Genomic DNA, 57,671 nt, shown 5'->3' on the forward strand with positions numbered 1-57,671 from the left:
CTTATGCCCTCGCGATCGGCGCCGGTCTCGACGTGCGCGACGCGATGGCGTTTTCGGCTGCGGCGGCCGCGATGAAATGCCGCCACGCCGGCGGACGCAACGGAATCCCCACCATCAACGAGTGTCTTGCATTCATGAGGACGAAGCCATGAGAACGATTGGAAAGAACCGCGGCCTGGCACGTCTGGCCGACGCGGACGGTCATTTTCGCATGGTCGCGCTGGATCAGCGGCCGCCGCTGTTTGATGCTATTGCGAAAGCAAAGGGGATTACGCGGGACCAGGTCGAATATTCCGACGTGACGGCGGCAAAGCGTCTGCTCGTCGAGAACCTCGCGCCGCATTGCAGCTCGATGCTGTTCGATCCGAATTTCGCGGTGCCCGCGGCGATCGATCTTCTGCCGCCGCGTTGCGGTCTCATCATGACCCTTGAAGAGCACCGGGTGGATGAGACCTCGGGCGGACGCAAGTCGCGGGCGATCACCGACTGGAGCGTTGAGAAGATCCGCGCCATGGGCGGCGACGCTGTCAAGGTGCTGGCGTGGTACCGGCCGGACGCCGATGCTGCGGTCAACGAGCATCAGAAGCGGTTCGTTCGCGAGATCGGGCAGGATTGCGCCCGTCACGACATTCCCTACGTCCTGGAACTGCTCGTCTATCCGTTCCTCGGCAGCGCCAATCACACCGCCGACTACGTGGAGTCGCCCGGAAAACTTCCAGGTCTGGTCATCGAGAGCGTGCGCGAGTTCGCCAAGCCGGAATATGGCGTCGACCTTCTGAAGCTGGAGAGCCCGCTGGCGGCCAACAGTCTGCCTGCCCGGGATGGCAGCGCCGAGGCGAAAGCCGCGCAGACGGAGTTCGATGCGATCGGCGACATCTGCCGCGCGCGCAGCATCCCCTGGGTGCTGCTCTCCGGCGGTGCCGCGCCCGAGAAATTCGAACGGGTGCTCGACTTTGCCTATGCCGCGGGCGCGGGCGGGTTTTTGGCGGGCCGCACGATCTGGCTCGATGCCGTCTTGAAGAATTTCCCGGACCGCGCGGCGGTTGCCGCCAGCCTGCGCAAGGACGGCCTTGGTGTGCTCGAACGGCTCAACGAGCTGACAAAGGCCAAGGGAACGCCGTGGAAGGCGCGCTTTCCCGTATTTACTGATATCAAGCGGGAAGGGGACTTCGCGCGCGCGTATTGAGCTGATGGCCGTTCCGCGTGGTCTGATCCCGATCGCAGGATCTGCAACATGACGTCTGACAGCTTCACAATCCGCTCGATCGAAGCGTTCTGCTATCGCTATCCGTTGGCAACGCCGGTGGTGACGTCGTTCGGCCGCATGCTCAACCGCCCCGCTGTCTTCATTCGCGCCGTCGATGAAGATGGCGTCGAGGGATGGGGCGAAGCCTGGTCGAATTTTCCCGCGCCGGGTGCGGAGCATCGTGCACGGCTCGTGAACGAGGTGCTCGCACCAGGTCTCGTCGGGCGCAAGTTCGACGGTCCGGCTCAAGCCTTCGAGAGCCTGACGAGGGGCACCGAAGTGCTGGCGCTGCAATGCGGCGAACCCGGTCCGTTTGCGCAGGCGATCGCGGGCATCGATCTCGCGCTATGGGACCTCTCGGCGCGCCGTCGGCGTTTGCCGCTGTGGCGGCTGCTCGGTGGGCACGGCAGCACAATCAAGGTCTATGCCAGCGGCATCAATCCCGGCGGCGCCACGCAGACGGCCGAAGCCGCACTCGAGCGAGGTCATCGCGCGTTGAAGCTGAAGGTCGGATTCGGCGCCGACATCGACCTCGCCAATCTCGCAGCCCTGCGCCAGATCGTCTGCGCGGGCATGCTCGCGGCGGACGCCAATCAGGGCTGGTCGGTCGAACAGGCGCTTCAGATGCTGGAGCGGCTCGGCGGGTTCGATCTGCGCTGGCTGGAAGAGCCCATCCGCGCCGATCGGCCCCGCGAAGAATGGCAAAGACTGAGGGCAGGCGCGGACATGCCGATTGCGGCCGGCGAGAACATCTCGAGCGCCGAAGGCTTCAGGCAGGTGCTGACCGAGGACGTGCTCGGCGTGGTTCAGCCGGACATCGCGAAATGGGGCGGGCTCACGGTCTGTGCCGGGCTGGCGCGTGACATTCTCGACGTGCGCAAGACGTTTTGCCCACACTATCTCGGCGGCGGCATTGGACTGCTTGCCTCGGCTCATCTGCTGGCCGGTATCGGAGGAGATGGCTGGCTGGAAGTCGACGCCAACGATAATCCGCTGCGCGATTTGCTTTGCGGCTCCCTGATCGACGTGCGTGAAGGCATGGTTCAGCTGAGTGACGACCCGGGGCTCGGAATAGTGCCGGATCTCTCAGCTATCGAGCGCTATCGCAGCATCTAGATGTGCGGGTTTGGGGTGTTCTTCGCCTAAAGTACCTCGGCCAAAGACTGGCCGTGCAGCTCGATGTTCAATCCCCGCATGCCGAGGTCGTTGATCTCGCCGCCCATCGCCTTCAGGCTCTCCTCGCGGATCAGGGACATCAGCCCGCGGCGCAGCGCCAAAAATTCCGAGGACATCATCATCGATTGGTGCCGCGGCCGTTCCAGCGGAATTGGGATCTCCGTCTTGATCGAGCCGGGGCGCGCGGTCATGCAGTAGACGCGGTCGGACAGGAAGATCGCCTCGTCGATGTCGTGGGTGACGAACAGCACCGAGATCTTCAGCCGCTGCCACATATTGGTGAGGATCTGCTGCATGATGACGCGGGTCTGGGCGTCGAGCGCACCGAAGGGCTCGTCCAGCAGCAGCACTTTCGGCCCCGTCGCGAGCGCGCGGACGATGCCGACGCGCTGCTTCATGCCGCCGGAGAGCTTTTCCGGGTAGTGCTTCTCGAAGGCCTCCAGGCCCGCCAGCCCGAGCAGCGTCCGGGCGGCGCGCTCGCGCTGCGAGCGCGGCATGCCGCGCATCTTCAGCCCGAACTCGACGTTCTCCCGCACCGTCTTCCAGGGAAACAGCGAATATTGCTGGAACATCATGCCGCGCTCGGCGCTGGGACCACTCACACGCTCACCGCTCGCGGTTGGATCGGCCATCGTTCTGCTCTTCGTCGTTCTCGCTTTGCTCTTCAATGGCTTCGTTCAGCCGGTGACCATTCTCACCGCGCTGCCACTGTCGATCGGAGGCGCTCTGGGATCGTTGCTGATGACGCGGATGTCGATGTCCTTGCCGGTCATGATCGGAATGCTCATGCTCATGGGAATCGCAGCGAAGAACTCGATTCTTCTCGTCGAGTACGTGATTGTGGCCCGGCGCGATGGTGGCCTTGATCGCACGCAGGCTCTGTTGGACGCCGCTCGGAAACGAGCTCGGCCGATCGTGATGACCACCATAGCTATGAGCGCCGGCATGTTGCCCATAGCCCTGGGCATGGGAGTGGATGCCGAGAGGCGGGCGCCGATGGCGATCGCCGTGATCGGTGGACTGTTCAGCTCGACAATTCTCAGTTTGGTGTACGTGCCCGCCTTTTACACGGTGATGGACGACCTCGAGCGCTGGGTCGGGAGAAGCCTTCGCAGAAGCTTTACGTGAACCGGTGATCCATTTGAAGCCAGGCGTCTGGTCGGCCTGGAGCATGCACACCGGAGCTCACGCCGGCCATGCCTGTCCGCCACCGTCGATGCGCAGCACCTGACCCGAGACGAAGGCGCCCATGGGTCCGGCGAAGAATTCGACGACTCGCGCGACCTCGTCGACGGTGGCGATGCGGTCGAGCGTGCCGGCCTCGACCATCCGGCTCGGATCGACTGCGCGGGTGCCGAGAAATCGGCCGGTGCGGGTGTCGCCTGGCGCGATGCAGTTGACCGCGATGTCGTAAGCGCGGAGCTGGTCGGCGAGACAACGCGTGTAATGCGTCACGCCGGCCTTCGCCACTGCATAGATCGAGCCGTTGGTGCGCCCCTTGAATGCGGCGACCGAGCCGAGCGTGACGATGCGGCCGCGCCGCCGCTCCATCATGCCCTTCGCGACCGCCTGGCAGGTCAGGATGGTCGAGAGCAAATTGCGTTCCAGCACCGCGCGCACGTCGGCTTCCCTGATGTGCACGGCGTCGTTCGGATCGGGCTTGCCGCCGGCAGCCGCGATATCGCCGCCGGCATTGTGGACGAGAATGTCGATCGGGCCGAGCGCGCCTTCCGTCTCGGCAATCACGCGTGCGATGTCCTCTCCCTCCGTGAGATCTCCGAGCACGCGTTGGCTGCGGACGCCATAGTCCTTGCCGATCTCCGCGGCCACCGCGGTCAGCGTGGTGCCCTCGCCATATTCCGCCGGCCCGTTCTCGCGCATGCCGTGGATGGCGACGTCAGCGCCGAGCGCGGCAAGCTTCTCCGCAAATGCGCGGCCGAGCCCGCGTCCAGCGCCCGTCACCAGCGCAACCTTGCCAACCAGAATTTTCGTAGTGCCATGCGATGCCATGATCTTCTCCGTTATGAATTGTCAGTCGGCCGCGAGGTCGAGGCCGATCGCCAGCGCCTGCACTCGAGGAAGCTAATCGCCTGCCGGTCGGTCTTGCCTCCTACGCTTTTACCAGCTCGACCAAGACTGCAACCGCGATCGGCTCGGCGATCGAAGCTGGCATGATGTCCATCAACAGCTTCGGTCTGGCTTTGCCCGAAGTGCCGTTCGGTGGCATCAAGGATTCCGGCTACGGCTCGGAAGGGGGCACCGAGGCCATGGAAAGCCTACCTCAACACCAAGTTTATCAGCCAGACCGGTCTGTAGGTGCGATGGTCCCAGACTCCGTGTTACCGCCTGTGCGAGGCTCATCGCTCGGCGGTAGGTCAAATCACGGGTTTTTCTTTGCTTATAAGTTCAATAATAGAATGAAGTAACCAGATATTGTAACGCGCGATATCCGGGCTGAGCGGGCATCCCCCCGTAACTGGGCATCGATACCAGCCAGTGGCCTAAAATTTATCGCACCAAACGTATAACTCCTCACAAAATCCCAAGCGCCTCGTCCTTTGTCAGGGGAGATACATCTAGCGCTTGACGAGTTCTAAAAAAGAACTGTAAGTTTGGGCAATGAGGCGGCCGATCCAAGAGCCGCAACGGTTGACGCGCTTGGCCATCGACGCTTGGCGAGCGCGCTCGATTTCGCACGGCATGACGCCTCGCGAGTCGTAGAGACACATAAGAATCGAACGGCGCACCGGAAGAGTGCGCCTCAGGGAGGATGCCGATGTTGCCGAGATGGAAGAGTCTTACCGTTCTGCTCGTGCTGTTGGGCAGCCCGGCATTCGCGGCCGACGAGCCCGGGGTTACGGCGACTGAAATCAAGATTGGCGGGGTGTTTCCGTTCAGCGGGCCGGCTTCATCGATCGGTCTCGTGGGCAAGGGGCTGATCGCCTACATACAGTCCCTGAATGATCGCGGCGGCATCAGCGGCCGCAGGATCAATTACGTCGCCTATGACGATGCCTATAGCCCGCCCAAGGCGGTGGAGCAGGTCCGCAAGCTCGTTGAGAGCGATGAAGTTGCATTCATGTTCGGCCAGCTCGGCACTCCCGCCATTTCGGCAACGTCAAAATACCTGAAGTCGAAAGGGGTGCCCAGCATCGCGATCGTCAGCGGATCGTCCAAGTTCACCGACGTCGCCAGTTACCCACTGATCACGACAGGCCTCGTCAGCTACGATACCGAGGGAAAGATCTACGCAAAATACCTCACGAAGGCCCTGCCGAACGCCAAATATGCGATCCTCTACCAGAATGACGACCTCGGAAAAGACTACGTCAACGCCTTCAAGGCGTTTCTCGGTAAGGACTATGATCGCAGGGTCGTCACCGCGTCCTACGAGGTCACTGAACCGACCGTCGATTCGCAGATCACCAACCTGAAGAGCTCCGGTGCGGATGCCCTGATGATCGCGGGCACGCCGAAATTCGCTGCGCAGGCGATCCGGCAGGCCTCTTTGATCGGCTGGAAGGCGACCGTGATCATCAACTTTCCGTCCGGTTCGGTTGGGGGCACGCTCACGCCGGCCGGCCTCGACAAGTCGACTGGCGTGATCGTCGGCACCATCAACAAGGATGTCGTGGATCCGAAGTGGAAAGATGATCCCGGCATGCAGGCCTATCGGGCGTTTATCGACAAATATCTGCCTGGCGTCGATATCACCAACGGCAGCTATCTCACCGGTTACCAGCAAGGCATCCTGCTCGAGCAAATCCTGAAGCAATGTGGGGACGACCTGTCCCGCAAGAATATCCTGGCGCAGGCCAAGAACCTCCGGGACTTCGTCGTACCGACCGCACTGCCGGGCATCAAGATCAACACCAGCGAAACCGAGAACATGATCTGGACGCAGATGCGCCTGCAGCGATGGACCGGATCGACTTGGGAAGCCTTCGGAGAGGTGCTGGACGCCAGGTCCGAATGAGCAGGTAACAGGCGAGAGGCGAGCGGCATTGAGCCGGCGCCGGCGTCCTGCGCGACTTGAGCGCAACGGGTGCGATCGCCATCCCGGTACTTCAGGAGATCAATTCGATGTCGACGAAGGCACTGACGTTTGCGCCGCGCGAGGTTTCAATCGAGCGCCGACCAGATGGCGCGCTCATATTGAGTTCGCCCCTCGAGTGGAAGCCGTGTGACTGGCGTATCACGGACTTCTTGCCGAGTTGGGCGAGCGCCACGCCGGACCGGATATTCCTCGCGCAGCGCAATGCGAAAGGCGGGTGGGACGAGATCACCTACGGCGAGGCATGGTCTCAGGTCCAGGCGGTGGGCCAAAGTTTGCTCGATCTGGGCGCAAAGCCAGCGGACAAGCTGGCCATCCTCTCCGGAAACTCGATCGAGAACGCCGTGGTTTCGTTTGCGGCGATGTCAATCGGCGTCATCCTGGCGTCGATATCGCCAAACTACACGCTGATGCCCGGTGGACTTGCTCGTCTCAAGGACATCGCCGAAGTGCTGCGCCCGAGCTTCGTGTTCGTCCAAAGCGGACGCGAGTTTTCCGCAGGCCGCACCATTCCGGAATTGGCGGCGGCGACCTGGATCAGTGTCGATAGCGCGCCGGACACGGTACCCTTCCAGACCCTGACAGCCAAAACCGCGTGCGACGGATTTGCCGGGGCATCTCATGCGGTCTCGTGCGACGCTGTCGCCAAGATACTCTTCACGTCGGGTTCGACAGGCTTTCCGAAAGGCGTGCTCAACACCCATCGCATGATGGCAAGCTCCCTGCAAATGGGCAGCCAGCTCGTGTCTCCTCCGGCTGCGCCAGTCCAGTTGGAGTGGCTGCCTTGGCACCACACGATGGGCAGCAACGTCATTCTTCACGGCATCCTCAAGAACGGCGGTACGCTCTATATCGACGACGGCCGTCCGCTGCCGCAGCTCTTTCACAAGACGGTCGCCAATCTCAAGGAAGTGTCGCCGACCGCCATGTTCAACGTGCCTGCCGGCTATAACCTCCTGTGTGACGCGGTCGAGAAGGATCCCAATCTGGGCGCCAGTGTATTCAAGCGGATGGACCGAATGAGTTATGCCGGCGCTGCAATTTCAAAGGACACGCTGGAGAAGCTCTATCGCTTGACACTCTCGGTGACCGGCCGGCGAATTCCGGTCATGTCGGGTTACGGTACGACCGAAACCGCCCCGACCATCAGTACGACCCATTGGGCGACAGATCGACCCGGCGAGATCGGTCTTCCCGCGCCGGGACTGCGGCTCAAGCTCATTCCGGTCTCGGATACTTACGAGGTCAGGGTCAAGGGACCCAACGTCACGCCGGGTTATCTCGGGCGGCCGGATTTGACGGAAATGGCCTTCGACGAGGAAGGCTTCTATCGCATCGGCGATACTGTCTCGTTTCTGGATCCGCAGAAGCCTGAGCTCGGGCTACGCTTTACCGGTCGAATTTCCGAGAACTTCAAGCTTGCGAATGGGACCTGGGTCTCGATCGGCAATATGCGCGCGGCAATCCTGGCCGCAACGCGCGGTGTCTTGCTCGACATGGTGGTCGCGGGCGAAAATCGTGAGGCGTGCGCGCTGCTCTGCTGGTTGAACCCCACGGAGGCCGCGCGAATCTCGAAAACTCCGGGTGCGGATTTGACCTCGGATCCCGCCGTGGTCGGATTCCTGCAGGATCGCTTTCGGGACTACAACGAGACTGTCGGAAGCAGCGAACGGATCTGCTCCTTCGTTCTGCTGAAAGATCCGCCATCAATGGCGGCAGGAGAGATCACCGACAAGGCCTATGTCAACCAACGCGCTGTGCTGAAAGTTCGATCCGAGCAGGTTGAGCGTCTCTACACACTTGAGGCTGGCGCCGACGTGATCCGGGTCTAAGAGCGAGCTTGTCGCTGTGCGGCCGTTACGGACTCCTGGCCGCCAGATCGCGTCTGCCGGTACCTTCTGCGGGATTGTTTGCCGCGGAACGGCTTCGGTGCAGGCCTCAGGCGGCCCGCGAGCGCGCCTTTGTTTTCGAGGTCGTCGGCGCCACTGCCGCCGGGGCGCTGCGAGCACCCGGCCCGGGATGAGTATGAACCTCCTTGGCCGACAGCGGCTCGCCGCACTCGGAGCACACCATGACCGGATCAAAATCTTTTCCGCACTTGCGATGCTGGTGCAGCAGGGGGCGGCCGCGCTCGTCGACCATGTGAGTATCGCCCCAATGCACGATTGCCATCATGATCGGATACAGATCGAGCCCCTTCTGGGTCAGGATATATTCGTGCCGCTTGGGGGATTCCTGGTAGGGAATGCGGCGCAGGATGCCTTGCCGAACCAACTTCTTCAGACGTTCGGCAAGCAAATGCCGGGTGATTCCGAGTGCCGACTGAAATCCCTCGAAGCGGCGTGTGCGCAGAAAGCACTCGCGCAGGATCAGAAGAGTCCAGCGATCGCCGATCACGCCGATAGTTCGGGCCATCGAGCACGGCTCTTCCTCGAGTTCCTTCCACTTCATCCATGCACTCCAGTCGCCGCCGCGGCACGGACCTCGTCTCGAATCGTTGCGGAGGCCGGCGCGGGATTTGCCATTCTAGATAGGTACTAAATTCCAAACAATACCCTTCCAGCCAAGACCAAATCAGCAGATTGCGGGATCGTTTGACAGTTCTATTTTAGAACTGTATGTTTGAGGAAAGTCAGGCCGGCGACCGATCGCCAGTGCAAGCACATGTTTCGGGGGAGGAGCCGAGATGACCTTGAAGATTGAATTCCAGTTCGATTTCGGCAGCCCGAACGCTTATCTGGCGGAGGTGGCGATTGCGGGCATCGAGCAGCGCACCGGCGCGAAATTCGAGTATGTTCCGGTCTTGCTTGGCGGCCTCTACAAGGCGACGGGCAATATGTCGCCGTTCGACTCGCTTCGTGGGATCAAGAACAAGCCGGAATATCAGGCGCTCGAGACCCAGCGGTTTATCCGCCGCCACAACGTCACGAAATTCCGCCAGAATCCCTTCTTTCCCGTCAACACGCTGATGCTGATGCGGGGCGCCGTGGCGGCCCAGTTCGAGGGCGTGTTCGAGTCCTATTTTCGCGCGGCCTATCACCATATGTGGGAGGAGCCGAAGAAGATGGATGACCTCGAAATCTTCCGGAATGCGTTCATCGCTTCGGGGCTCGATATCGACAGATTGATCGCTCGCGCCCAACAGGACGACGTCAAGAAGAGGTTGATTGATCTGACCAACGACGCCGTCAGCCGAGGCGCGTTCGGGTCGCCAACCTTCTTCGTCGGCAAGGAGATGTTCTTCGGCAAGGACCAGCTTCGAGACGTCGAGGAGTCCATCCTCGAGCAAACCAGGCCGGTCGCCAGGACGGCGTAGAGCTACGAGTTAACGAAGTTCAATTCAACCGGGAGACGATCCGTGCAAAAGAGAAACGCAACTGTCGCAGTGATCGGTGCCGGCGACTATATCGGCGGCGAGATCGCCAAGAAGTTCGCCTCTGAGGGCTTCACGGTGTTTGCCGGGCGCCGGAACGGCGCCAAGCTCGAGCCGCTCGTCAAGGAGATCGAGGCCACCGGAGGCGAAATCCACGCGCGCTCGCTGGATGCCCGCAAGGAGGAGGAGGTTATCTCCTTCCTCGCTGATGCCGACCAGCACGCGCCGCTCGAGGTCTGCATCTTCAACATCGGCGCCAACGTCAACTTTCCGATCCTCGATACGACCGAGCGGGTCTTCCGCAAAGTGTGGGAGATGGCCTGCTATTCCGGCTTTCTCGCCGGCCGCGAAGCCGCGCGGCTCATGCTGCCTCGCGGCGGCGGCAACATCTTCTTCACCGGCGCGACAGCGTCTCTCCGCGGCGGCAGCGGCTATGCCGCCTTTGCCAGCGCGAAGTTCGGCCTGCGGGCGGTGGCTCAGGCGATGGCGCGCGAGCTCGGCCCCAAGAACATTCACGTCGCGCATCTCATCATCGATTCCGGCGTCGATACGGAATGGGTGCGGCAGCGCCGGCTCGAGGCGCTCGGTCCGAATGCGCTCGACGATCCCGATCTCTTGATGCCGCCGTCGTCCGTCGCTGCGTCCTATTGGCAGCTTTATCAGCAGCCGAAGAGCGCGTGGACGTTCGAGCTGGAAATCCGCCCCTTCGGCGAGAAGTGGTAAGGAGGCCCTTACGATGGAGCTTGCGCTGTCTGCCGAGGACGCGGCTTTCCGCGATGAAGTGCGCGCCTTCATCGCGGACAATTATCCGGCGGAGATGCGCGTTCCCAATCCGGAGACCGACCTGACCAAGGAGCAGTCACTGCTCTGGCACCGGATCCTCCACAAGAAGGGCTGGATCGCGCCGCTGTGGCCCAAGGAGTATGGCGGGCCGGGCTGGACGGTCACACAGCGGTTCATCTTTGAGCAGGAAACCTCCCGGGCGGGAACGCTGCCGCCGCTTGCCTTTAGCGTGACCATGGTCGCGCCGGTGATCTACACGTTCGGCAACGAGGCGCAGAAGAAGAAGTTTCTGCCGCGAATTCTGTCCGGCGAGGATTGGTGGTGCCAGGGCTATTCCGAGCCAGGCTCCGGCTCCGATCTCGCAACCGTCAGAACCAAGGCGGTGCGCGAGGGGGACCACTACGTCGTCAACGGGCACAAGACCTGGACCACGCTGGCACAGCACGCCGACTGGATCTTCTGCCTGGTGCGAACCGATCCGAATGTGAAGCCGCAATCCGGAATCTCCTTCCTGCTGATCGACATGAAGTCGCCCGGCGTCACCGTGCGGCCGATCATCACGATCGACGGCAGTCACGAGGTCAATGACGTCTTTCTCGAAAACGTTCGGGTGCCCGTCGAGAACCTGGTCGGCGAGGAGAACAAGGGCTGGACGTACGCCAAATTCCTGCTCGGCAACGAGCGCACCAGCATGGCGGGCATCGGCCGGTCCACCCGCTATCTCCGGAAGCTGAAGCAGATCGTGAAGGCCGAGATACCGGCCGACGATCCGGCGCATCTGGAATTTCTACGCGACATCGCCCGCGTCGAGCTGGACGTGCTGGCGCTGGAGGCGACCGAACTGCGCGTCGTCGCCCAGATGGCGCGTGGCATCGATCCCGGTCCGGCGGCGTCGCTGTTCAAGATCCGCGGCACCGAGATCTTCCAGGACATCACCGAGCTCACGCACCGCGCGATCGGCAATTATGGTCTTGCGATCCGCGAGCATCCGATCAGCTCCAACCGCTTCGTGCCGGGCCCGGACTACGGCCACACCGCGTCCGAGAAATATCTGAACGCGCGCAAGCTCAGCATCTACGGCGGGTCCAACGAGATCCAGCGAAACATCATCGCCAAAGCCGTGCTCGGGCTCTAAGCAACGGCGGATCGGGAGGATCGGATGGATATTCAGTTCACGGAAGAGCAGGAATTGCTGCGATCCAGCGTTCAGCGCCTTCTGCGCGACCAGTATGATTTCGAGGCGCGGCGCAAGATCGTGGCGAGCGAGGAGGGGTTCAGCCGGACGCGGTGGAAGGTCTTCGCCGAGCTCGGCCTGCTCGCTGCGCCTTTTTCCGAGGACGCCGGCGGCCTCGGCGGCGGTCCGTTGTCGACCATGATCGTCATGCAGGAGTTCGGCCGTCACCTCGTCGTCGAGCCTTTCGTCGAAACGGTGGTGCTTGCCGGTGGCCTGATCGAGCAGCTTGGTACGTCCGAGCAGAAGCAGGGTTTCATTCCAGGCATCATCGACGGCTCCAGGATCTGGTCGCTGGCCTGGACCGAGAGAGCCTCCCGGTTTGATTTCGCCAGTGTCGCGACCAAGGCGCGGCGTGAGGGAGGCGACTACGTTCTGAGCGGCGAGAAGACCATGGTGATGGCAGCGCCGTGGGCGGATCATCTGATCGTCTCGGCGCGGACCGCCGGCGATAATCGCGACCGCGGCGGCGTCAGCCTGTTCGCGGTCGACCGCCATGCCGCGGGCGTCAATCTCCAGAGCTTCAAGACGATCGACGGACGCCGTGCCGCCGACATCAGTTTGCGCGAGGTCCGCGGGCAATTGCTGGGAGCAGAAGGCGAGGGCGTTGCCGCGCTGGAAACCTGTCGTGACCGCGCGATCGGCGCGCTCTGCGCCGAGGTCGTCGGCGCGATCGGCGAGCTGAATGCCGCAACGCTGGACTATTCGAAGACCCGCAAGCAGTTCGGCACCACCATCGGCTCCTTCCAGGCGTTGCAGCATCGCATGGTCGACATGTTCATTGCCCATCAGGAGGCGCTCTCCCTGATGCAGCATCTCAATCTCAGCCTCAACGCCCGTGATTCAGGCCTGTCGCGGCTCGCCTCCGGGGCCAAGTCGAAGATTGGCTATGCCGGAAAGTTCGTAGCCGACCAGGCGGTGCAGCTTCACGGCGGCATGGGAATGACCGACGAGCTGAACGTCGGACACTATTTCAAGCGAATCTCCTCCATCAACATCCAGTTCGGCGATCCCGCATTCCACGTCCTGCGCTACGCGCAGCTGGATGCGGCCGCGTAAAAGAAGAGGCCAGCATGACGACTGAAGCAGTCATCGTTTCCACCGCCCGGACGGCCGTCGGCAAGGCCTATCGTGGCGCGCTCAACAACACGGACGGCCCGACCATGGCCGGGCATGTGATGGCCGAAGCCGTGAAGCGCGCCGGCATCGCGCCGGGCGAGGTCGAAGACGTGGTGATGGGCTGCGCGATGCAGCAAGGCACCATGGTGATGAATGTGGCGCGCAAGGGCGCGATCCGCGCTGGCCTGCCCGTGACGGTGGCCGGCACCACGATCGACCGGCAATGCGCGTCCGGCCTGCAGGCCATCGCCGTTGCCGCGCGCTCGGTGATGCTTGATGGGGTCGAAGTCGCCATCGGCGGCGGGATCGAGTCGATCAGCCTCGTGCAGAACGAGCACATGAACAAGTTTCACGCCGTCGACGACGAGCTGATGGCGATGAAGCCAGAAATGTACATGTCGATGCTCGATACGGCGGAGGTCGTCGCCGAGCGGTACAGGATCGGCCGCGACAAGCAGGACGAGTACAGTCTCGAATGCCAGCGCCGTGTCGGTGCCGCATTGCAGGCCGGCCGCTTCAGCGACGAAATCGTGCCGTTCACGACCAGGATGGCGCTCGTCAACAAGGAAACCAAGGAGGTCACCTACGAACAGGTGACGCTCACGAAGGACGAGGGTCCGCGTCCGGAAACCACGGCCGAGGGCCTTGCCAAGATCAAGCCGGTGTTCGAGGGCAAGACCATCAGCGCGGGCAATGCCAGCCAGCTCTCGGACGGTGCTTCGGCCTGTGTGATCACGAGCGGCAAGTTTGCAGCCAGCAAGGGGCTGAAGCCGCTCGGCATCTTCCGCGGCTTCGTTGCCGCCGGCGTCGAGCCGGACGAGATGGGTGTCGGCCCGGTCGCTGCGATCCCGCGCCTGCTCAAGCGCCATGGTTTGAGGATCGACGACATCGATCTCTGGGAGCTCAACGAGGCGTATGCGGTGCAGGTAATCTATTGCCGCGACAAGCTCGGCATCGATCCGGACAAGCTCAACGTCAATGGCGGCTCGATCGCGATCGGCCACCCCTACGGCATGACCGGCTCGCGGCTCACCGGCCACCTCCTGATCGAGGGACGGCGGCGCAAGGCGAAATACGGCGTGGTGACCATGTGCATCGGTGGCGGCATGGGCGCCGCGGGCTTGTTTGAAATCATCCACTGAGCGGAAACGCGGGGAGATCATTCGTGAAGACAGCGATCACTGAACTGTTCGGTATCGAACATCCGATTATCCAGGGCGGAATGCACTATGTCGGCTTCGCCGAAATGGCGGCCGCGGTATCCAGCGCCGGCGGGCTCGGCTTGATCACGGGCCTCACCCAGCGGACGCCGGAGCTGCTTGCCAAGGAGATCGCGCGCTGCCGGGACATGACGGACAAGCCGTTCGGCGTGAACCTGACGTTCCTGCCGACCTTCAGCGCGCCGCCTTATCCGGAGTACATCGCTGCCATCAGGGAGGGCGGCGTCAGGATCGTCGAGACCGCCGGGCGCAGCCCTGAACAGTACATGCCGGCCCTGAAGGCGGGCGGCATCAAGGTGATCCACAAATGCACCTCCGTCCGGCATTCGCTGAAGGCCGAACAGATCGGCTGCGATGCCGTCAGCGTCGACGGCTTCGAGTGCGGCGGTCATCCGGGCGAAGATGACATGCCGAACATGATCCTGCTGCCACGTGCGGCCGAAGAATTGAAGATCCCGTTCGTGGCCTCCGGCGGCATGGCCGACGCGCGCAGCCTGGTTGCGGCGTTGGCGATGGGAGCCGCGGGAATGAACATGGGTACGCGGTTCATCGCCACCAAGGAAGCGCCGGTGCACGAGAACGTCAAGAAGGCGCTGGTCGCAGCGTCCGAGCTCGACACCAGGCTCGTCATGCGCGCGCTCCGCAACACGGAGCGAGTCCTGAACAACAGGGGCGTCGAGAATCTGCTCGAAATCGAGCGCGAGAAGGGCAAGAGCCTCAAGATCGACGACATCCATGATCAGGTGGCAGGCGTCTATCCCAGGGTGATGATCGACGGCGACATGGACGCGGGCGCCTGGAGCTGCGGTATGGTCGTCGGACTCATTCGCGATATTCCGACCGTGAAGGAGCTGATCGACCGCATCATGGCGGACGCCGAGCGATTGATCAGGGGCAGGCTGACGGGATTCCTTGACGCCGACAGCGGGGCCACGCTCAAGGTCGCGTGAAACCACGGCTTGGCGATCCGCGCTGCAGACGACATTTCGTCGTCTCTGCGCGGGCTGGAAGCTCCGGCCGTGATGGGACCGTCATCAGCGAATATCTTGGGCCATCCCGGAGCAGGCGATGCGTTACGCAAAGGACCATGGGCAGCACACCCGCAGACGCATCGTTGAAAGTGCTTCCCGCGGTCTGCGCCAGGCCGGCGCCGATGGCTTGAGTGTGGCCAACCTGATGAAGCTCGCCAATTTGACGCATGGCAGCTTCTACGCCTATTTCAAATCGCGCGATGCGTTGGTCGTCGAAGGGCTCGCCCTGGCCATGGATCGCACGATCGTGCATTGGCTCAGTCTTACGCAGGGGCTGCCCGCCGGGAAGGGATTCGACGCACTTGTCGAGTCTTACCTGAGCCCCCGCCACCGTGACGATCCGGGGCGGGGCTGCGCGCTGCCGGCCTTGGCGGCCGATATCGGGCGGTCGGGTCCGGAGGCGCGGCGCACCCTTGAAAGGGGGCTCGGCAAGATGATCGATATCATCGCGCGGTTGACCTCGGGGAGGCCGTCATCGGATGTGAGACAGACGGCCGCCGGCGCAATTGCGACCATGGTCGGTTCGGTCGTGCTGGCGCGTGCGGTCGACGACAAGCGTTTGTCCGACCTCCTGCTGGAGGCCGGACGGCAGGCTTTGGGCAATTCCGTTGCGTGCGACTGCGAGAGAGCGCATTCGGCCGACAATTGAGACCTGTCTTAACCGATGTTGGCTTCAGGGCGGTGCAGGCCGATGGCGGAGGCAAACGACCGTGCCTCCACCATCGGCCGCAGCCGTGGCGGCTACGCAGCCATTCGCAGCAGATCGACGATTTCGGCTTGATCGTTGAAGGGGCGCGGATTGGCTTTGACGAAGCGATGGTTGATCGCGATTTCGCTGATCTTGCCGAACTTGTCTTCGCCGATGCCGACCTCGGCGAGGCGGCCCGGTAGTCCAAGTTGCCTGACGAACTCCGCAAAGGCGTCTGCCGCGTCCCCACCGGGAGCACCCAAAGCTGCCGCCAAACGCTTCTGCGCGTCATCGGTGAACGGCTTGTTATAGCGAAGAAGGCTCGGCATGATGACGGGCGTGCAATAGTAGTGAGGTACCCCGAAGGTCCCGCCAAGCACGTGGCCGATGCCGTGACTTGCGCCCATGGGAACGCGTGCCTGCAGTCCAAAGGACGCAAGCCATGAGCCGTATTGACACAAGCGGCGCGCCTCGAAATCGTCGGGTTGCTGCAGGGTCCGGAGCATTCCCTCGCGCAGCTCGCGGATACCCGCCAGAACCACTTCGTCAGCAAGGGGAGTGCCAGCTGGCGAGCACAATGCTTCGATGCCGTGATCCATGGAGCGAGTGCCCGATCCCATCCAGAGATTCGAAGGCGTGTGAAGTGTGAGGGCAGGGTCGAGGATGACTGCCACCGGCATCATGTGGGGGTGAAAGAATATTTGCTTCAGCTTGTTGCGCTCATCGGTGACAAGCGCTGCGGCATTGTATTCGCCGCCATTCAGCGTTGATGGCACGGCGATCTGCCGGACTGCAGGCGCGCGGAACGGGGAATGGCTCACGCCCGGTCCCATGGGGAACGGATCGAAGCCCGCTTCATCGCGGATATCGTGCTCCATCGCCATGATGACGATCTTGGCGAGGTCAACGGCAGAACCGCCGCCGACGGCCACGACGAGATCAGCGTGGGCTTCCTTGGCGTGGAGGGCAACTTCGGCGGCTTGCTTGCGCGTGGTGTGCTGTGCGATTCCGTCGAAGGTCGCGGCATGCTTGTCGCCGAGCGTATGCCGGATTTTCTCAATCTCGTCGGTCTTGGTGTTCAAGGTGCGGCTGACGATAAGGAAGACGCGCGTTGCCTTTAGTCGTTCCGCTTCTTCGTTGATGGCCTCAGCCGCCGGTCTGCCATAGATCACGCGATCAATTGCCGGAAAATTGTGTGCTCCAGTGCTGCGCATTTTTATCCTCCCATCGGAACTGCGGTCGAAGCCGACATAGTCTTTTATATTATGAGTATCATGCAATAGTGGTTCAAAAATATCGCACCACCTCTGTTAGACGGCCTTCGCCAGGTTCCACGCGAAGCACTGGCGAGGACTTGCCGGCTTCGCGCGCCATCATCCGTCGCCGCCCTTGCCCCGTCGAAAAGTCTCAGCCACATCATGTCTCTTGCAGCTGACTCGGACGCGCCAGTTTCCTGATGCCAATTGAGTGAAGGGCACTAGGCATGTGCACTCCAGTTTTCGTGTGCACCGAAAGGCCAAAACGGGTAGGGCTGGTCGGGAAAAGCTAACGCCGAACGCTGCGATGGTCTTCGGCGTTTGCAGTATATCTTGCACCGCAACCGCCAAGGCCTGCGCACGAATGTTGCTCGATGCTCTCGAACTCCTCGCGTGTCATCTTGCCGATACAGGATGCCCCGACGGTCTCGAAAGCCGAGACGATCGTGGGGTCTTTCGCACGCAGAAGCGTGGAGAATGGCACCGGCCGACGGGCCTAACGCTCTGCGAGATTTGAGTGTCTCAGAGACGCACCCCGGTCGTAGCAAACGCTTGGGCGACGGGCTCCTGGACCCGATTCAAGACCACCACTCCCGCAATCGCGATCACGATGGCCGCGACGCAGCCAAGAAGAAAAGCCTTCATCCGCAGCCTCCTTCGATCGAAACGTCAAGGTGTTTATACGACACGGCTTGCCGCGAGCAAACTCGTTGATCGCACCAAGGCACAGGCGATCTTATGGGCTCTTGAAGATGGGATCGATGGAAAATCCATCGCCCAACAAGCCTACGGACCGAAGCGCCGCGCTATTCAGGTCGACTTCCAATATCGCAAGAAGAAGCGCAAGCACGATGGCAACGAGGATCAGGAAGGGCGAGGCTTCCCGGGAAATGGGATCTTGCGGCCCATCAAGCGCGCGCAGAGCGCGTAGCCGCGCCATCATCCGCAGAAATGGCCGCGTTGGCCCCTGCATGTCAGTCGTCCTTGACGTGACCAGCAAGAGACTAGTCTTCGGACCACCGGCGTTCAAGCGGAGGAGGGCGAAGTCGGGTTATTGCAATGCACGCTCCGGAACGGAAGGCCGTGTTGCCCGGTTGAGTACACGCACCGGAGGATCCGACGTGAAATTGCCAACAACGATCTTGTGCTTCGCAGCACTCTGCTTCTTCCAGAGCGCCTCCGCCCAACCCGCGCAAACCAACTCATCTGCGCCACCAAGCCCTCCCGAGGAGAAGGGTCAACCACAGCCGCAAGGCTGGACGGGCCCAATCAATACAGGTTCGGGTGGCGCGCCCGCCGAGAGTCCCCAAGGTCAGAGTCCGCCTGGAATGCAGGCCGCGCCTCACGGATCGTCCAAGAGCACGACGGCACCAGCCAAGTAGATCGGTTCGGATATTCTCCTCCGTCCGCTGTTCTGGCAATCTGAGAGCGTGAACGTGACGCGGCGAGGGTCAATGAAACTACCTTTCTGCGCGGGCGGCGCCGCAGCCTTGTGGGCCATCTTTGCCGTATCATCCGTGCACGCCGACATGGCGGGACACGGCGGCCCCGTGCGGGCTCTTGCTATTTCCCCCGATGGGAACGGACTCTTGTCCGGCAGCTTCGACTCAGCCGCCATTCGGTGGTCGCTAAAGGGGGAGACAGCGGAGGAGGTGCTGCGGTATCATGCTGATGCAGTCAATGCCGTCGCCTTTCTGAGCGACGGCCGCATGGTCACGGCGGGTGCCGATGCACGAATTGCGGTCTGGATGGCGGGCAGGCGGCAGCCGGATCGGGTGTTCGAGGGACACGTCGGTCCAATCGTCGCACTCGCGGTCTCTCCCGACGGCGCGCTGCTCGCGTCGGCTTCATGGGATCGGACGGTGCGGCTCTGGTCGCTGTCGGACGGCGTGTCGCGCGTGCTCGAAGGGCATTCGCAGAACGTCAACGGCGTCGCCTTCACGTCGGACGGGAGGTCGCTCGTCAGCGCCGGCTATGACCTTACGTTGCGCATCTGGCGGTTGTCGGACGGCCAACCTGAAGTCGTGACGTTGCCGGCTCCGCTCAACGTGGTGGCCGTGGCGCCGGACGGTGAAATCGTCACAGGCGGGGTCGACGGCATGCTGCGGATGCTGACCATGGACGGCAAGGTCAACGGCGAGGTATCGGCCGGCCCAACACCAGTGGTGGCCTTGGCGATGTCGGCCGACGGCAAGCTGATTGCCGCGGCCAGCATCGGAGGCACAGTGGCGATCATCGATCGCAAGTCGCGCAGCCTGCTACGCACGCTGGTCGGGCCTGGGCTGCCGGTGTGGTCGGTTGCCTTCCTTCCGGATCGCGAGACGCTGATGACGGGGGGCGCGGACGGCAAGATCAGGCGGTGGAATGCACGCACTGGCGATCCCGTCGGCTCGAGTCTGATGGGCTCACCGGCCGATCCGCTTGCTGCCTATGCCGGCGATCATGGCGCCGACGTATTCCGGGCGTGTGTTGCCTGTCACACGCTGTCGGACAAGGAGGTCCAGCGCGCAGGCCCGACCCTTGCCGGATTGTTTGGCCGTAAGATCGCATCGCTGCCGGGCTACCGCTTCTCCGATGCCCTGAAGACGATGGACATCGTCTGGACGCCGGAGACGGTTGCAAAGCTGTTCGAGGTTGGACCGAACGCCTACACCCCCGGTACCAAGATGCCGGAGCAGCGCATCGGCTCGCCCGAGGATCGCCGCGCGCTCACCGATTTCCTTGGCCGCGTGACATCGCGATAGCTGCCTCTCAGATCGAATCCCAATTGTCCATCGGAAGATCCCTCATCTCCGGATGTTGCTTGAGGATCTGAATGACGTCGATGCTGGGGTGCTCCTTGAGCGCTTCCGCGACGCAGTGATTGACGTATTTGCGACGCGACAGCCATGCGATCTTCTTGCCCTTGGCCTCGGCTTTGCAGGCGGCGATCGCCTGTTTCACGGCAACCTTTTGTGCCTTGGTCAGTGGAGGAGCGGCAGCTTCGGCCGCTGCGCCGGCGAAAGCGATGGAGATCAAGCACGTCGACAGAGTTGTGATCAAACGAGACATGGTGATGCTTCCCCCGGTTTCCTACCCCTGCGTAGATGTCTGGTGGTCTTGTCTAGTCCTTGCCCTCGCGCTGACGTAGGTAGTCGTCCGTGGTTCGCGGCGGCGTGCGTTCGGGAACGCCCTTGAACGGATTGAACTGCTGCTCGCTCATGACGATGACGCGGCAGTCGGCGCACATCCTGAGCGCCTCGATCCGTTTGTCGCCGGCGGGATACATCCAGTGCCGCCCCTCGAGCTTGGCGGCGATCCGGTCGATCGTGCTTTTGACGCCAAAGGCCGTGCCGCAGCGGACACAGAGCGCGGGCTCCTCTTCCTTGATGACCGCGGCGGGTGCGCGGGCGGCGCGGAAATCGATCTGCGGCTTGAGCGTGATGACCTTTTCCGGACAGGTGGTCTGGCACAGGCCGCACTGCACGCAGGCATCCTCGATGAATTTCAGCACGGGCCGCTCGGGGTCGTCGCGCAGCGCGCCGGTCGGGCAGGCGGAGACACACGAGAGACACAGCGTGCAGCCGCCCGTGTCGACGCTGATCGCGCCGACTGGTGCGCCCTGCGGCAGCGCAATCACGTCCACCGGCTTTGGCGCAAGGCGATGCAGCTCGCTGAGGCCGAAGCGCAGGAGGTCGCGCCGCTTGCCGACGGTCTTGAAGGTCGCCGGTGTTGCGACCGCCGCAAGCGTGCCGATGCCGGTCAGATTGCCGCCGAGCCCGTCAGGGTCGTCGGTCTCGATCGTGGCGACGCGCTGGCCCTCAAATCCGAGACCGCCAAGGATCGCATCGGCAATGCCGATCGTCTGCGATAGTCCGGTCACATCGTGGCGCGGCTTTGCGCGCAGCAGGAAGCGCACGGCTGTTACGCCATAAGCGAATGCTCCGACGATCGCTTCCAGCCCGACCTGCGTGAGTTCGTTGACGACAAAGGGAAGCACGTTCGCCGGAAGACCGTCGCCATGTCGTGCCAGAGCATCGATCAGCGGTGTGCCGTGCGGGCCGTCATGGAACAGCAGCACCGCGTTGGCGCCGCCGGCTTCGTGGTAGGCGAGCAGCATGGCGCGAATTCGTTGAAGCTGCGTATCGGCAGGCGGCAACGTGTAAGATGCAGCGCCGGTCGGGCAGGCGGCGGCGCATTGCCCACAGCCCGCGCAGATGTTCGGGTCAACAGCGACATGATCGCCGGCGGGCGTGATTGCGCCGGTCGGGCAGAGATCGAGGCAGCGATGGCACCCCGTGCGCTTCGAGCGCGAATGGGCGCAAAGACCGGGCGTAACGTCGACATATTTCGGCTTGTCGAAGCTGCCGACGAGATCGCGTGCGGCGAGCACGGCACGCAGCACCGCGGCGGGATCGTTCGGGTCGGCGCGGAGATACCCATCGCGCACGTCGTATGCGGGAAACAGTGGCATTCCGCCCGAAAGGTCCAGCACGATATCGCAGTGCGACGTCACTCCGTTTCGGGGAGGGTCAAGCATGAAGCGATCGCGCGAGGAGGGGCGGGGCCTGGCATAGTCGTCGATCGTGAGCTCGAAGGCGCCAAAGTGTCCTTTTGCGGAGCGGATGGTGCCCCTCACGATCGGGAAGACCGTTGCCGCCTGCGGCACGGTGTCACTGATCTGCTTCAGCATGACCGTGACGTCGAGGTGATCCGCAAGCAGCCGGCCGGCCTCGATCGCGGCTTCGTCGCGCCCATAGATCAGGATCACGCCGTCGCTCGACAGGGTGACCAGCGGATAGTCGGGCGCCGGGATGGAGGCGGCCGCCAACAGGGCGGCCATTTTCGCGCCGGTGCGCGCCCCTTCGTGTGACCAGCCGGCCGTCTCGCGGATATTGACAAAGCTGATCGCCTTGGCCCGTTCGCCCGCCTCGTGCGAAAACTGCGCGGCCTGCTGCGTGCAGGCGACCGTCAGCGGGCCAGTCTCCGCGGCTGCCTTGCGGAAATGATCGAGTTCGGGCCCGCAGAGATGGCGAAAGCCTCTGATCTCGCTGTTCGGACATCCGCGCCGGATCGCGGCCATGTCGAGACGCATCGTGTCTTCGCACGAGCAGATCAGGACGGTCTTCGATGGCTGTTCCAGGTTGACCCCTCCGCCATTCGGGCGCCGACGACGGACTCGCGCCGACCCTTCGCCTCGTATAGACATTATTCATCGGGAAGAAAAGGAAAGCGGAGGACGGCCTGACGTCGACCCCTGTCAGCCACGTTTCCGTGGCGGAACCGATCCATCTGCCGCCGCCGTTCACATTGGTGCGGTTGCGCGAGAGTGGCGACGCTTTTGCCCAAGCATGCCGCATTGCACCGGAGAGTGGCGCCGGCACGCTCGTCTACGTTGGGCGCTTTGACCTGGCGGAGTTCGCCGTGGTGCTCGAGCCGGCTGAGCCGCTGCGCAGCGCGCGACGCGCGTTCTACGCCGGCATGGTCGCGCTCACCGATGCCCTGCGCGCCTACGCGCCGCCGAGCAAGTCGATCGCGATCGGCTGGCCGGACGCCGTCTGGATCGACGGAGGCCTGGTCGGCGGCGGCCGCATGGGGTGGCCTCTCGCGGCCGTTGAGGAGGAGCCGTCGCCGTGGCTGGTGTTCGGCGCGATGATCCGGACGATTGCCATGAATGACGACGAGCCTGGTGTTCATCCGCTCGCCTCGGCGCTCGACCTGGAAGGCTTTGGTGAGGCCGGCGCGGCGCAGATCACAGAGAGCTTTGCCCGGCACCTGATGCTGGCATTCGATGGCTGGCAGGCGGACGGTTTTGACGGCGTCGCGCGCGAATATCTGTCCCGCATGCCGCGCGAGCGACAGACCGTACGGCGCATCGACGATCGCGGCGATCTCCTCACGCGCCGGATCGGGATCGGCGCGATCGAGCGTGGCGACCTCGTGCAGGCGCTCGCGACCCCATCCTGGCTCGATCCGGCGCTCCGGGGGCCGCGGCTGTGAAGCTCCTGCGCACCATCGCGCTCGATCCCTCCGACACATTCGTGTTTGATGTGGCGGCGGAGCCGGGCGAATGGGCTGTCTCCGGCGTTTTCCGCTTTTGGGATTGCGATGCTGCGAAGCTCGAGGGAAAGGCGCGCGCGGCTTTTCGCGGCGGTTTCCTCGGGGTGCAATCCTGGGGCTGGTCGACGCTGGCGCAGATCGTTCCGGCCACCGAGGACGATTACCGCAGCCTGGTCGATCTCCTTGCCGGGCAACTGGTCGATCGTTTCGGCGCGCCGGATATGGCGGCCGCGAAGAGCGCCGCAGAGGAGGAGGTAGCGTTTTCGCAGTCGCTCTGCAGCCATCCGATCAGCTCCCTTGTTGCGGTGCACCGGGCCGTAAGCGACGGCGAGGTTCGCGAGTCCTTCCGCCGACTGCAACTGCGCGAAGGGCAGGGGCACGGCAAGGCGTTCTCGTTCATGGAAATGGAGGACGACATCGAGCCTGACGGCAATCTCAAGCTTGTGGATCTGGGCCGGAGGCCAACCGCCAGATGAACGATTTCTGGATTGCCTGCGGCCATCATCTGCTCGATCGCGACGAGGGCGGTGGGCTCCGCGTTACCGACGAATTCCTCAAGGCCTATTTTGCCCGTCCCGAGCTGATGCCGCCGGAGGATGCGTGTCAGGTCGAACGCCGACTGCACCGGGAGTTGCTCTCCGATCCGCGCCAACCGGTCAGCGCCGGCGAAATCGCCGGTATTGCCGACCCCGACGCCCGGGAGAACTGGCAGTTCGTGCTGGCCTTTCGCGATCTCCTGTTGCGGCATCCGACGCTCGAAGCCGCTTATCTTGCGACGGTGCGCGCAGGCGCGAACGATCTGCCGCCGCTGTTCGTCAATCAGTTCGTGCACGTCATCCTGCGCAATGCGCTCGACGGTTGCGACGATCCGTTCGTGCTGCGCGCGGCCGAACTGTTCTTCCGGGCCCAGCGGATTCTGCCGCATGAGCAGGCCCTGCTGCTCGGCGACGAGGAGATCGTCGGCCGAATTAGCCCAACTCCGGTGCTCTCGCTGATGTCGATGCTGGGCGCCACGACCGATGCGGTGGTCGATGTCTTGAACGCGGAGAATGTTGCTGCCTATTGGCAGCGCAGCGACCAGTTCGACATGGCCTTCGACCTCACGGCCGACGGTATGGGGCCGACTGCCCTGGCGCAGGTGATGAGGCGCTGGCTCTCTCATCTGCTCGGTCTGGACGTCACGATCGAACCGTTGCGCGCACTGCAGGACGCAAAGCTCACCTGGTATGTCGGGCTCGATGCCGATGCCACAAGGCTCGGTGATCGTCTCTGGCACGGCGAGGAGCTCGACGGGCCCAGCGCCGACCGTGTGCTCGCGCTGTTCCGCCTCACCTTTGTCGATTCAGCGCTCGCGCTCGACGATGTCGAGGACGAGCCGGTCTACCTGATCCTGTCGATGTCGGCGGATCAAAAACTGCGCATGAAGCCCCAGAATCTGCTGACAGGCTTGCCGGTCAAACGTCTGGAGATGGTGACATGAGCCCCGCGGCGCTGCCATTGCTGTCGATTCCGGTCGGTGTCGTGGTGGAGCGGCGCAAGGCCGACTCTCCTTGGGTCGATTTCATCTGGCGTGGCGTCGCCATCCTGCCGGACGAGCCCGCCACGAGACCCTGGACCGTGCTTCGCGAGCAGGACTGCACGACGCTGTTCTATGCCGGAAGCGCGACCGTGGATCTTTATCCGTCCGAGACGGCGCGCTATCGCGACAATCTTGCCTCCGGCAGTCCGAGCATCTGGACCGTGCTGTCGCCTTCGGAAGGCGTGTGGCCCTATGTCGTCACGACCGTTACCGCCGATCCCGCGGAAGGCGAGAGCTTTACCGAGGCTGCCGACAATCTCGTCGAGGCGGTGCCGATGCCGGAGGTGCTGCGGGAGGTGATTGAAAGCTTCGTTGTCGAGCACCATGTCGAGCGGGAGTTCGTCAAGCGCAAGCGGCGCCGGGCTGACCCCGAGGCGCTCGCCCGGCGCGAACATGAAGGCGGACAGGAATGAGCGAGGAAGAGTTCCTTGCGCGTTGGTCCCGCCGCAAGCGCGAGTCGCGACCGGAGCCGGCTAAGCCTGCCGAGGCGCAGCCCGCGCCGCCGCCCGAGGCCAAGGATGGTGCAAAGGACGTCGCGAAGGACGGCGAGAGCGAGTTCGACCTCTCAAGCCTGCCATCGATCGACGAGATCAACGCTGCGACCGACGTCACCGCGTTCCTGCGCAAGGGTATTCCGCAGGAGTTGAGCCGTGCGGCCCTTCGCCGCGCCTGGGCGGCCGATCCCGCCATTCGCGACTTCATCGGGCTCGCGGAGAATGCGTGGGACTTCAACGATCCGACCGCGATGCCGGGTTTTGGGCCGCTCGATTGCTCTTCGGAGGAACTGGCCGCACTCGTCGATCGCATCGTCGGCGGGGTGCGTGAGGCAGTCCGATCCCTCCCCGAGGCGTCGATTGAAACTGCGGATTCTTCAGCGCATTTGCATCAAGCCGATTCGACAGCCGTATCCGACGTCGTCGAGCCCCCGATCGAGGCGGAATGCCCAGCGATCCCTGCTGCAGCGCAACTGACGGTGGCGGACAGACCTGCGGATTTTGCCGAGCCCGTCAGGCCGCGTACGCACGGTGGTGCACTGCCGCACTGAGCAGCACGACCAAAGACTATAGGCTTGGGCTATGGGCGGGCGATTGACGGTTCGTGGAACCGGGATTACGCTTCTTCCTAGTGCTTTGTTAGAAAAGCAAAAATCAAGCAGACGGGACTCTTGGATGGGAGGTCCACGTGCGTGATGACGGGCTTGATCGTGCGATCGATGCCGCGGGCGGCATCGCCCAGCTTGCGCGCAAAATCGGCATCAGCCAGCCGTCCGTCTCGAACTGGACGCGCGTGCCCGCACAACGGGTGATTGCGGTCGAAACCGCCACCGGCGTTCCTCGCAACGACCTGCGGCCCGACCTCTACAGCGAACAAGCCGTTTCCTCAGAGCTCGTCGATCCCGTCGATGCTGCGCGGGCGCAGGAATACGCGCTGCTGGCAATGCTGCTGTCTGCGCCGCCGTCGCGACGATTGCTCGACCAGCTTTCCATGTTGACGGACGACACGACGCCGCTCGGGCGCGCGCATGTTGCGCTGGCTGAGGCGGCCTCAAGCGCTGTCGCGGCGAAAGTCGAGCGCGAATATTTCGACCTGTTCGTCGGGCTCGGCCGCGGCGAATTGCTGCCCTACGCCTCCTATTACCTCACTGGCTTCCTCAACGAACGGCCATTGTCGCGCCTGCGTGCGGACCTGGCGGGGCTCGGCATCGAGCGGGTTGCCAACAACTCCGAACCTGAGGATTCCGCCGCCATCCTGTGCGAGATCATGTCGGGCCTTGCCGACGGACGCTTCGGCGTCTCGCCCGATGCCCAGCGCGCCTTCTTCGAAAAACATGTGTCGCCCTGGATGGCGCGGCTGTTCGCCGACATCGAGAGTGCCGGGAACGCCCGTTTCTATCGGGCAGTCGGCGCGCTCGGTCGCACCTTCATCGGGATCGAGACGGAAGCATTCACATTCGCCAACTGATCGACGCGCGTCGGTCCGGGAGAAATGCGATGAGTGAAGAAACCAAAGCCAAGGTCGGACGCCGCGATTTCTTGCGCAAGGTCGGCATCGGTACGGTCGGCGCGGGCGCGACGCTCGCGACGCCGCTGGTCGGCTCCGCGCAAGCGGACAGCGAGAACAACGATGAGAAGCGCAAGGCGCGCTACAAGGAATCCGACCACGTGAAGGCCTATTACCGCGTCAATCGCTACCCGACTTGAGAGGGAGGCCGCCCGTGCTTATCAAGCGAACCCACCAGAATTCCAATCGCCGCGGTTCTGTCGCGAACACCCTTGCAAGCCAGACTACCGGTCTCGATCGCCGTACCTTCCTGCGCCGGTCCGGTCTTGCGGGTGGCGCGCTCGCAGCCCTCGGCACCCTGCCGGTTTCAGGCGTGCGCAAGGCGGAAGCGGCCGTGGCGGGTCCGCTAACCGCCGGCGCCGCCGTCAAGAAGAGCATCTGCACGCATTGCTCGGTCGGATGCACCGTGACCGCGGAGGTATTGAACGGGGTTTGGATTGGCCAGGAGCCGAGCTGGGAGTCCCCCATCAATCGCGGATCTCATTGCGCGAAGGGCGCTTCGGTGCGCGAGCTGGTGCACAGCGAGCGGCGTCTGCGCTATCCGATGAAGCTCGTGAATGGGCAATGGACGCGCGTCTCCTGGGACACCGCGATCAACGAGATCGGCGACAAGATCTTCGAGGTTCGCGAAAAATCGGGGCCGGATTCCGTCTATTGGCTCGGCTCGGCCAAGATGACCAATGAAGGCTCGTATCTGTTCCGCAAACTCGGGGCGTTCTGGGGCACCAACAACACCGATCATCAGGCACGCATCTGCCATTCCACCACCGTCACCGGCGTCGCCAACACCTGGGGCTACGGCGCGATGACGAACAGCTACAACGATATTCGCAATGCCAAGACCCAGATGATCATGGGTGGCAATCCGGCCGAGGCGCATCCGGTTTCGTTGCAGCATTTGCTCGAGGGCAAGGAGCTGCAAAAGGCCAACTTCATCGTCATCGACCCGCGCATGACGCGCACCGCCGCGCACGCGACGGAATACGTGCGGATGCGTCCGGGTACCGACATTCCCGTGCTCTATGGCATCATGTGGCACATCCTCCAGAACGGCTGGGAGGACAAGGAATTCATCAAGCAACGCGTCTACGGCTTCGACGATCTCCGCAAGGAAGTGGAGAAATGGAATCCGCAAGAGGTCGAGCGCGTCACCGGCATTCCCGGCGAACAGCTCAAGCGGGTGGCTAAGATGTTCGCCACCGAGAAGCCGTCGACGCTGATCTGGGCCATGGGCCAGACCCAGAAGACCGTCGGCACCGCCAATGTGCGGGCGAGCTGCATCCTGCTGCTCATGACCGGCAATGTCGGCGGACCGGGCATGGGCGCCAACATCTTCCGCGGCCACGATAACGTGCAGGGCGCGACCGATGTCGGGCTCGATATCGTGACGCTGCCGTTCTACTACGGCCTTGCAGAAGGCGCCTGGAAGCACTGGTCGCGGGTCTGGGAAGTCGACTACGAGTTCCTGAAGTCGCGCTTTGATTCCAAGCAGATCATGGAAACTCCTGGCATTCCGCTGACCCGCTGGTTCGAGGCGGTGACGCTACCGAAAGATCAAGTCGCTCAGAAGGACAACGTGCGGGCCGTGTTCGTTCAGGGACACGCCAGCAACAGCATCACCCGCATTCCGGAGTCTCTCAAGGGCCTGAAGGCGCTGGACCTGCTTGTCATTGCCGACCCGCATCCCACGACCTGGGCGTCGCTGGCGGTGGAGGCTGGCCGCAAGGACGGCATCTACATTCTTCCGGTGGCCACGCAATTCGAGTGCAAGGGATCTCGCGTCGCCTCGAACCGCTCGCTGCAATGGGGCGAGCAGATCGTGAAGCCGATCTTCGAATCCAAGGATGATCTCGAGGTCATCTATCTCATGGCCAAGAAGCTCGGCTTCGCCGACCAGATGTTCAAGAAGATCAAGGTCGAGAACAACCTGCCTGAAGCAGAAGACGTGCTGCGCGAGATGAACCGCGGCAGCTGGTCGACCGGCTATTGCGGCCAGTCGCCGGAGCGGCTCAAGGCGCACATGAAGAACCAGGCAAAGTTCGACATGCTGACGATGCGCGCGCCGAAGGACGATCCCGAAGTCGGCGGCGATTATTACGGCCTGCCGTGGCCGTGCTGGGGCTCGCCGGAAGTCAGGCATCCCGGCACGCCGCTGCTCTACAACACCAATCTCGCGGTGATGGACGGCGGCGGCACGTTCCGACCACGCTTCGGTATCGAGCGCGAGGAGAAGCTGCCGGACGGAACCACGCGCAAAGTCAGTATGCTGGCCGACAAATCCTATTCCAAGGATTCCGAGATCCAGGACGGCTATCCCGAATTCACGCTGGCGAGCCTGAAGAAGCTCGGCTGGGACACCGATCTCACCGAAACGGAGATGGCCACGATCATGAAGGTCAATCCGACCAATCCGGATTCGGTGTCGTGGTCGCTCGATCTCTCAGGGGGCATCCAGCGGGTCGCGCTCAAGCACGGCTGCGTGCCTTATGGCAATGGCAAGGCTCGCATGAACGCATTCGGCCTGCCTGATCCGATTCCGGTCCATCGCGAGCCGATCTACACGCCACGCGTCGACCTCGTCGAGAAATATCCGACGCTGCCCGATGCCAAGCAGTTCCGCATGCCCAATATCGGCTTCTCGGTGCAGAAGGCTGCCGTGGAAAAGGGGATTGCCAAGCAGTTCCCGCTCATCCTCTCCTCGGGCCGTCTGGTCGAGTATGAGGGCGGTGGCGAGGAGACGCGGACCAATCCGTGGCTTGCCGAACTGCAGCAGGACATGTTCATCGAGATCAATCCGGCCGATGCTGCCGATCGCGGTGTCAAGGATGGCGGCTGGGTCTGGGTCACGGGCGCCGAGAACAATTCCAGGGCGAGGATGAAGGCGCTCGTCACTGAGCGCGTCGGCAAGGGTGTCGCCTGGATGCCTTTCCATTTCGGAGGCTGGCTGGGAGGCAAGGATCTTCGCAGCGCCTACCCGAAAGGGACCGATCCGATCGTTCTTGGCGAAAGCGCGAACACCATCACCACCTACGGATACGATCCCGCGACCGGCATGCAGGAGCCCAAGGTCACGCTTTGCCAGATCGCGGCGGCATAAGGAGCAACGACGATGGCACGTATGAAATTCCTCTGCGACGCCGACCGTTGCATCGAATGCAATGCCTGCGTCACCGCTTGCAAGAACGAGCATGAGGTGCCCTGGGGCATCAACCGGCGCCGCGTGGTCACCATCAATGACGGCAAGCCGGGCGAGCGCTCGATCTCGATGGCCTGCATGCATTGCACCGACGCGCCCTGCGCGGCGGTGTGCCCGGTGAACTGCTTCTACACCACCGCCGATGGCGTGGTGCTGCATTCCAAGGATCTCTGCATCGGCTGCGGGTATTGCTTCTACGCTTGTCCGTTCGGCGCGCCGCAATATCCGAAGGTCGGAAACTTCGGCTCGCGCGGCAAGATGGACAAATGCACCTACTGCGCCGGCGGCCCGGAGGCCGACGGAAGCAAGGAGGAATACGAGAAGTACGGCGCGAACCGCCTCGCCGAGGGCAAGCTGCCGCTGTGTGCCGAAATGTGCTCGACCAAGTCGTTGCTTGCGGGCGACGGCGAGATCATCGCCCAGATCTACAAGGAGCGCGTCTTGAAGCGCGGCTACGGCTCGGGCGCGTGGGGCTGGAAGACCGCGTATCGCGAGACAATCGAGTCCTGAAATGGACAACCGAAGGGCGCACAACACCGGGAGGACGTGATGGCGTCAATTGAAAGGATCATTCGCCTGGCTTTCGGCGCGTGCGCGCTGCTCCTCTTGGTCATGGCGGCGCCCGCAACTGCTCAGCAGGTCAATCCGACCGCGAGTGCGGTCAAGGAGCAGCAGCTTTTGCAGGAGCTCAACCGGATCCAGGGGCGCGTCAGCATTCCCGATCAGCGGTCGGGCGTTCTCGAGCAGCCGCAGGGGCGGGAATGGCGTGAGTTCCGCAACGTGACATTGCGCTGGGTCGGGGGCGTTGCCATCCTTGGCATGATCGCGATCATCGTGATCTTCTATCTCTCCGTCGGGATGGTACGTCTCGAAGCCGGACGGTCGGGCCGCACCATCGTGCGCTTCAACATGTTTGAACGCTTCGTGCACTGGATGACCGCGAGTTGCTTCATTGTCCTGGCCATTTCCGGGCTGAACATCACGTTCGGCCGGCCATTGCTGCTGCCGCTGATCGGCTTCGAAGCTTTCTCCGAATGGTCGCAATGGGCCAAGTACGCCCACAACTATCTGAGCTTCCCCTTCACCATCGGCGTCGTCCTGATCTTCCTGATGTGGATCGGCGGCAATATCCCGAACAAGGTGGATGTCGATTGGGCGAGGCGCGGCGGCGGCCTGATCGGTCACGATCATCCGCCGGCCTATCGCTTCAATGCCGGCCAGAAGATGATCTACTGGATCGTCGTGATCGGCGGCGGCTTGGTTGCAATCACCGGGTACGCGCTCATGTTCCCGTTCTATATGACCGGGATCGAGGCCATGCAGATGGCCCAGATCGTCCACTCCATTGTGGCCGTACTGTTTGTCGCGGCGATGATCGGGCACATCTATATTGGCACGATCGGAATGGAAGGTGCGTTCGAGGCGATGGGCTCAGGCGAGGTCGACGTTAACTGGGCGCGCGAGCACCATAGCCTCTGGTTCGACCAGGAGACGGCACGAGCGGGGCCCGACGACGGACAGTCACGACCCGCAACCGAGGCGGCAGAGTAAGACGGACAGCCGCGAAAGCGGGTGGTTCGCTCTATTGCGCCGGTTCTTTCGCAAACAAGATCGAACGGTCTTGCATCTCCTGTTCAGGGAGCTTGTTCGCCTGACCTGTCTGCAGTTCTTGGATGGATGGCATGCCGTTCTGATCGAACAGTGCGTGCGATCTGAGCATGCTGCTGGCCGCTCCGGCGAGAAGCAAGGCTGCAATGAGCGAGAGCATGAGGCGTTTCATGCGCATCTCCGTCTGCCATGTCCACCCAGCACGACGGATACACGTATATTGTCTTGCGCAATGTGAGCCACTTCACAGCTAGCGGTTCCGAAGTCATCGACGCGTCTCGTCCAACGAAGCCGGAAGTACGAAGCGAGGAAACGGGAAGAGCCCGATCAGACTCGCGCGAATACGTTCGGCGCTGTCTGTTGTGATGCGACTTTGGTCGTGATGAGAGCCGGAATCAGGGTCTAAGCTGCGATGTTTGCCGCTGTGCAAGTGGCCGTATGGCCTCGCTCTCGTGGGCGCGATGTGGGCACCGGTAGACCCCAAAGGATCCATCGAAGGCAATTGGCGCCTGTCGAAGGCGGGCTAGAGAGGACACGGCACGCTTGCGGCGAACAGGGTTGCGCATCCATGCTGGTCTTTGATTCAGCCAGCATGGTGATCAGAAATGCACTAACTTGGGAATCGTTCGCGTGCGATATCTCGTTGCTCGTGGCTTTCGCGCACGCGACGCCGATGGTCGTCTGTCTCCCGAGCGCCGTGCTTCCGCCCTTCGTACTCTCTCCCGGAGCCGCTTCAATTGAGCGAGCAGGTTAACGAGCTCGATCGCTGTATGATGCAGAACAGCCAGGCTGCAAACCCCAGTACTCACTATAACACCCCAACAGGCCTTGCCGAATCCGTGACGGGAAGATCGAATTTGTGACGACGTGACAATAATTTCTAAGCAATGGATCCCGGAGTCGTCCGTTCGCTTTACGACGATACGCAGAAATATTTTCGAGCACTCTAGTGCATTGCATCAAAATGCTTGCATCGGAAAAGGGAGTTTGGACGCGCGCTTTGAAATGGCCCTGGCATTACTTCAGCGCGAAGGAGCCGCACGAAGGATATCCACCGTCCGGGCGATTGATTCTTCGACCCAGGCCTCGCGGGCGAACCAGTTGTGATTGGCCTCACAGATTGGGCAAAGAGTATTGCCGAAAAACACGATGCTCCGCAGGAAAGTCTCGCGATCGGATTTGATGCCGGTAGGAATCGCGCGACCCGTTTGCGGACACTCGACCATGACCATACCCATGTGACCCTCCCAGAAACATACTGCTGAAAAAGGGGCCGGTCGGCTGGAGTGCGCTCTCGTCGGTGCGGGTTACTTGGGGGGGCATCGCACCTGGGGTCGTTGTCGAGCAAAGGGCAGCTTGCTCGTGACGACGCTTCTCCAACCGACCGGATTCCTGCTTGGCGAATTCTCGGGATACCGCCGGCTTAGCCGGCAGGCCTATGAAATGAGGCTTTCGGCTTCAACCGAAGGCTTCAGGGAGGCCCTCACAATTAGCATGTCCCAATCCCTGCGGCTTCGTGCCAAATATTCTGCTAAATATCTTCCTCTTGACGGACAGATCGGCCAACCGGATCACTGGTCTCACTCCCCCTCACGCAACTCGTTAACATTATCTTTTCGCATTTAATGCGCAATTAAATTCGTGTTGTCGGTCCGGTTTGCGACTCTCGGTCGATTTATTTTGTGGGCTGTCGCGGCGGGGTGTCGTCATCGAAAAGGTCGGGCCCTTCGCACGCTCGGCCCATCCCACTACCGGCCATCAGTCCGGTGCGCGCCGCCAATTTGCTTTGGTAACGGGTGGTCAGGTTCGGTTCAAATATGAAATAAATTTTGATTATATGGCACTGTTGTAAATATCGTTGTTAATTGCTGCCGATCACGTAAGCTAAGCTCGTCCAGGTTTCGTTCGGCTGGAGGAGACAATGTGGGATTTAACTCTTAGCGAGTACGATTTCGCCCCCGATGCGCCGCAGTTGGCCCAGATGCGCGCGGATTTGATAGGCATTGGCGAGAAGGAGCGCATTCTGCGAGAACGCAGTGCCGATCGCGAAGCCTATCGGTACCTCCTGGATGCTCATCGGTTGAGCGCGAGCGCACTTTCTTTGAGAGCAGGTGTTGAACATTTCTCCGGAGGGAGGGGGTAGGGCGGCCAGCTGTGGCATGACGGACCGGATTGTCGCTTCGAAACGAGGCCGATTGGGTCACTTGTGCCCGGCAGACGGGAATTGCTGCGCCGCGGATGGTTCGGATTGACTTCGTGGGCTGCCGAGGCCGCGACGATAGCATCCCAGGCGCTGTCGTCGCTTCGTCGGTACAGCGAGGCAGATGTCTTCACATTGGTTGGAGCCGTGCTGGAAAGATCGTCGGCAGAGATGGTGTTGAGACCGGCTTCGGACGCAGTGTTCGCGCTGCTGGACGGTCGATCGGTGCTCTTCAGCGGAGCAGGGCAGAAGATCTTTGAACTGGACCGAATAGGGGCATTCATCTGGTGTAAGCTGGCGCAAGGCGCCTCTCTGGAAGACGCCTGTAAGGGGCTTGGGACGCTAGGCGTTGACGAGCACACGGCGCGCCAGTTCACGCGACAGGTCGTAGATGCCTGGATCGATCGAGCGTTGCTCGAGGTCGACTGGCAAATGCGGACCGATTGTGCCTTCTCAGCGGTACTGGGCCGGCACCGAATAGGGGTCCGAGCTGCAAATCGGGACCTGTTGGGGCGGCTGTGCTCGCTGTTTTGTGTTTCAGACCAGAGCGCCGGCGGCGATGACGACATTGCGATCGAGGCAATGATGCTGGACGAGCAAGTGATCTTGCGCGGAGAGGATTCCAGCATCTCCAGATGTCAAGTCGAGGCTCTGGCCCCAACGATCAAAGCTCACATCACCGAGCGGCTTATTCGAAGCGATCGCTGGACCTTCTCCCTTCATGCCGCTTCTCTTGTGAAGGACGGTATGGGCCTGTTGTTGTGCGGCCAACCGGGAGCTGGAAAGTCTACCCTCTCATTGCAGCTGGTGGATGCCGGACTTCGGTACGCCGGCGATGACGTTGCGCTGGTTGGCGCGGACGGAGCGATCTGCGGCATCCCGTTTGCACTCACCCTCAAGGAGGGATCGTGGGATTTGCTCTCGCGACTACATGGCGGCCGGTACGATGCGACGCATTGCCGCTCCGACGGCGTTCTGGTGCGATACGTACCCATTGCGGATGCGTACCGCCAGAGCTTTTCCGCAAGCTGGATTATCTTCTTGAACCGTGTCGCGAGCGGTCCGGCCGAACTAACCGCGATAGATCGACTGGATTCGATGAAGCGGCTCATCGATAACGCGTTTGCTGCTGACGGAAGACTTTCGCAGGCCGGCTTTTTCGCCTTGAAGCGGATCATCGCGGGCGCGCGCTCGCTTCAACTCACCTATTGCGAGGCCGCGGAGGCTCGGCGCGTGCTTATGGATCTATGCAATGGCAAGGCATAGCGCGGCGCTGACGAGCCTCTGCAATTGCCTGCGAGGCATGCCACCTGTCGATGTCGAGTGGACGTCCGTAATCGCGCTCGCAAATCAGACACTGACGACGCCGGCGCTCATCGATTTTGTCGACAAATTTGCACCGATCCTTTCGGAGGACGTCTGCGGATATATTCGCCAGATCCACCGCCGGAACGTGCTGCGGAACAATCGGCTCGTCGCTCAACTCGAAGAAGCCGTCATTGCGATGAACGACCTGGGAATTACGCCAATCATGCTCAAGGGGGCATCGACACTGGTGACCGCGCCCGAGGAGCGACGAGGCGTTCGGCTAATGTCTGACCTGGATATTATGGTTATGCCGGACGACGCCAGATTGGCGGTCTCCGCCCTATGCGCAATTGGCTACGATGTAGACTATGAGACCCCTCCTGAAAGCCCTAGATGGCATGTCGAGCTAAATCGCTCGCAGGATGTCGGGACCATCGACCTGCAGCGGGCAGCTCCAGGTCCTGCGTACCTCTACCAGAGCTTCGGGCACCCGCTGAACCATTGTGTGCCGGCGCCGCTGGGGCGCGGACGCGTGTATATCCCCGCGCCCACCTACCGGGCGCTCATGTTGATCATCCATGATCAATTTCAAGACTACGGTTATTGGCTGGGCGATCTCGATCTGCGGCACCTTGTGGAATTGCGCGATATGAGCAATTCTGCTGAGGGCCTGGATTGGAAAGAGCTTGCCTCTCTTGTGTCAGGCGAATTGATGAAGAACGCGGTTGAAACTCAGCTGTTCGCTCTTGCTGAGTTGCTTGGCGTCGAGATTCCGCAAGAGTTGCGCTCTCGGCTGATTCCCCGTCTGCAGTTCATGCGACAGTTGATGCAAGCACGATTTCCGGCCACACGCGTGCCCTTCCTCGCAATGATGATGCTGGATCTCGGAAACTACCGGAAGATGGCGAATGGCACCATCCAACCCACTGCGCGCCGGCGTGGATTGTGGTCCCTGCCGAGGATGGGAACCCTGCAGTTTCTGTTGAAGGCGGCCGTCGCGGTGCGCGCAGGGAAGGCCTAAAATCACAAGCTTCTCCGTAAAGGCGGCAGCTCCGAAGCGAACGCTTTCAATTGGCCGCGTTCCGAGCGGCTGCCAGCTTCCGTGGATCAAACGATTTCGCGCATGCGGGATTTGCAGTGGCAGGGCAATCAATGCCCCTGACCACCAGCATTCTGGTCGGAGGCTTCACCGTTCTCGTGAATCCTGAACTCCTCCAATGTGTGCCCTGATTGTAGTGCGGCGACCAGCCAGCGCGGCTGTTTGCCACGTCCAGACCAAGTCTCTGTCGGTTTGAGAGGGTTGAAGTATTTCGGTACGACCTTTGGGTATTTGCGGCGGGGAGGCTGGCCTAGGCCCATCTCTGCCGCCCCGCTCTCGGGCTCACCGACCTGTTCCGGTTGATTGAGTTGCGCCAGGCGCTTCTCCAACTCCCGCTTTTCGGCCGTGATCTTTTCAGCAAGAATCTTTGTTAGCTCCTCGTGGAGGAGCCAAAGTTCCTCAAAATCCATGGTTTCGAGATCTTGCCTGCGCATACGATTCTGGTCACCGTTCGACCCACGCCCCGACTATCTTGTCATCTCCACGCCGAGTATCGTTTCCGAGCGCCAAATCTGGGGATAGATCCAAGGCTGGTTTTTCAAATTAGCGTGACGATAAATAAATAATATATTATTTAATATTTATTGCGAGGATTATTTTCGTTATTTTTAATGCCCCGAAGAAAGGGGTCGAATGTTATCGATTGCCCTCTGGGCGCCTTCAGGAGGCCATCAGCCGGTTCATTGCTCCCGCGGCTGAATAGACTGATAGCCAGGCTTTGAAGCCACAAATCCAGCTGCGACGGCTCGCCCTCAGGCGTATTGCAGTCCCTCAGCATCCCGGATGCCGCGGGTCCATGGTTCAGTAAGAGCGAAGCAGCGCGGCCCGCGTGCCGGATATGTTTTTCGAGGGCGCGGCATGGGAGGTCGATCCCACGCCCGACCTACCGTGTCATTCTTCACTTGAGTCGAGACGTCGGTGCACGCAAGGCGCGTAATGTTACTTCGGCCGCTATTAAATTCAGCGGATAAGTTCATTTTTTTGTCTTGATCAGAACCGGCGGCGCAGTTATGTGGAGCACGAACCTGCCGTTCGGTTCCAAATATTTTTGAATAAGCTGATCACTTGGTTCTTGATTACCCGGCCGGGACAATATTAAATGGGCGCAACTACAGGATGCTAGCATGTCGACCAAGAAGCTCGAACTAGAAGCGATGTCTCTCGACGATCTATGGTCGCTTCATGAGGAAATTAGCGGCATTTTGTCGGATCGGATTAAGGCCGAGAAGCAGGAACTCGAGAAACGCCTAGCGGTTCTCGGCGGGGGGATGGCTGTGTTGGCCGAAGCAGGCGGGCCGGGCGTCTCGCCGACCGGCAAGCAGAGGCGCAAATATCCGCGCGTGCTGCCGAAATATCGCAATCCCCAGACTTCCGAAACCTGGTCAGGGCGTGGCAAGCGGCCGCGGTGGTTGGTTGCTGCCATGAAATCCGGCCGTCGGATCGAAGAGTTTCGCATAGGGGCAGCGGCTCCGAAGCTCCGGCAGCGGGCGTGAAACCTCGCTGCGCCAGCGGGGTTGCGGAGTCTGGGGCTTTGGGCGGGGATCAACCCTAGTAGGCGTTGCGGCCCCGCAAGACCTCCATCGGAGTTTGCAACACGATTGCGAGATCCAGCCGAAGACTCCAATTGTCGATGTACCAGAGATCGTACTGTACACGTGCTTCGATCATGGACGCTGTGGGTGTTGCACCGCGGCAGCCGTGGATCTGGGCCCATCCAGTCAATCCTGGCCTGACCCTGCGGCGAAACGCGTAGTTTCGCACGAGCTTGTCAAATTCCCCGTCGTGGGCCAAGGCATGGGGACGCGGACCCACCAGCGACATGCTGCCGTCAAGAACATTTAGCAGCTGTGGCAGTTCATCGAAGCTTGACCGCCGTAGCCATTTGCCGACGCGGGTGACACGTCGATCGGCGTGGTGGGCCTGAAGGATCACGGGCCCGTCCTCGAGCACATGCATGGTCCGGAATTTGCGGATCAAGAAGGTCCGGCCGTTGAAGCCACAGCGCTTCTGCCGAAAGAATACAGGGCCTGGAGAATCCAGTTTGATCGCGACTGCGGCCAACGCAAGCAGCGGCGCAAGTATCGCCAGCGCGAGTCCCGCGCCAATAATATCAATCATCCGCTTCGTCGCGCATTCCAGCGGTGTGAGGGGGCCGGGCTGAAGTTCTACACAAACGGCGCTTCCAAGACTTCGCGTATGATGTCGAAGCAATTCGGATGGTGTGCCGACCGGCACAAACATGATCGGGAACGGCAATACCCGTAAATCGGCAATGAGGGCCCGAAGTTCGTGCCATCGTTCCGGCTTAGCTTCCACCACCACCTGCTCAAGCTGGCAACTGCGAATGTAATCGATCACGCGGGCGGTGAGCCGCCTTCGACAGACAGGACCAAAGCCCATTGGAGGCAAGCTGAACCGTCCCTTGACGCAATAACCGTGCATGGCGAGCGCTTCAGACAGCCCCGCGTTCTTCGATAGTGGTTGATCGCTGATCAGAACAATATTTGTCTCGGCGAACTTTCTGCCGCTGAGTCCCCTTCCGAGAAGCGCCTTGACCCCCCACCGCTCGGCCATAAGCAAGCCGAGGCCCAAGACGGCGAAAAGCGGGGCTGCTTGCTGAGAAGACTCCGGGCGAACCGCAAAGCCGGACACGGCCCAGATGAAGAGCAACAACGACGTCCAAGCCATACAGACGACGCGTATTTGGTTTCGGAGGGCGAGGAGCTCAACTGGCTGATAAAGGCCCTGGGTCTTCAGCACGCAAACGAGATAAGCCGCGCTTACTAGCGCCAGGCCAGTTGCAGCGCCCAAGTCGCCTGCGGCCTGTCCATTTTTAGCCTGATGCAGCAATGTGGAAGCGACGCTCGCAAACAAAATGGTCGCAATATCCGCGCAGAGCGCCACGTATTCAACCGAGTCATAACGGAGGGGCCATTTGTGCTGGCGGGACACAGCCGGCCCGGGACTGACACGATCCGTAACCTCCCGATCGGGAAAATGTCGGTTCACGAAGTTCATTTCTCGGCACCAGCGAGTTAATATTTAATATATTATTAATTAACTGAATTTATCAAGAAAAAAATACCGACCTTGGCTATCTAGCATTCCGTGCCGCCCGGAGGGTTTATCGAGATCCCTGTCGGGAGTTCCGCGCGTGTATCTTGTCGAGGTACGACGGATCCAGCTCCGAAATCAGGCTCTCGAGATAGACCTTTCCGTCGGCCGAAGCCGACCGGTATGCGGCCGCAAGCACCGGGCTCACGATAGGCTGATGCGTAACGACGATGCTGACGTCTCGTTTGATCAAGTCACGGAACTCGAAGTCCCGTAGCACTGCATCTGTAGCGAGTGCGATGGACAGCCTCAACGGAAGCAGATCCAACTCGTTGGGCGCGGTGTACCACGACATCTTGAGCATCGCTGCCGTGCTAGACTGAGCCAAATTGTGCTTCGATGCCGCCGCCAGCAAGAGCCAAATGTCGCCGCGGAGGGGCGAAGAGCGCAATGTACGAGCAAACGCTTTTGAAGCCGCTGGAGAATCTGTCTTTTGCTCGTCCGCAGCTGGTGTCAAATCCCAACTGGATCTCGCTTCTCCTCGGAGAGATAAGTCTTCACGTGTCGCCGCAACTGAAACCGGTTTCGAGATCCCGTACGGCCATGGTGCTATTGTCGATAGGGCTGTCGACAAAGAAGATTGACCACCGAGATACCACTCGTGAGGGACCGTCCATACTGCCTGCATGATCAGCACGATTCCAAGCAGCATCAGGGCAGCGCGGGGCCAAATGGCGGTCAATGATGACGCGAACTTTGGAAGCGGCGCCGGAGCCGGACCGGCCATCCGCTCCGAAGGCGCCATCCATTCCGCGGATATGGCGTCTCGGCCCGCGCCGGGGAGGCTTTGAGCGAACGCCAGTCCAAAAAGCGCAGCGACTAAAAGCGACGCGCCCAAACCCAGAATTCCGTGATCGGCAAAGGCAAGTATCGTCAGCGCTATCGAAGCGCCCGCGCCCAGGGCCGGGTACACGTAATCGTAAGCTCGAGAAAGGGAACGCCAGACCAGAATACAGGCGCCGAGCATTGCTATAATTACGAGGCCGCAAAGGAAGGCCCAGCCCATATCTATGACAATGGCTGCGGCGGCGGTTGGCCTTTCTGTTGTCGCGCCGGTTCCAACGTCGCGATAAATCGGCAAGAGGACCGCCGAAGCGCCCGCACCGGATCCTGCCGGCGCGACGTCCTGCAGCATCCGTTCTGTCGCGATCTGGCTGCTCGTTGACAAGGCGATCGTCAGATCGGTGTTCGTTCTGAACGGAATGACCGTGACGCTGGCAATAGAGAATATTGCGGCTGTTGCGAAAATGCCGGCGGTACCCCACAAGCCCAAGAACCACCTGCGAATAGCGAATACCGATAGCAAGATTCCTGATCCGAGGACGGCAGAAACGATGGCGGTGGAGTTGGCCCGGCTGAGCAGCGCGGCCAGGCAGAGGATCATTGCGATGATCGCCGCGAACAGAGCCGGGAGCGGGGCTGGCGCGATTGTTCCGGGCCGACTGTGCCGTCGTAGCTGATCGAGCGCTCGTATTGCCGTCGCACAGGAAAGCAAAACGCCGAGCATAGCGACGGTTGAGCCATCGGGCCCGGCAATACCAGTTGTTTCCTTACGGAACCACATAGCAGTGGCGATCGTGGCTATCGACAGGAGAATATGAAGGACCTGCGCCGCGCGGTATCGATCAAGCGCGATGACCGCGGTGAGGAGGGCCGCGGCGAGCACTGCACAATACTGCGAGAGCGAGACCATAGTCGCCCTGGTATCGACCGTGACTATTTCGGCGAGCGACTCGTTCAGGGCGGCCGATGCAGTGGCCCAAATGGGATTGCCGAATGTGCCCATGGGCATCGGCACTGCCTGTAACGCCATCCAGAGCGCCGGAGCCACGAGTACAGCGACGAGACCGGGCCGGAGCAGCTTGGAGAGCCCGAGGGAGGTGGACGATGGAAAGATCGCTACGACCAGCGCGGCCGTTGCAAGTACGAAGGATGCCAACACCCAGCTTTGCAGGCTTTCCGGCATCGCGAGCGCCGCGGTAATCGCCACGAACTCGGCCAACATGACAAGGCGGATAATCATGTGAACCTCATCGTGGTGCGGCCACTCCGCCGATCCACCGGCCGGAGAACGCGGAGGCCGCTACGAGACAGCCTCAAGAGCCGGAAAGTCCATAACGGATGTAGTGGCTGTCATGATAATAGTAGCTCCGATGACCGTCATATCGAGCCATTGCCTTGGTATCGGTTTTGCTGAGCACTGCCCCAATGAGCGACTCGTGAATGTTGGGTGCTGTGTGCAGCGCGTGCTGCACGACATCTATTTTGGTACGGCCCCATTCAACAACCAGAATGTAGCAGTCGATGAGAGATGAAGTGGCTCGGACATCAACCAACGGGGTCAGGGGAGGAAGGTCGACGATGACGTAGTCATAGTCAGCTCGCAAACGGTCGAACAGCTTGCTTATCGCGTCCGCGCAAAGAATTTCGCTGGTGTGAAGCAGGGGTCCCCGCCGCACGGCGGGCAAAAATGCAAGGTTGGTTGTCGGATCCCGCCAAATGGCGTCCGCCAGAGACCGGGTGCCGTTTGCAACTTCGATGATTCCGCTGACAGCCTTGGGCGCAAAGATAGCTGTTAGTGAGGGATTCCTGAGGTCGCAGTCGACGATGATGGCTCTCTTGCCGGTGTGCCCGATCAATTGCGCGAGCGAGGCCGCAATCGTGGTCTTCCCCTCATTCGGCAGGGCCGAGGTAATGCCGATGACCTGGGAGGAGATTTTCGCCGGATTGTGGTCGATGGCCAGCTTGATAGAACGAATTGCCTCCGTATATCGAGATAGCGGCATCCCGACCACGGTTCGGTGAATTGCGGTTGGAGACGAAACTATCCGCTGCTGGTTATCATCATCGGTTTTCAGGAGCCGAACTGACGGCTTCGGAGACTTGCGGGCGGGTAACAACGGGACCATAGATAGGCAAGGCAATTCCAACACAGTTTCCAGTTGGGAGGAGGTACGAAAGACGCGGTCCATGAGGTCTCTGAGGAGCGCCAAGCCGATGCCCACTCCAAGACCGCCAAGGATGCCCAGCGCCAGTACCAGCCTTGTCTTTGGCTTGCTCTTGCTGGGCGGTGGCGAAGCGGGAAAAAGGACCCGTGTTTCTGAGACAGGAAATGTCTCCTGCTGTGCGGAGCCCATGTAACGCTGCAAGAAGGTCTCGTACAGGCTGCGCAAGCCCTTCGCCCGGCTATCTAGATCCTTGATAGTCAACTCGGCAGAATTGACTGAACGAGACTGCGAAACGGACTTGGACAGCTGCTTTTCGACTTCTTCCTGGCGCTGTTTGGCGAGTTCGAACTCGCTTCGGCTGACTTCGGCAAGTCTTCTGACTTCGTCGAAAATGGAGACACGAAATTCCCGCGCGCGATTCCGGACATTGACGACTGCCAGGTGGTCGCGACCGACCCTGGCGGACAACTCGGCCTCGCGTCTCATGAGTTCTAGATACTGCTGGCGCAGCCCCGTGATGATCTGACTGTTCAGCGCATCGGCCCCGACGGCATCCAGATTGGCCATCGAGGCCGGATTTTTCGGATCGGACGAGGTAAGGAGAGTTTGATAGCGAGCCAATTTGGCCGTGGCCTCAGAGGTCTGGGCGCGTGCGGCAGCCAATCGATTGTTGATCTCCGTGATCTGCTGCTCGTCGATGGGCTTTCCATCCAGAGAAACAATATTGTTCTGGGCCTTGTAGACGTCGACGGCCCGTTGTGCAGTGAGGGCCTGGTCACCAAGGTCGCGCAGCCTCTCCTGCAGCCAGCTTGTTGCCCTGCGATTTGCATCGAACTTTGCGTTGAGCTGGTCCGCAACATAGGCCTTGGCTACGGCGTTGACGATCTCCGCGGCCCGAACCGCGTTGCTCGAATTGAAACTGATCTCAATGATGTTGCTGTACCCGATACGTCCCGCTGAAAGTCGGCCGAGAAATGCGTCTACCATGGCGTCCGATGGTTCGCCCTGCGTATCCGAGGGCCCTTCCTTCTTCGGTCCATTCGAGGCGAATGATCGGATTCGCTGCCAGAGCGACTGTAGAGATGGCCCCGATGCCTTAAAGTCCGGATCGTCCGTCAGTTTCAACTGGTCGATCACCGCAACCGCAATTGCCCTTGATCTCAGGAGCTGAAGCTGGGTCTCGATCTGACCGAGATCGTATGCCGGCTCGGCGACGAGCGATTGCTGCTGGACAAACTGGGGCCTTGGATTGGCTAACAGGATCTGAACCTGCGCCGTATAGGTTGGAGATACCAGCCGGAGATAGAGCACGCTGGCCGCAGTGATGAGTCCAGCAGTGACAAGGATCACGAGATATTGGCGTCGCAGAAGCCCGATAGCGAAATTGATGACGTCGTTGATCCCTCCGCTGTCTGCCTGGACGGGTTGAGCAAGCCCGTTCACCGCCAGCCGTAGTTTATCCGTGTGTTGAAGATTGTTCTGGAGCATCACGTACCTATCCGACTGAGCCACGTTGAGGCCGCCCGCCCGCAGACCAGCGTTCAAGAAGGACGTACCAAGCGGCGCGGGATTATATACCTTATAAAAATCCGCTTGCCAAATTAAATGAATCATATATTAATTGAAGCGAGATAGAAAATCAATGAGCGCGTCATTTTTGGGTCAAATCGTGGGAAAATAGTATTGTATTTCCGTCACTTAAGGTCCGTGCAGTGTTTTCATCAAAAATAATGCGATGGTTAGGGGCCGGTTTGGCCTGGCAAAGAATTAATTCCATCGGGGATTATGCCCTCCGCATGGAAACCCGATTCTGAAGTGAGGGCCGGCAGGAGTACCTAATGCTGGAGCTGCGATCCTTGGCGATCCCTGATGTCAAAGTAGTTCGAACAGATCGGTTTGCCGACGGCCGCGGCTACTTCTGTGAGACCTTCCAGCGATCGGCCTTTGCCGAAAAGGGTATCCTCCACGACTTCCTGCAGGACAATCAGTCCAGCTCAGACCGGATCGGCACGGTACGTGGCCTGCACTTCCAGCGACCGCCCTTCGCCCAGGCGAAACTCATACGGGTGTTGAACGGGGCCATTCTCGATATTGCCGTCGATCTCCGGCGGTCATCGCCCAACTTCGGCAAGCATATCGCCATCCAGCTGGATAGTGAAAGTGGTGAGCAGGTGTTCATTCCGAAGGGGTTCGCGCATGGCTTCTGTACGCTGCAACCCAAGACCGTCGTCTTGTACAAGGTCGACCAGGTCTATGCCCCGAGCCACGACGGCGGCGTCTATTGGGCTGATCCGACGCTAGCGATCAAGTGGCCCGTGACAATCTCTCAGGCTCAGGTGTCACCAAAGGACCAAACCCTTCCTGCGTTCAACCAGCTTGGTTTCGTTTTTGAGTAGTGGAGACGAGTAGAATGCGTATCCTGGTGACCGGCGGAGCGGGCTTTATCGGTTCTGCGGTGTGTCGCCGTCTGGTGCTGCAGACTGGTGCCGCAGTCATCAACATCGACAAGTTGACATACGCAGCCAACCCAGCTGCGCTGGCGAGCATCGAGACGCGGGAATCTTATGCGTTCCTGCAGTCCGACATCTGCGATCGCGAGGTTATGGATCTCGCATTCGCCGATTACGAGCCGGATGCGGTCATACATCTGGCCGCAGAAAGCCACGTCGACCGTTCGATCACCCGGCCCGACGCCTTCGTCAACACCAATATAGTTGGCACCTACACGCTGTTGGAGGCCGCCAGGACCTACTATGAGCACCTGCCGCTTCTGAGACGCAAGAAATTCCGCTTCATCCATGTATCGACGGACGAAGTCTACGGTTCACTAGGGCCCGACGACTTGTTTCGCGAAGACACGCCGTACAGGCCGAGTTCGCCGTATTCGGCCAGCAAGGCCGCCTCGGATCACCTCGCGCTCGCGTGGTTTCGAACCTACGGTCTGCCGGTCATCGTATCGAATTGCTCGAACAATTACGGGCCGTACCAGTTCCCGGAAAAGCTCATCCCGCTGACAATCCTCAATGCGATCGACCGGAAGCCTCTACCAGTCTATGGCGACGGCAGAAATATTCGCGACTGGCTTCACGTCGATGATCATGCCACCGGCTTGATAAGACTGCTCTACGATGGGAAACCGGGCGAGAAGTACAATCTTGGAGGAGACAGCCAGCGATCCAACTTGGAGGTCGTCACCCAGATTTGCGACGTGCTGGATCGATTGTCCCCGGGTGTGGGAGCGAGACGATCTCTGGTTACGTTCGTGCCGGATCGTCCGGGGCACGATGCGCGCTATGCGATCGACGCGTCGAAGGCACATCGCGAACTTGGCTGGGGACCGACGAGAACCTTTGAAGAGGGCTTGGCCGAAACCGTCGGATGGTATCTCAAGAATCGCGCATGGTGGGAGCGTGCTAGCTGCGGTGTCTATGACGGCACGCGTCTGGGTCTCCTGGCTGCCCAACACTGAGGTGAAGATGACAGATCGCCCCATCCTCATTGCCGGACGGAATGGTCAGCTGGCAAGGTGTCTTCTTGATCTCGGTGCAATGCGCGGTCTGCCTGTGGTGGCCCTCGGGCGTCGAGAGCTCGATCTGGAGGACCGCGAGGGGATCGACAAGCTCATCGCGTCGGTCGCGCCGGCTGCGATCATCAATACGGCAGCCTACACCGCGGTAGATCAGGCCGAATCCGAAGCAGCGAAAGCCTTCAGCATCAACCGCGATGGCGCGGCGGCGCTGGCAGATGTCGCGTGGCAGATGAACATTCCACTCATCCATCTCTCGACCGACTATGTGTTCGACGGTGCGAAACCGGATGCCTACGACGAAAGTGACATTCCTGCGCCGTTGAATGTCTACGGTGCGTCGAAGCTCGCCGGCGAGGCTGCTGTTTTGGCCGCACACCCGCTCGCGACCGTGATCAGGAGCTCGTGGATTTACTCTCCCTATGGCAGCAACTTCGTTCGAACGATGCTGCGGCTATGTGAGAGCCAGCCCATTGTGAGGGTTGTTCGGGACCAACATGGAAATCCGACCTGTGCATTCGACCTCGCGGAGGCCGTGCTTCGGATCGCAGAACGGTCAGTAACGGACGATCGCAGGGCGACGGCCGGCATCTTTCACCTTGCTGGCGGAGGCGAGACGAACTGGTACGACTTTGCGCAGGCGATCTTCGACGCGCGCTCCCGTCGCGGAGAGCGGATTCCGGCGCTCGAGGCGATCACGACGGAAGAGTTTCCGACCGCTGCGCGTCGGCCTCGAAACTCGCGCCTCGACTCATCCAAGGCCGAACGCGTGTTCGGGATTCGATTGGCGCCCTGGCGCCATTCGCTCGAAGCCTGTCTCGATCAGTTAGCGGGAGAAGGAGAAACCAATGCTGAAGGGAATCGTGCTGGCTGGCGGCAGCGGAACGCGCCTCTATCCGATCACGCGCGTCGTCAGCAAGCAGTTGCTCCCGATCTATGACAAGCCCATGATCTATTATCCCCTGTCGACGCTGATGTTGGCAGGGATCCGCGAAATTCTGATTATTACCACGCCGTCCGATCGGTGTCAGTTCGAGCGGTTGCTGGGCGACGGGAGCCAATGGGGCATTCGGCTCAGCTACGCCGAACAAGCCCGTCCCGCCGGTCTCGCGGACGCCTTCATCGTCGGTGCCGATTTCATCGGAAACGATCGTGTAGCGATGGTTCTTGGGGACAATATCTTCTTCGGGGATGGCCTGAGTGAACTGCTTGCCAAGGCGGCGGGACGTGAGGAAGGCGCCACGGTTTTCGCTTATCACGTGCGAGACCCAGAACGATATGGCGTGGTCGCGTTTGATGAGGCGGACCGCCCTGTATCGATCGAGGAGAAACCCAAACGACCGCCTTCGAACTGGGCAATTACGGGGCTCTATTTTTTCGACAACCGGGTTGTTCGCTACGCTCGTCGCGTCGAGCCATCGCCCCGCGGAGAGCTCGAGATTACCGATCTTCAGATGCGCTACCTCTCGGCCAACGCGCTGCACGTCGAGCGCATGGGACGGGGGTTTGCCTGGCTGGATACCGGCACGTTCGAGTCTCTCGTCGATGCAGGGATGTTCGTGCAAACCCTAGAAAAGCGGCAGGGAATGAAGATTGCTTGCCTCGAGGAGGTCGCCTTCAGACTTGGCTTCATCAATCGTGATCAGGTGCTCGCGCTCGCGCAGCCGCTGGAGAAGAGCGGTTATGGCAAATATCTGAACGAAATCACTCGGCTGCCGCATTGCGCTTCGCAATAACAGCTCTACCAAGCCGATAATTGTAAATCACCTGAATGATATATGCATTGAATTGACGGACGATTTAAAATAGAATTAAATCGATAGGGTTAGTTTAATTAATCGGTCTAGCCATGCTGGTGCAAAAGGCGAGCGTCTTTGGTCGGGGAGCCCGGGCCGTTTTGCCAGGGGAACTTACCCCCGCCTTTTGGCCAGAATCGGCGTTTTGGAATGCGTTCGATGGCCCCGATCCATCCGTCCTCTGGAGCCAACTGTTTGCTGATCCCTCAGCGAGCGTGGCTTCGCGTCTGCCGCTTCCGGTTAGGGTCGCCGATTTCGCCCGCGCGTCGTCTGGGGCCGGCTCGGGCGATCCGCCAGACTTGCGCGGCGCCTTGCCCAGTCTCTTCCCATCTTTCCAGTCGCGATTGTCTGCTCTGCTGTCTTCGACGTCTTTGACGAGCCGCCATCCGGGCTTGGCCGCGACGATCCCAACTGTGGCAAACGAGCGGACGCCGCCGACATCATCATCGGTGTCGACCCCGAGCACCACACACTGGACCAATTCGAGCGACGGGGTCTGGAATGTCGCTACGAACTGGAGCGCCGGCGTCCCAGGGATCATTGACTCCGCGGTTCTCGATGCGGCGGGAGCGTATGTCGTCACCAGCACTGCCCGTGTTGATATCGGGAGCCTGGTCGTTGATGCAGGCGCGACGCTTTCGATCGGTGGGTCGCCCTTTGTCGTCGAAGGCGATGTACTGAACAACGGGACCGTCGAAGTTGGGGCGTTCCTTGGCAATCGCATTGCTACGGGGGACTTTAAGGGCGACGTCAAAGGCACGGGATCTTTCGAAATTGCAGACAAGGCGATCCTGGAGATCGGAGCTTCGGTTTCGGGGCAGTTCTTGAATGGATCGTTCTCCGGCATAACCGTGTCGTTCGGCACGGAGGCTGGCACGCTGGTCCTCGATCAGTCGGCCAAATTCCACGGGTTGATCGCAGGTTCGTCCCCTGGGGCGCCGCTTTCGCCGGGGAACCTCATCGACCTGAAAGATCTACCCTTCACATCCTCGATGTCGGCAGCCGTCCACTATGACAACAGTTCGAATATTAGCACGGTCGATTTTAGCAACGGTGCCGCAAGTGCCACTTTGCTTTTCTCGGGGATGGACCTGAATTGGAATTTCAAGAGTGACGGGCAGGGGGGCACCCTTGTCTCTGATCCGCCCACAAACTCCATCGTACTGGAAAATCAGAAGCCGGGTACGCCGAAAAGTGTCTGGCAGATCCAGCCGGGAGACAATTCGACTCAGACTCAAGGGTTTACAACAGCAATCAGCACCAATGTTGGGGGGACGGTCCAATTCAAGATCAGCAACCAAACCGGCAACCCGACCTATCGTGTCGATGTGTACCGGCTAGGTTATTACGGTGGCAATGGTGCCAGACTGGTTACGAGCCTACAGCACCAGGCCGCTGCCGCGGTCGTCCAGCCCGCCCCCCTACGTGACCCGTCGACCGGCCTCGTAGATGCCGGCAACTGGAGCGTGACGGACTCCTGGAGCGTGCCGACCGATGCAGTCTCGGGCGTCTACATCGCCAACGTCGTCAACGGCACCCAGATATTTCAGATCCCGTTCATCATAAGAAATGACGCTTCGCACAGCGACATCGTGCTCCAGACAAGCGATCAGGACTGGCAAGCCTACAACGGTTGGGGAGGGGCCAATCTGTATTTCGGCAACGGGCCTGGCGTCAACGGATCAGCCTACGCAGTCAGTTACAATCGACCCCTCGTAACGCGTGATGGCACCGGCACCTTTGCCGAGGGAGGAGACTCCCCGTTCGCGGCGGAGATCGCGGCAATCTATTGGCTGGAGCAGAATGGGTACGATGTCTCCTACATCTCTGGAATCGATGCTGCGACAAACGGCTCGCTATTGCTTAATCACAAATTGTTCATGGATGCGGGGCATGACGAGTATTGGACCGAAGCTCAGCGCGCCAACGTAGAGGCCGCGGCGCATGCTGGCGTGAACCTTGCGTTTCTCGTCGGTAACGAGATTTTTTGGAAAACAAGGTTGGCACCCAGCATCGACGGCAGCGGATCAGCCAACCGCACACTGATTAGCTACAAGGACACGCACGCAAATGCCCTTATTGATCCAACAGGGCAGGCGACCGGCAATTTCGCCGACCCGCGGTTCGGCCCTGCTCTTCCCGCAAATTCCCTGACTGGTACGTTGTTCGCTGTCAACGCGTTCCGGTATGACACGATCACGATACCGTACCCGATGACCCAATTGCGCTTCTGGCGCAATACAGCTGTCGCGCAAACGTCACCCGGGCAGACCGCCTCGCTCGTGCCGGGCCTATTAGGCGTTGAATGGGACATCGCGCCGGATAACGGATTTCGTCCAGCTGGGTTGATCAATGTATCCTCTTCAACAGTGCAGGTGGACGGAAAGTATCTGCTTGATTATGGCAACACCTTCGGTGCAGGCACGGCGACACATAATCTTGTCCTGCATCGAGATCCTATTAGTGGTGCACTGATATTTTCGGCCGGTTCAATCAACTGGTCTTGGGGGCTTGCTAGCGACCACGACGGACCGGCAACTCCGGTAGATCCCAATGTACAGCAGGCGATGGTGAACCTGTTCGCCGACATGGGGGTTCAACCAGCGACGCTGCAAGCGAGCTTGGCGGCCGCGTTCAAATCCACAGACGGTACGGCGCCGACTTCTGGCATCACCAATCTCTCAGCTGCGAGCGTTGCGGAGGGGCAATCGATTACAGTGACGGGGACGGCCGCGGATGCTGGCGGAAAGATTGCCGGCGTTGAAGTCTCCACGAATGGTGGCACAACGTGGCATCCGGCCAACAGCAATGTCGGTGCGGCGAACGTGACGTGGTCATACACGTTCGTCACAACCGGTCAGGGGACATATAGTCTCAAAACCAGGGCGATCGACGACAGCCTGAATCTGGAAACGCCGGGGGCGGGCGTTACCTACACGGTCACGCCGTCATCCAATCTGACGCTCTTCAGTAGTACCGACACGCCTGCGGTGATCTCAAACAGCGATTCCGACTCAGTTGAGCTTGGCGTCAAGTTCATCCCTACCGCGTCTGGCAAGATCACGGGTATCCGTTTCTACAAAGGGCCCCAGAATACCGGCACCCACATTGGTGATCTCTGGACCTCAAACGGCACTCTGCTCGCGAGCGCCACCTTCACTAACGAAACCGCGAGCGGCTGGCAGCAGGTTAATTTCGCGACGCCCGTCAACGTGCAGGCCGGCGTCACGTATGTTGCCTCCTATCACACGAACACTGGCCACTATTCCTCAACCGATTACTACTTCATCGATTATGGGGGCCTTACGAAAGGTGCGCTCACCGCGCCCGGTAGCAGCCTCAACGGCGTCTATGCCTATGGCAGTGGCCCGGTCTTCCCCGGCAACACCTCCTATGTCAAGGCCGCGAATTACTGGGTCGACGTCGTTTTTACCGATTCAGGGACGACGTCGCCGCAAGCCAACGCCGACAGCGGCTTCACGGTTGGCCAAAATGGCGTGCTGAGCATTCCGGCATCGACCCTGCTAGCGAACGACACCAACCCGTCCGGTCTGGCCTTCTCGCTTACCAGCGTCGGCAATCCGGCCAATGGAAGCGTAAGCTACAATTCGCAGAACCAGACCGTGACCTTTACCCCCACCAATGGCTATGCTGGGGCAGCGAGTTTCACCTACACGATCACGGACACGAGCGGCCAAACCGGGTTCGGGCAGGTGTCGCTCAAGGTCAACTATCCGCTCTCTGCGCAGAGCCTGTTCGGCACCAGCGATGCGCCAAGCGTCCCCAATTCCGGTGATACCAGCCCCATCGAAGTCGGGGTCAAGTTTACCGCATCCGTGAACGGGACAATAACAGGGCTGCGCTTCTACAAAGGGTCGTTGAATACGGGCTCCCACATTGCGGATCTCTGGAGTTCGACCGGAACCCTGCTTGCGACTGCCACCTTCACGAACGAGACACCCAGCGGATGGCAGCAGGTCAATTTCTCCAATCCTGTCGCCATCACAGCAGGCACCACTTACGTCGCGTCCTATCACACCAATGGTAATTATTCCGGTACTCAGAACTATTTCGCGACGTCGCTCACCAACGGCCAGTTAACCGCTCCGGCTGGCGCCAATGGCGTCTATAGCTATGGATCCGGAACCGCGTTCCCGACAAATACCTTCAAATCCTCCAACTACTGGGTCGATGTCGTCTTCAACGGCTCCTCCGCTGCCAGCGTGCCGCAAGCAAACGCCGACGGCGGCTTCACCGTTAGCCAAAATGGCGTGCTGAGCATTCCGGCATCGACCCTGCTAGCGAACGACACCAACCCGTCCGGTCTGGCCTTCTCGCTTACCAGCGTCGGCAACCCGGCCAATGGAAGCGTAAGCTACAATTCGCAGAACCAGACCGTGACCTTTACCCCCGCCAATGGCTATGCCGGGGCGGCAAGTTTCACCTACACGATCACGGACACGAGCGGCCAAAGCGGGTCCGGGCAGGTGTCGCTCAAGGTCAACTATCCGGCCTCCGCGCAGAGCCTGTTCGGCACCAATGATGCGCCGAACGTCGCAAATTCCGGCGATACCAGCCCCGTCGAAGTCGGGGTCAAGTTTACCGCATCCGTGAACGGGACAATAACCGGCCTGCGATTCTACAAAGGATCGTTGAATACGGGCTCCCACATTGCGGATCTCTGGAGTTCGACCGGAACCCTGCTTGCAACTGCCACCTTCACGAACGAGACACCCAGCGGGTGGCAGCAAGTCAATTTCGCCAATCCTGTCGCCATCACGGCAGGCACGACCTACGTCGCGTCCTATCACACCAATGGTAATTATTCCGGTACTCAGAATTATTTCGCGACGCCGCTCACCAACGGCCAGTTAACCGCTCCTGCTGGCGCCAACGGCGTCTATAGCTATGGATCGGGAAGCGCGTTCCCGACGAGTACCTTCAGATCCTCCAACTACTGGGTCGATGTCGTCTTCAACGGCTCCTCCGCCGACAACAATAACCCGCCAACCGCGGTTGCTGACACCACGAATGCCACCGAGAAGGGCGGCACGGGCAACAGCACTGGCGGTTCGTCCGCCGTCGGCAACGTGCTGACCAACGATACCGATCCCGATTCCGGTGACACAAAGACCGTCACGGCGGTCAGCTTTGGCTCGACCAACGGGACTGTCAATTCAGCTATCGCGGGCGCGCACGGCGCCCTCTTGCTCGGCGCCTCGGGTGCTTTCACCTACACGGTGAACGAAAACGATACGGCCGTGCAAGCCTTGCGGCAATCGACCAATACGCTGACCGATGTCTTCAGTTATACGATGCGGGACGCCGCGGGCGTTGCATCGTCGAGCACGCTTACTGTCACCATTCATGGCGCCAACGACGCGCCGGTACTGGCGATCCAGACCGGCAACCAGGCCGTGACCGTTGGCTCGGCGTTCTCGCTGACGTTGCCCGCCGGCACCTTCACCGATGTCGATGCCGGCGACTCGCTCACCTACACGGCAACCGCCGCTGACGGCTCGCCGCTTCCGGCCTGGCTCACGTTCAACGCGTCGAGCCGAAGTTTTAGCGGCATGCCAACGTCAGTTGACGTCGGCACGCTCAGCGTCAAGGTCTCTGCGACCGATCTCGGTAGTCTCACCAGCAGTGAGACATTCGATATCGCAGTGTCGGCAGTTCCTTCGACGGTGAGCCTGTTCTCGAGCTCCGATGCCCCGGCGGTGGGGTCGGGTTCGGACACCTCGCAAGTCAACCTCGGAGTGAACTTCTCGTCGTCCGTGACAGGCACGATTTCCGGCATCAAATACTACAAGAGCGCAAATGACCTCGGCACCCATACGGGTTCGTTGTGGAGCAGCACCGGCACGCTGCTGGCAACCGCAATTTTCACCAACGAGAGCAGCAGCGGCTGGCAGTCCGTCACGTTCAGCAATCCCGTGACCATTGCGGCGGGCACCACCTACGTCGCGAGCTTCCACAGCAACGGCCATTATGCTTCCAGTCCCAACTACTTCACGACCGCTCGCACCAACGGCCCGCTCACAGCTCCTGCGAATACCAATGGCGTCTACACCTACGGAACAGCCAATCTGCTCCCGACCAGTACCTATAACGCAACCAACTACTGGGTGGATGTCCTGTTCAAAAGCTCGAGTGGCGGCGCCAACCAGTCACCGGTCGCCGCGAACGACAGCGGCTTCTACGCCACGCAGAACGTCCCCTTCGGAATCCCCAGTTCGGCACTTCTTGCCAACGATACCGATGCCGACGGCGATACGCTCACGATCACAGGCGCGAGCAACGGTGTGAATGGCACCGCCAGCTTCAACGTCCAAAGCAACAGCGTGACCTTCACTCCGACGACTGGCTATACGGGACCGGCTTCCTTCAACTATAGCATCTCCGATGGCCAGGGCGGCATCGCCAGTGCATCCGTCGCTCTCAATGTGACCGCTGCGTCTTCGACAACTGTGCGCCTGTTCAGCGCAAGTCAGGAGCCCAGCATTGTGGCGGCCAATGATCCAAAGTCGGTAGAATTGGGCATCAAATTTCAGACCTCCAGCCCAGGCGATGTCATCGGACTTCGCTTTTACAAGGGGCCTTCCAACACGGGCATCCACGTTGCGGATCTTTGGAGCGGCACCGGGTCTTTGCTGGCAACTGCGACCTTCACCAATGAAACGGCGAACGGCTGGCAGCAGGTCAATTTCGCTACGCCTGTGACTATCATGCCGGGCACTACATACGTCGCCTCCTATCACACTGCCGGCAATTACGCGGCCGATCCAGGCCTGCTCGCCAACGCAATTACCAACGGACCTCTATCAGCGCCATCCTCCGCATCAATCGGCGGCAACGGCGTGTTTGCGTACGGGACAGAAAGCCTGTTTCCGACCAACACCTACAACGCGACGAGCTATGGCGTTGACGTAGTTTTTAGGCCGCAGCTGGCAGCATAGGAGACGTAAAATGCACGCCGAACTTTATACCGACGGAATTGAAGAAATCACCGTCAGTGGCACCATCGTCCGCGTCGATCTGGTCAGTCTTTCACCGACGGAGCGTGACGCAAACAATGTCCCCAAACGAGTGTTTTCTCAGCGGTTGATCTTTTCGGTCGAATCCTTCGCCAATTCGGTCGATGTGATGCAGAAGGCGCTTCAGGGCCTGGTTGACGCCGGCGTGGTCCGGCGGAATCCAGCCGAGTCGCACAATGGTGCCTCGGGGTCACGTGATGCGCTCGCGTCCAACACACGGCCTTTGAATGTCTCTTCAAACTTCCGCTGAAATCGACGACGCTGGCGGCGTGAAGGACCAGGTTGCGGATGCCCCCGGATTGGCAACGCAAACGGCCTTGGAATGCCTGTCCAAGATTTGCGGTCATCATGGCATCGATCTGCCGGTCGAGCGCTTGAAGCACGCTTACGCCGTGGCCGGCCCGCTTTCGTTGAATCTCCTATTGCACATGGCGAAAGATGCAGGCCTACGCGCAAGTGGCACGAAACTGGACTGGGGCGCGCTGATTCGTCTCGGCGAAGCCTATCCGGCGCTGGCTCGACTCGCCAATGGCAACTGGATCGTGGTTCTTGATGCGGGGCGGGGAGCTGAGGGAGAGGAGGTCGTCAGCATCTTCGACCCGCTCGCGGACCGCAAGCACGAGGTCCTGGTTGTCGACCGGGACCGATTCTGTGCCCAATGGGCCGGCGACACGATCCTGATCAAGCGCGAGCAGTTTGCGCAGGATGGTCGGAGGAGTTTCGGCCTCCGGTGGTTCGTACCGGAACTACTTCGTCAATGGCGACTCTTTAGGGACGTCGCGATTGCCGCGGTCCTGCTCTATGCGTTGGGCCTCATCATCCCGATCTTTTTCCAGCTCGTGATCGACAAGGTTCTGGTTCACGAGAGCTTCACCACGCTCTACGTACTCGCTTGCGGTGCGAGCGTAGCGCTCGTCTTTGATGCGATATTCGGCTTCTTGCGGCGCTACTTGCTGCTTTATGCGACCAACAAGGTCGACATTCGAGTTGCCACGAAGACCTTCGGTCATCTCCTCGGGCTGCCGGTCACCTTCTTTGAACACATGGCAGCTGGGATCCTCGTCAAGCACATGCAACAAGCGGCGCGAATCCGTGAGTTTCTGACTGGGCGACTATTCTTGACGACCCTCGACGCGCTCTCGCTATTTGTCTTCCTGCCGGTACTTGCACTCTACAGCGTCAAGCTGACGCTCATGGTTCTGGCCTTCACTGCCGCGAGCGGCGCTGTTGTCGGCCTGCTCATGGGTCCTTTCCGGCGGCGTCTGTACGATCTCTACCAGGCGGAAGGTGCGCGGCAGGCTCTTCTCGTCGAAACAGTTCACGGCATGCGCACGGTGAAGTCGCTTGGGATGGAACCAGTGCAGAGCCGGATCTGGGATAGCCGCTGTGCGCAGTCCGTGGCCATGCGATTCGGCGTCGAGAAAATCTCCGCAGGTGCTCAGGCGCTCACCGGCTTTCTCGAGAAGATCATGACGCTTGGCATTATCGCTGTCGGCGCACTCGATGTCTTCGCCGGGGAAATGACAATCGGCGCGCTGGTCGCTTTCAACATGTTAGCCGGGAGGGTCTCCGGACCGCTGGTCCAGCTCGTGACAATGGTGCACGAGTACCAGGAAGTGGCTCTTGCCGTGAAAATGCTTGGCGAGGTGATGAATCAGAAGCCTGAGCGTGATGGGAGGAAAGATGGGCTTCGGCCCGACCTCGTCGGCAAAATCGAGTTCGAGGGTGTTTCCTTTCGCTACGGAGCTGAGGGAGCGCCGGCGCTTGATGACGTCTCCTTCACCATCGTGCCAGGTTCGATCTTCGGAATCGTGGGCCGCAGCGGCTCCGGCAAGACGACGCTCACAAGGCTGATTTCCGGCATGTATCCGGTGCAGCAGGGGCTGCTGCGCGTCGACGGATATGATTCGAGGGAGCTCGACCTGGCCCACCTGCGCCGAAACCTCGGAATCGTCTTGCAGGATAATTTCCTGTTTCGCGGGACGGTTCGCGACAATATTGCCTGCGCGAAACGCGATGCGACCTTTGCCGAGGTGGTCGCTGCGGCGCAGCTCGCAGGTGCGGACGAGTTCATCGAGCGGTTGCCCCGAGGCTTCGACACCATGCTTGAGGAAGACGCCTCCAACCTGTCCGGCGGACAGAAGCAGCGGCTCGCGATTGCGAGAGCTCTGATCGTCAATCCACGGATCTTGATTTTGGATGAGGCGACGAGTGCCCTCGACTCCGAAAGCGAAATGATCATCAGGCGCAATCTGCGCCGTTTGGCGGCTGGGCGTACCGTCATCATCGTCTCGCATCGGCTGTCGATGCTGACCGAAGCGAGCCAGATTCTGGTGATGGACCGCGGCCGTATCGTGGACGTGGATCGCCACGACCATCTCCTGTCGAAATGCACCATCTACAGGCTTTTGTGGAACCAACAGATGAAGCAGATCGCATGAAGGAGACAAGACAATCACGGGCGGATGCAAAGCCGGACGGTCTGGTTTCGGCCAGAACGATCGAGCGACGGCGAAGGTTCAGGCCAGGGCCGAGGCAAGCACCCGTGATCGCCGAATTCCAGTCCGATGCAACCGAAGTTGAGCAGCAAGCGCCTCCGCGGCTCGCGCGTCTCACCCTCTACGCCGTACTTGCACTGATTGCCTTTGCGGTCACCTGGGCATCCGTTTCGCAAGTGGAGATGATCGTCACGGCACAGGGAAAATTGACCACGACACGTCCCAACCTAGTCGTGCAGCCGCTAGAAACGTCGGTCATACGCGAGATCCACGTCAAGGCCGGTGACCGCGTGAACCGCGGCGACGTTCTGGCGACCCTCGATCCGACGTTCTCGCAAGCGGATTTCGATCAATTGCGCGGCAGAGTGGCCGGTTTCGATGCCTCGATCGATCGGCTGGGCGCCGAATTGAATGGAGCCGAGTACGCCGTCAAGGAGCTCGCGAACGCGGACCAGGTGCTGCAGGGCAAGTTGTTCTTGCAGAGG

General features: G+C 60.8%; 49 protein-coding genes and 2 pseudogenes (2 of these 51 cut by a window edge). 38 read left to right on the forward strand and 13 right to left on the reverse strand.

Annotated features, from left to right (window positions below):
• The 3 genes in view from A3AS_RS0102755 to A3AS_RS0102765 are tightly spaced (at most 48 nt apart) and all read left to right on the forward strand, a layout consistent with a single transcriptional unit that may run on beyond the window.
• Positions 1-152, forward strand: partial view of a sugar kinase gene (locus A3AS_RS0102755; RefSeq protein ID WP_018316077.1) — the 3' end only. Its footprint begins 808 nt before the window's first position; only the last 152 of its 960 coding nucleotides appear in the window; its start codon lies beyond the left edge, outside the window; the stop codon is at positions 150-152.
• On the forward strand, positions 149-1,186 hold the full coding sequence (locus A3AS_RS0102760) for a tagatose 1,6-diphosphate aldolase (RefSeq protein WP_018316078.1): 1,038 nt from the start codon (positions 149-151) through the stop codon (positions 1,184-1,186). Before A3AS_RS0102755 ends, A3AS_RS0102760 begins: the two co-directional genes overlap by 4 nt.
• A 48-nt stretch (positions 1,187-1,234) precedes the next feature.
• Positions 1,235-2,362, forward strand: a complete 1,128-nt coding sequence (locus A3AS_RS0102765; RefSeq protein WP_018316079.1) for a mandelate racemase/muconate lactonizing enzyme family protein — start codon at positions 1,235-1,237, stop codon at positions 2,360-2,362.
• A gap of 26 nt (positions 2,363-2,388) precedes the next feature.
• Here A3AS_RS0102765 and A3AS_RS43185 read toward each other — a convergent pair.
• Positions 2,389-3,042, reverse strand: a pseudogene (locus tag A3AS_RS43185) (ABC transporter ATP-binding protein); the annotation flags it as partial.
• Here A3AS_RS43185 and A3AS_RS44690 point away from each other — a divergent pair.
• The gene (locus tag A3AS_RS44690; RefSeq protein ID WP_084674783.1) at positions 2,996-3,550 is read left to right on the forward strand and encodes an efflux RND transporter permease subunit; all 555 of its coding nucleotides are present in this window, start codon (positions 2,996-2,998) and stop codon (positions 3,548-3,550) included. The pseudogene A3AS_RS43185 and the gene A3AS_RS44690 overlap by 47 nt on opposite strands.
• A gap of 57 nt (positions 3,551-3,607) precedes the next feature.
• Here the strand turns inward: A3AS_RS44690 and A3AS_RS0102785 are convergent, their stop codons facing one another.
• A complete protein-coding gene (locus A3AS_RS0102785) occupies positions 3,608-4,432 on the reverse strand; it encodes an SDR family NAD(P)-dependent oxidoreductase (RefSeq protein WP_018316082.1) in 825 nt (274 codons plus the stop codon).
• A 59-nt stretch (positions 4,433-4,491) separates the two neighbouring features.
• On the opposite strand from A3AS_RS0102785, the pseudogene A3AS_RS44695 reads away from it, so the two are divergent.
• The 3 genes and pseudogenes from A3AS_RS44695 to A3AS_RS0102800 form a co-directional block, all read left to right on the forward strand.
• Positions 4,492-4,738, forward strand: a pseudogene (locus A3AS_RS44695) (aldehyde dehydrogenase family protein); the annotation flags it as partial.
• A 460-nt stretch (positions 4,739-5,198) separates the two neighbouring features.
• Positions 5,199-6,398: an ABC transporter substrate-binding protein gene (locus A3AS_RS0102795; RefSeq protein WP_026201600.1), complete on the forward strand. Its 1,200-nt coding sequence runs from the start codon at positions 5,199-5,201 to the stop codon at positions 6,396-6,398.
• Positions 6,399-6,505: 107 nt separating this feature from the next.
• Entirely contained in the window at positions 6,506-8,308 is a 1,803-nt protein-coding gene (locus tag A3AS_RS0102800) for an AMP-binding protein (RefSeq protein ID WP_026201601.1), read from the forward strand.
• A gap of 106 nt (positions 8,309-8,414) precedes the next feature.
• On the opposite strand, the gene A3AS_RS0102805 is transcribed toward A3AS_RS0102800, so the two are convergent.
• Complete coding sequence (locus A3AS_RS0102805) at positions 8,415-8,927, reverse strand: helix-turn-helix domain-containing protein (protein ID WP_018316086.1); 513 nt, start codon at positions 8,925-8,927, stop codon at positions 8,415-8,417.
• A gap of 235 nt (positions 8,928-9,162) precedes the next feature.
• Between A3AS_RS0102805 and A3AS_RS0102810 the strand changes: the two genes are divergently transcribed.
• From A3AS_RS0102810 to A3AS_RS43190, 7 genes are all read left to right on the forward strand, one after another.
• Positions 9,163-9,792, forward strand: a complete 630-nt coding sequence (locus A3AS_RS0102810) for a 2-hydroxychromene-2-carboxylate isomerase (RefSeq protein ID WP_018316087.1) — start codon at positions 9,163-9,165, stop codon at positions 9,790-9,792.
• 42 nt (positions 9,793-9,834) lie between these two features.
• Positions 9,835-10,572 carry an SDR family oxidoreductase gene (locus A3AS_RS0102815; protein ID WP_018316088.1) on the forward strand — a complete coding sequence of 246 codons (738 nt, stop codon included), beginning with the start codon at positions 9,835-9,837 and terminating at the stop codon, positions 10,570-10,572.
• Between the two features lie 13 nt (positions 10,573-10,585).
• Positions 10,586-11,767 carry an acyl-CoA dehydrogenase family protein gene (locus A3AS_RS0102820; RefSeq protein ID WP_018316089.1) on the forward strand — a complete coding sequence of 394 codons (1,182 nt, stop codon included), beginning with the start codon at positions 10,586-10,588 and terminating at the stop codon, positions 11,765-11,767.
• A 24-nt stretch (positions 11,768-11,791) separates the two neighbouring features.
• Positions 11,792-12,922: an acyl-CoA dehydrogenase family protein gene (locus A3AS_RS0102825; protein ID WP_018316090.1), complete on the forward strand. Its 1,131-nt coding sequence runs from the start codon at positions 11,792-11,794 to the stop codon at positions 12,920-12,922.
• A 14-nt stretch (positions 12,923-12,936) separates the two neighbouring features.
• Positions 12,937-14,124: an acetyl-CoA C-acyltransferase gene (locus tag A3AS_RS0102830; RefSeq protein ID WP_018316091.1), complete on the forward strand. Its 1,188-nt coding sequence runs from the start codon at positions 12,937-12,939 to the stop codon at positions 14,122-14,124.
• A 23-nt stretch (positions 14,125-14,147) separates the two neighbouring features.
• The gene (locus A3AS_RS0102835) at positions 14,148-15,152 is read left to right on the forward strand and encodes a nitronate monooxygenase family protein (RefSeq protein WP_018316092.1); all 1,005 of its coding nucleotides are present in this window, start codon (positions 14,148-14,150) and stop codon (positions 15,150-15,152) included.
• Between the two features lie 118 nt (positions 15,153-15,270).
• Positions 15,271-15,882, forward strand: coding sequence for a TetR/AcrR family transcriptional regulator (locus A3AS_RS43190; protein WP_018316093.1), 612 nt, complete (start codon positions 15,271-15,273; stop codon positions 15,880-15,882).
• Positions 15,883-15,974: 92 nt separating this feature from the next.
• Here A3AS_RS43190 and A3AS_RS0102845 read toward each other — a convergent pair whose 3' ends face one another.
• The gene (locus tag A3AS_RS0102845; RefSeq protein ID WP_018316094.1) at positions 15,975-17,135 is read right to left on the reverse strand and encodes an iron-containing alcohol dehydrogenase; all 1,161 of its coding nucleotides are present in this window, start codon (positions 17,133-17,135) and stop codon (positions 15,975-15,977) included.
• A 331-nt stretch (positions 17,136-17,466) separates the two neighbouring features.
• The gene (locus A3AS_RS49935) at positions 17,467-17,661 is read right to left on the reverse strand and encodes a dihydroxy-acid dehydratase (protein WP_157644193.1); all 195 of its coding nucleotides are present in this window, start codon (positions 17,659-17,661) and stop codon (positions 17,467-17,469) included.
• A gap of 126 nt (positions 17,662-17,787) precedes the next feature.
• Between A3AS_RS49935 and A3AS_RS47000 the strand changes: the two genes are divergently transcribed.
• Together A3AS_RS47000 and A3AS_RS0102860 are read left to right on the forward strand one after the other, a co-directional pair.
• Positions 17,788-18,108 carry a hypothetical protein gene (locus tag A3AS_RS47000; protein ID WP_157644194.1) on the forward strand — a complete coding sequence of 107 codons (321 nt, stop codon included), beginning with the start codon at positions 17,788-17,790 and terminating at the stop codon, positions 18,106-18,108.
• Positions 18,109-18,631: 523 nt separating this feature from the next.
• Positions 18,632-19,921, forward strand: a complete 1,290-nt coding sequence (locus A3AS_RS0102860; RefSeq protein WP_026201603.1) for a c-type cytochrome — start codon at positions 18,632-18,634, stop codon at positions 19,919-19,921.
• A 7-nt stretch (positions 19,922-19,928) separates the two neighbouring features.
• Here the strand turns inward: A3AS_RS0102860 and A3AS_RS0102865 are convergent, their stop codons facing one another.
• Positions 19,929-20,228 carry a hypothetical protein gene (locus A3AS_RS0102865; RefSeq protein WP_049814759.1) on the reverse strand — a complete coding sequence of 100 codons (300 nt, stop codon included), beginning with the start codon at positions 20,226-20,228 and terminating at the stop codon, positions 19,929-19,931.
• A 52-nt stretch (positions 20,229-20,280) separates the two neighbouring features.
• Positions 20,281-22,251 carry a 4Fe-4S binding protein gene (locus tag A3AS_RS0102870; protein ID WP_018316099.1) on the reverse strand — a complete coding sequence of 657 codons (1,971 nt, stop codon included), beginning with the start codon at positions 22,249-22,251 and terminating at the stop codon, positions 20,281-20,283.
• Positions 22,252-22,430: 179 nt separating this feature from the next.
• On the opposite strand from A3AS_RS0102870, the gene A3AS_RS0102875 reads away from it, so the two are divergent.
• From A3AS_RS0102875 to A3AS_RS0102920, 10 genes are all read left to right on the forward strand, one after another.
• Positions 22,431-23,156 carry a biotin/lipoate--protein ligase family protein gene (locus tag A3AS_RS0102875; protein WP_245283132.1) on the forward strand — a complete coding sequence of 242 codons (726 nt, stop codon included), beginning with the start codon at positions 22,431-22,433 and terminating at the stop codon, positions 23,154-23,156.
• Positions 23,153-23,692, forward strand: coding sequence for a DUF6505 family protein (locus A3AS_RS0102880; RefSeq protein ID WP_018316100.1), 540 nt, complete (start codon positions 23,153-23,155; stop codon positions 23,690-23,692). Before A3AS_RS0102875 ends, A3AS_RS0102880 begins: the two co-directional genes overlap by 4 nt.
• The gene (locus A3AS_RS0102885; protein ID WP_018316101.1) at positions 23,689-24,696 is read left to right on the forward strand and encodes a DUF6352 family protein; all 1,008 of its coding nucleotides are present in this window, start codon (positions 23,689-23,691) and stop codon (positions 24,694-24,696) included. The genes A3AS_RS0102880 and A3AS_RS0102885 overlap by 4 nt, the downstream gene beginning before the upstream one ends.
• Complete coding sequence (locus tag A3AS_RS0102890) at positions 24,693-25,208, forward strand: DUF3305 domain-containing protein (protein ID WP_018316102.1); 516 nt, start codon at positions 24,693-24,695, stop codon at positions 25,206-25,208. Before A3AS_RS0102885 ends, A3AS_RS0102890 begins: the two co-directional genes overlap by 4 nt.
• The gene (locus A3AS_RS0102895; RefSeq protein ID WP_018316103.1) at positions 25,205-25,840 is read left to right on the forward strand and encodes a DUF3306 domain-containing protein; all 636 of its coding nucleotides are present in this window, start codon (positions 25,205-25,207) and stop codon (positions 25,838-25,840) included. The genes A3AS_RS0102890 and A3AS_RS0102895 overlap by 4 nt, the downstream gene beginning before the upstream one ends.
• A 137-nt stretch (positions 25,841-25,977) precedes the next feature.
• On the forward strand, positions 25,978-26,757 hold the full coding sequence (locus tag A3AS_RS0102900; protein WP_018316104.1) for a molecular chaperone TorD family protein: 780 nt from the start codon (positions 25,978-25,980) through the stop codon (positions 26,755-26,757).
• A 29-nt stretch (positions 26,758-26,786) separates the two neighbouring features.
• Entirely contained in the window at positions 26,787-26,996 is a 210-nt protein-coding gene (locus A3AS_RS0102905) for a twin-arginine translocation signal domain-containing protein (RefSeq protein WP_026201605.1), read from the forward strand.
• A 14-nt stretch (positions 26,997-27,010) separates the two neighbouring features.
• The gene (locus A3AS_RS48130; RefSeq protein WP_018316105.1) at positions 27,011-29,953 is read left to right on the forward strand and encodes a formate dehydrogenase subunit alpha; all 2,943 of its coding nucleotides are present in this window, start codon (positions 27,011-27,013) and stop codon (positions 29,951-29,953) included.
• Between the two features lie 12 nt (positions 29,954-29,965).
• Positions 29,966-30,562: a formate dehydrogenase FDH3 subunit beta gene (gene fdh3B, locus A3AS_RS0102915; RefSeq protein WP_018316106.1), complete on the forward strand. Its 597-nt coding sequence runs from the start codon at positions 29,966-29,968 to the stop codon at positions 30,560-30,562.
• Positions 30,563-30,601: 39 nt separating this feature from the next.
• Positions 30,602-31,603 (forward strand): formate dehydrogenase subunit gamma, encoded by a 1,002-nt coding sequence (locus A3AS_RS0102920; RefSeq protein WP_018316107.1) that lies wholly within the window; start codon positions 30,602-30,604, stop codon positions 31,601-31,603.
• A 31-nt stretch (positions 31,604-31,634) separates the two neighbouring features.
• On the opposite strand, the gene A3AS_RS0102925 is transcribed toward A3AS_RS0102920, so the two are convergent.
• Positions 31,635-31,832 carry a hypothetical protein gene (locus A3AS_RS0102925; RefSeq protein WP_143109136.1) on the reverse strand — a complete coding sequence of 66 codons (198 nt, stop codon included), beginning with the start codon at positions 31,830-31,832 and terminating at the stop codon, positions 31,635-31,637.
• 850 nt (positions 31,833-32,682) lie between these two features.
• Positions 32,683-32,898 (reverse strand): hypothetical protein, encoded by a 216-nt coding sequence (locus tag A3AS_RS0102930; protein WP_049814761.1) that lies wholly within the window; start codon positions 32,896-32,898, stop codon positions 32,683-32,685.
• A 683-nt stretch (positions 32,899-33,581) separates the two neighbouring features.
• On the opposite strand from A3AS_RS0102930, the gene A3AS_RS44700 reads away from it, so the two are divergent.
• The 3 genes from A3AS_RS44700 to A3AS_RS0102945 all read left to right on the forward strand — a co-directional run bounded on the left by A3AS_RS44700 (position 33,582) and on the right by A3AS_RS0102945 (position 36,189).
• Entirely contained in the window at positions 33,582-33,803 is a 222-nt protein-coding gene (locus A3AS_RS44700) for a hypothetical protein (RefSeq protein WP_245283133.1), read from the forward strand.
• An 81-nt stretch (positions 33,804-33,884) separates the two neighbouring features.
• Positions 33,885-35,126, forward strand: coding sequence for a serine/threonine protein kinase (locus A3AS_RS0102940; protein WP_245283134.1), 1,242 nt, complete (start codon positions 33,885-33,887; stop codon positions 35,124-35,126).
• Positions 35,113-36,189: a nucleotidyltransferase family protein gene (locus A3AS_RS0102945; protein ID WP_157644196.1), complete on the forward strand. Its 1,077-nt coding sequence runs from the start codon at positions 35,113-35,115 to the stop codon at positions 36,187-36,189. The genes A3AS_RS0102940 and A3AS_RS0102945 overlap by 14 nt, the downstream gene beginning before the upstream one ends.
• A gap of 128 nt (positions 36,190-36,317) precedes the next feature.
• On the opposite strand, the gene A3AS_RS0102950 is transcribed toward A3AS_RS0102945, so the two are convergent.
• Positions 36,318-36,701 (reverse strand): H-NS family nucleoid-associated regulatory protein, encoded by a 384-nt coding sequence (locus tag A3AS_RS0102950; RefSeq protein ID WP_018316113.1) that lies wholly within the window; start codon positions 36,699-36,701, stop codon positions 36,318-36,320.
• A gap of 690 nt (positions 36,702-37,391) precedes the next feature.
• On the opposite strand from A3AS_RS0102950, the gene A3AS_RS0102955 reads away from it, so the two are divergent.
• Entirely contained in the window at positions 37,392-37,760 is a 369-nt protein-coding gene (locus A3AS_RS0102955; protein ID WP_018316114.1) for an H-NS family nucleoid-associated regulatory protein, read from the forward strand.
• 55 nt (positions 37,761-37,815) lie between these two features.
• On the opposite strand, the gene A3AS_RS0102960 is transcribed toward A3AS_RS0102955, so the two are convergent.
• From A3AS_RS0102960 to A3AS_RS0102970, 3 genes are all read right to left on the reverse strand, one after another.
• Positions 37,816-39,285 carry an exopolysaccharide biosynthesis polyprenyl glycosylphosphotransferase gene (locus A3AS_RS0102960; protein WP_026201608.1) on the reverse strand — a complete coding sequence of 490 codons (1,470 nt, stop codon included), beginning with the start codon at positions 39,283-39,285 and terminating at the stop codon, positions 37,816-37,818.
• Between the two features lie 106 nt (positions 39,286-39,391).
• Positions 39,392-41,404, reverse strand: coding sequence for a hypothetical protein (locus A3AS_RS0102965; protein ID WP_018316116.1), 2,013 nt, complete (start codon positions 41,402-41,404; stop codon positions 39,392-39,394).
• Positions 41,405-41,477: 73 nt separating this feature from the next.
• Positions 41,478-43,817 (reverse strand): AAA family ATPase, encoded by a 2,340-nt coding sequence (locus A3AS_RS0102970; protein ID WP_026201609.1) that lies wholly within the window; start codon positions 43,815-43,817, stop codon positions 41,478-41,480.
• Between the two features lie 350 nt (positions 43,818-44,167).
• Between A3AS_RS0102970 and rfbC the strand changes: the two genes are divergently transcribed.
• The 8 genes from rfbC to A3AS_RS0103010 all read left to right on the forward strand — a co-directional run.
• Entirely contained in the window at positions 44,168-44,725 is a 558-nt protein-coding gene (gene rfbC / locus A3AS_RS0102975; protein ID WP_018316118.1) for a dTDP-4-dehydrorhamnose 3,5-epimerase, read from the forward strand.
• 14 nt (positions 44,726-44,739) lie between these two features.
• Positions 44,740-45,798 carry a dTDP-glucose 4,6-dehydratase gene (rfbB, locus tag A3AS_RS0102980; RefSeq protein WP_018316119.1) on the forward strand — a complete coding sequence of 353 codons (1,059 nt, stop codon included), beginning with the start codon at positions 44,740-44,742 and terminating at the stop codon, positions 45,796-45,798.
• 7 nt (positions 45,799-45,805) lie between these two features.
• Positions 45,806-46,795 carry a dTDP-4-dehydrorhamnose reductase gene (gene rfbD / locus A3AS_RS0102985; RefSeq protein ID WP_049814773.1) on the forward strand — a complete coding sequence of 330 codons (990 nt, stop codon included), beginning with the start codon at positions 45,806-45,808 and terminating at the stop codon, positions 46,793-46,795.
• The gene (gene rfbA / locus A3AS_RS0102990; RefSeq protein ID WP_018316121.1) at positions 46,704-47,591 is read left to right on the forward strand and encodes a glucose-1-phosphate thymidylyltransferase RfbA; all 888 of its coding nucleotides are present in this window, start codon (positions 46,704-46,706) and stop codon (positions 47,589-47,591) included. Before rfbD ends, rfbA begins: the two co-directional genes overlap by 92 nt.
• 1,151 nt (positions 47,592-48,742) lie before the next feature.
• Entirely contained in the window at positions 48,743-54,610 is a 5,868-nt protein-coding gene (locus tag A3AS_RS0102995) for a DUF4082 domain-containing protein (RefSeq protein WP_371260654.1), read from the forward strand.
• 10 nt (positions 54,611-54,620) lie between these two features.
• Positions 54,621-54,938, forward strand: coding sequence for a hypothetical protein (locus A3AS_RS0103000; RefSeq protein WP_018316124.1), 318 nt, complete (start codon positions 54,621-54,623; stop codon positions 54,936-54,938).
• Positions 54,916-57,129, forward strand: a complete 2,214-nt coding sequence (locus tag A3AS_RS0103005) for a peptidase domain-containing ABC transporter (RefSeq protein WP_020508608.1) — start codon at positions 54,916-54,918, stop codon at positions 57,127-57,129. The genes A3AS_RS0103000 and A3AS_RS0103005 overlap by 23 nt, the downstream gene beginning before the upstream one ends.
• Positions 57,130-57,233: 104 nt before the next feature.
• A protein-coding gene (locus A3AS_RS0103010) for an HlyD family type I secretion periplasmic adaptor subunit (RefSeq protein WP_018316126.1) crosses the window boundary here: on the forward strand, positions 57,234-57,671 show its start. It continues 879 nt past the right edge of the window; only the first 438 of its 1,317 coding nucleotides appear in the window; the start codon lies at positions 57,234-57,236; its stop codon lies beyond the right edge, outside the window.

The organism is Bradyrhizobium sp. WSM2793 (assembly GCF_000379585.1).
In the GTDB taxonomy this organism is placed as follows: Bacteria; Pseudomonadota; Alphaproteobacteria; order Rhizobiales; family Xanthobacteraceae; genus Bradyrhizobium.

Excerpts from the sequence above, each read along its gene's own strand:
- A3AS_RS0102760 (WP_018316078.1), top strand. The coding sequence starts at position 149 with ATGAGAACGATTGGAAAGAACCGCGGCCTGGCACGTCTGGCCGACGCG.
- A3AS_RS0102765 (WP_018316079.1), top strand. The coding sequence starts at position 1,235 with ATGACGTCTGACAGCTTCACAATCCGCTCGATCGAAGCGTTCTGCTAT.
- A3AS_RS44690 (WP_084674783.1), top strand. The coding sequence starts at position 2,996 with ATGCCGCGCTCGGCGCTGGGACCACTCACACGCTCACCGCTCGCGGTT.
- A3AS_RS0102785 (WP_018316082.1), bottom strand. The coding sequence starts at position 4,432 with ATGGCATCGCATGGCACTACGAAAATTCTGGTTGGCAAGGTTGCGCTG.
- A3AS_RS0102795 (WP_026201600.1), top strand. The coding sequence starts at position 5,199 with ATGTTGCCGAGATGGAAGAGTCTTACCGTTCTGCTCGTGCTGTTGGGC.
- A3AS_RS0102800 (WP_026201601.1), top strand. The coding sequence starts at position 6,506 with ATGTCGACGAAGGCACTGACGTTTGCGCCGCGCGAGGTTTCAATCGAG.
- A3AS_RS0102805 (WP_018316086.1), bottom strand. The coding sequence starts at position 8,927 with ATGAAGTGGAAGGAACTCGAGGAAGAGCCGTGCTCGATGGCCCGAACT.
- A3AS_RS0102810 (WP_018316087.1), top strand. The coding sequence starts at position 9,163 with ATGACCTTGAAGATTGAATTCCAGTTCGATTTCGGCAGCCCGAACGCT.
- A3AS_RS0102820 (WP_018316089.1), top strand. The coding sequence starts at position 10,586 with ATGGAGCTTGCGCTGTCTGCCGAGGACGCGGCTTTCCGCGATGAAGTG.
- A3AS_RS0102825 (WP_018316090.1), top strand. The coding sequence starts at position 11,792 with ATGGATATTCAGTTCACGGAAGAGCAGGAATTGCTGCGATCCAGCGTT.
- A3AS_RS0102830 (WP_018316091.1), top strand. The coding sequence starts at position 12,937 with ATGACGACTGAAGCAGTCATCGTTTCCACCGCCCGGACGGCCGTCGGC.
- A3AS_RS43190 (WP_018316093.1), top strand. The coding sequence starts at position 15,271 with ATGCGTTACGCAAAGGACCATGGGCAGCACACCCGCAGACGCATCGTT.
- A3AS_RS0102845 (WP_018316094.1), bottom strand. The coding sequence starts at position 17,135 with ATGCGCAGCACTGGAGCACACAATTTTCCGGCAATTGATCGCGTGATC.
- A3AS_RS47000 (WP_157644194.1), top strand. The coding sequence starts at position 17,788 with ATGGCCGCGACGCAGCCAAGAAGAAAAGCCTTCATCCGCAGCCTCCTT.
- A3AS_RS0102860 (WP_026201603.1), top strand. The coding sequence starts at position 18,632 with ATGAAACTACCTTTCTGCGCGGGCGGCGCCGCAGCCTTGTGGGCCATC.
- A3AS_RS0102865 (WP_049814759.1), bottom strand. The coding sequence starts at position 20,228 with ATGTCTCGTTTGATCACAACTCTGTCGACGTGCTTGATCTCCATCGCT.
- A3AS_RS0102870 (WP_018316099.1), bottom strand. The coding sequence starts at position 22,251 with ATGCGTCTCGACATGGCCGCGATCCGGCGCGGATGTCCGAACAGCGAG.
- A3AS_RS0102885 (WP_018316101.1), top strand. The coding sequence starts at position 23,689 with ATGAACGATTTCTGGATTGCCTGCGGCCATCATCTGCTCGATCGCGAC.
- A3AS_RS0102890 (WP_018316102.1), top strand. The coding sequence starts at position 24,693 with ATGAGCCCCGCGGCGCTGCCATTGCTGTCGATTCCGGTCGGTGTCGTG.
- A3AS_RS0102895 (WP_018316103.1), top strand. The coding sequence starts at position 25,205 with ATGAGCGAGGAAGAGTTCCTTGCGCGTTGGTCCCGCCGCAAGCGCGAG.
- A3AS_RS0102905 (WP_026201605.1), top strand. The coding sequence starts at position 26,787 with ATGAGTGAAGAAACCAAAGCCAAGGTCGGACGCCGCGATTTCTTGCGC.
- fdh3B (WP_018316106.1), top strand. The coding sequence starts at position 29,966 with ATGGCACGTATGAAATTCCTCTGCGACGCCGACCGTTGCATCGAATGC.
- A3AS_RS0102920 (WP_018316107.1), top strand. The coding sequence starts at position 30,602 with ATGGCGTCAATTGAAAGGATCATTCGCCTGGCTTTCGGCGCGTGCGCG.
- A3AS_RS0102925 (WP_143109136.1), bottom strand. The coding sequence starts at position 31,832 with ATGAAACGCCTCATGCTCTCGCTCATTGCAGCCTTGCTTCTCGCCGGA.
- A3AS_RS0102930 (WP_049814761.1), bottom strand. The coding sequence starts at position 32,898 with ATGGGTATGGTCATGGTCGAGTGTCCGCAAACGGGTCGCGCGATTCCT.
- A3AS_RS44700 (WP_245283133.1), top strand. The coding sequence starts at position 33,582 with ATGTGGGATTTAACTCTTAGCGAGTACGATTTCGCCCCCGATGCGCCG.
- A3AS_RS0102945 (WP_157644196.1), top strand. The coding sequence starts at position 35,113 with ATGGCAAGGCATAGCGCGGCGCTGACGAGCCTCTGCAATTGCCTGCGA.
- A3AS_RS0102950 (WP_018316113.1), bottom strand. The coding sequence starts at position 36,701 with ATGCGCAGGCAAGATCTCGAAACCATGGATTTTGAGGAACTTTGGCTC.
- A3AS_RS0102955 (WP_018316114.1), top strand. The coding sequence starts at position 37,392 with ATGTCGACCAAGAAGCTCGAACTAGAAGCGATGTCTCTCGACGATCTA.
- A3AS_RS0102960 (WP_026201608.1), bottom strand. The coding sequence starts at position 39,285 with ATGAACTTCGTGAACCGACATTTTCCCGATCGGGAGGTTACGGATCGT.
- A3AS_RS0102965 (WP_018316116.1), bottom strand. The coding sequence starts at position 41,404 with ATGATTATCCGCCTTGTCATGTTGGCCGAGTTCGTGGCGATTACCGCG.
- A3AS_RS0102970 (WP_026201609.1), bottom strand. The coding sequence starts at position 43,817 with ATGCTCCAGAACAATCTTCAACACACGGATAAACTACGGCTGGCGGTG.
- rfbC (WP_018316118.1), top strand. The coding sequence starts at position 44,168 with ATGCTGGAGCTGCGATCCTTGGCGATCCCTGATGTCAAAGTAGTTCGA.
- rfbB (WP_018316119.1), top strand. The coding sequence starts at position 44,740 with ATGCGTATCCTGGTGACCGGCGGAGCGGGCTTTATCGGTTCTGCGGTG.
- rfbD (WP_049814773.1), top strand. The coding sequence starts at position 45,806 with ATGACAGATCGCCCCATCCTCATTGCCGGACGGAATGGTCAGCTGGCA.
- rfbA (WP_018316121.1), top strand. The coding sequence starts at position 46,704 with ATGCTGAAGGGAATCGTGCTGGCTGGCGGCAGCGGAACGCGCCTCTAT.
- A3AS_RS0103000 (WP_018316124.1), top strand. The coding sequence starts at position 54,621 with ATGCACGCCGAACTTTATACCGACGGAATTGAAGAAATCACCGTCAGT.
- A3AS_RS0103005 (WP_020508608.1), top strand. The coding sequence starts at position 54,916 with ATGTCTCTTCAAACTTCCGCTGAAATCGACGACGCTGGCGGCGTGAAG.